We start from the raw sequence: 57,671 nt of genomic DNA on the forward strand, positions 1-57,671 counted from the left end.
ACTTGCGCCTGTGCAAAGCCTCGGTTGCGCGCCACTGCATCAAAAACCCGCAACGCGGTCAGATCGGTCCGGGAAAGTTTCATGACGCGCGCTCGAGCATTGAGAAAATTGGACGCTTCCGGGTTTCACCAGCGCCCATTTTGCAAAATCGTTCGGAGAAAGCCATAGGCGATATCGAATAGACATTATGATTACCATGCGAATCTGAGCATGGAGAAACCGGTGGACACCGCGGTCAACAAAACCCAGATTCTTGGGCACCCTGTTGCCATAATGCCGACAAGAAGAGATAGCTGAATTTAGATATATGTAGGCGCTTCAGGGGCGCAGCCCAACATGCCAATTGTCCCCAGAACTCAAGCTAAGTGACGAAGGGGCCACTGCCAAAATATGCGACGAAAACGGTCAGTCCGGAAATGCGGTAGGTGGCTGGCTGTGGATTCAGTCTTCAGCGAACCAGTCTCTGAACAATTTCCCTGCATTCAGGGAATTTGCAGGAAATATGAGGAACATGGACCCCAAAGAGTCATTATTCGTCGGAATTCGTCGCGCAATATCGATGGGATGTACGAAATATTCCCTAAACATCGAGCAGGGACTATTTTCGAGGCTGCAAGGAATGAGCAGGGAAGCACATTTGGCTGGCAGAGAATTGGCCTTGCCGATAACTGCCGGGTTCGGCTCTTAATGAGCATGTTCGAAATCAAATGACCCGGAGATCAAGCCAATGGCCGCGCAAATTGGACTTACGCTGTTTCAAGCGTGGAAGGTTCATTGGGAGATATTGTTTCCGGAAGAGCCGAATTGTGAGATGGCCTTGAGAGATTGGGTCATGAGTAGTTTGGCGCATTTTTGCCCAGACAAACCGTTCTTGCCGAGGCAACAGATTGAATGCGCCATCCCCAACTGGTTCAGCAAACTCGATGTGCAAATTGACTTAGACGGAGCACGCATCGGATTGGAACAAACCCCGCAGCAAGTCGCGCCCTGGTTTGCAAACACACTACCAGGGTGGAAGCGGCAATGGATTCGTGGACATGCAGACCATGTTCACCCGTTCGAAAGGCTTGTTGGCACCCCAACAGAAGACAAGATCAATCATGGTCGGTGGTCAAAGGAAAGCTATTACGCTCTTCGGAACGTGACCCTGCGTATTGGCGCTCACATACAACGAGAAATGGAATTCAAGCTGCGCGCTGGGCATCTTCATGCCGTCGGGCTCGATTCCAGGAAAGGTGCGGCCTTTGATGGCGTCGAGATAGTACGCCTTCTGAATGACGGATACGTGCTCGACGTTCTCCAAAACTCGATTTCGGCGCGTGACTTCCGTCCTCCGATAACCGGCATTGGCATCTCCAAGAGCCCGTTTTTTGCGGATAGAAAAAACCTGCCGCATTCGTTCAAGGACTTCGATGTCGTCTTGTTTGAGCGAATGAAGGAGATGATCGAAACCATGAGCAGCCCCACTTCATTGGTCCATGTTGAAAGTTAGTGCATGGTTGGCCTTTGGTCCATCGGGACGATGGCCTCTGGCGCAGGTGGGCGGTAGCCCAGAGCACTGTGGGGTCGTTTGGTGTTGTAGTGGGTCCTCCAGCTTTCGATGATTATCTGGGCCTCGCGTAACGAATAGAAGACTTCACCGTTCAGTAATTCATCCCGCATCCTCCCATTGAAACTCTCGCAGTATCCATTCTCCCAGGGCGATCCAGGCTCGATGTATGCCGTCTTGGCCCCAACGGCTTTGATCCAGTCTCTGACGGCCTCAGCAATGAACTCAGGGCCATTATCTGATCGGATATAGGCTGGTACACCACGGAGGATGAACAGGTCCGTCAAAGCATCAATGACCTCAGTCGAGTTCAGCTTTCGCTTCACGCGGATCGCAAGGCACTCGCGGCTATGCTCGTCCAGGATATTCAATGTCCTGAATGCCCTGCCATCGTCTGTTCGATGATGCACGAAGTCGTATGACCAGACGTGATTGCGATACTCGGGACGAAGCCGGACACATGATCCATCCACTGCCCGGCAGTGGTTTGCGAAGCACAACCAAGAGAGGGGTTCATCCAGAGCCGCCCCTTTTTGGGTTGTTTCATTGGCACTTTAAGCCCCTCGCGTCGCCATAGACGTTCAACACGCTTGTCGTTGATCAGCCAGCCTGCGTCCCTCAACAAAGCTGCAACCCGGCGGTAGCCATATCGGCCGTACTGGCGTGTCAGCTCGATCATGTCAGCGACCAGGCGTTCTTCGTCAGCGCGACCTTGCGGCAAACCTCTCTGCGTGGATCGGTGCTGGCCCAGAACGCGACAAACACGTCGCTCCGAAACCATCATCTTGCTGCGAACGAGGTCGATGCAGGCACGCCGACGCGAAGGGCTGAGAAGTTTCCCCGTGCGGCCTCTGACAGGATCAGCTTGTCCAGCGTCAGGTCCGACACAGCCCGACGAAGACGCTCGTTCTCTTTCTGGAGCCGCTTCAGTTCCTTGAGTTGTTCTGTGCCCATTCCGCCGTACTTCTTCTTCCAGCGATAATAGGTTTGTTCAGTCACGCCGGTCTGACGGATCGCATCTATCCGGGGCATGCCTTGCCCCATCAGAACTTCAACCTGCCGCAACTTCACAACAATCTCTTCGGGCTTCGGTCTCTTAATCGCCATCTCTGGTCCTCCGTTTTCCTAAATATAGGGGTGGACCACTTCAAAGGGGGAGGCTCAGCGCCAATGTCAGCGTTTCGTCTTAACCCACGGTCAGATCGGCAATCTCTTCCACCTTCATCGAAAACAACTTACGGCAACCGATCATCACCAACTTCGCGCCGATGCCATCACAGCCTGGCGGGGGATCGCCATGTCGATCGAGGTCTAAAGGCTGTGTCAAAGGCTTCCTTTCACCCCAGACTCGATTAAAGCGACGCTACCCCTTCGGCGCATCAAGCGCCGGGTCCGCTCCATGCTTGGCTTCAAGTCGATTGCAAGTGCCCGGGTCATAATCGACAGCATTGAAATGGTTCATATGAGGCGCAAGCACAGGCGAGGTTTGCCTGTAATCCGGGTCCCTCAATAGCTGAGCAATTCGAAATCCTGGCCGCTTTATAGTCGGCATGGAAGCGGCATATCGCGACCAGAGTTACGGTTTGCGACAAAACCCTCAAACTTGCTGGTTTCGCCAAATTTCTCCGCCCCGCCGCGCAACACAGCAATAATCGCTGCACTGTCCATGCTCATTACGTCGTATTCCTATTAACTGAATGATTGGTTCGAGACCGCGAACATATGGGCTGGGCCAGCGGCGTTTGGACGTTTGCGATTTACCATCGACACTGCCTCACCGACCGATATTAAACCAAGTGATTGAAGCCAATCACTTAATCCGTCTTGGGCGTAAACGTCGATACGAACGAATTGTCCGCCAAGCTTGGCAAGATGTGCGCAAATCAGGCATTTTGCATCGTCTAAATTCTCCGCAGCGACCGGACCGACAACATAGCCGCGTCCAAATCGCCTCAAGATGGAAAATCCAGTTATTGCACCGTCGCGCCTAATGACAACGCAATCGCCAATGGCCGTGAGGGCGGCAATGAGCCGCTGGCGCGGCATGCCGATTGCACGTTCATCAATTCTTAGTATGGCCTCTAAATCCGCAATGACCGCTGGTTGAACAGTGTCAAACGATGCGAACTTGGGCGGCGTCTCCAAGATGCCTTGCTGCTGCAAGACCATCCCCCAGGGCTCAAAGCCGCGACGGCGATAGAGAGGTAGGCCCTCTTCTGTCGAGTTCAGCAAGACGGCCCGACCTTTGGTCGCATCCAGCAGGGCATTGAAAAGCCGCGATCCATTACCGCCGCCTTGCGCATTGGATGTCACAATAATCATGCCCGCTGAGGCGTAATGTTCTCCATAGCACCACCACAAAGCGGTACCGAGAACCACTCTGTCCCGCTCAAGAACAAAGCCTTCGCCAACCTGCGCAGCAAACGCCCAATCCTCCAGCCTATAGGGCCAGTTAAACTCCTGCGAGAGCTTCAGCGCGCCCTCCAGATGCCGATCATCCAATTTCACCAGCGAAATTTCGCTGTCAGTGTTGCTCATATGCTTTCGCTATCCGTCACATGGGAGACAAGGCTTCTGGCCCTCATTAACATCGGGAACATTTACGCATCTTTCCCGCATTGCAACAGTTTTGGGAGCGGGAAAAGGTTTGGGTCAAGCCGCGAGGGCCAGCTTAGCCCGTTTGAGCCGCCCGTCAGCAACCACTGCTCGCACCTGCAACACCCGGTGAGCGCCGATCGGCGACCAACGCATCTGACGCTTTTTGTTCATACGTGTATTTACGGATCTGTTGCAAACTCTTCGCTAACTGGCAACCGATAATCATCTCTCGATATTTTCGGAGATGACAATGTTCAAAGGCCGCCATTTCGACCAGTTGATCATCTTGCTTTGCGTTCGCTGGTATCTGGCTTACGGCTTGAGCCTTCGCGACTTGAAGGAAATGATGACCGAGCGAGGCATACGTGTGGATCATCCGACGATCCATCGCTGGGTAGTGCACTTCTCGCCTTTGATTTTGGACCGCTTCAATCGCAGAAAACGGGCGGTGAACGGCAGCCAGACCAACAGGGAAACCATCATTTCCTGCGATATGATCCGCCGGCTTCAGGAAAGGCGATATATTCATACTAAGCCGATCCGTATCCGGCAAAGCCAATACCTGAATAATCGCATCGAGCAGGATCACCGTCGGATCAAGCGGCGTGTCAGGCCGATGCTCGGCTTCAAGGCATTTTCAAGCGCGACAATAACGCTTGCCGGTATCGAGATGGTGCAAATGATGCGCAAGCGACAAGGCAGATATTCCTACAACCCAAGTCCATCGCTTGCTGAGCAATTCCAAGCTCTGGCTGATGCCTTCTGACCGCATATCCGAAACGGCTCTTTCTCGGCCATATCCAAAATTTGCAACAGAGCCGTTCATTCATGTGCGCCTATCCCCGCGGACCCTCACAACCCGTTACCGTGACATCGCCCCCGTTAGGTGAAGAGAGTCGCCGGTGTCCGGATTTGCCGGCTTGCATTTGCTGAAGTGGCGCGAACGTGCGCGTTCAGGACGACTGGCCGTCGATGACAGCATCAAAATCGGAAATGTCGGCGAAAGCCGAGAGCGCGCTGCGACCGAACTTGCTGGGCGCAGCGATGAGGAATTTCTGTCTGGCTGCAGCCATTGCGGCTTTCTTGACGGCGATCTTCGACAAGTCGAAATCCATCACCCGGCCATCCTTGTCGACTGCAGAGCAACCGATGAGGGCGAAATCCACACGCAGGGCAGCCAGCGAGAGCATGATCTCCTCGCCGACCAGCGAGCCGTCACGGCCTTCGACCTTGCGGCCAAGCACGTTAACGTCATGGTGTGCAGGGTCGAGGGCAAGTGCTACCCGCATTGAATTGGTGAAGATGCGAAAACCCGGACGCCGGTTCAGCGCGCTTGCGGTGATCTCGCTCGTGGTGCCGACGTCGAAGAATATGCTCGCCCCGTCAGGCAGCAGGGCCACAGCAGCCTCGGCGACACGCTGCTTTTCGTCAACCGCCATGTTGCGTTTGTGCTGGTGATCAAGCCGCAGGGTCTCGGTACTGCCGATAACGCCGGCTCCGCCATGGAAACGTTGCAGCAATCCGGCTTCCGAGAGCAGGATGATATCCCGCCGCACTGTCTGTGCAGACACGCCAAACTCTTCAGCCAGCCCTTCGATCGTCACAAAGCCCGAGGCTTCCGTGCGAGACAGGATCTCGCTCTGCCGTGTGTTGAGTTGGGCTCGTTGAGCGTCCTTGTTCATGTGCTTGTTGCGTTGCCCGCTGTAATGTAAGAAAACTTACATTATCGGAGATGTGGCAAAAAGGCGAGACACAAAATGACCCAATCAATCTACCATCTTGCAGAGGACTTCGTCTACGGCCCTGACGGTCGTCTGGATCCGTGGAGCTGGTCCTGGCAACCCGGCACCGCCCCTGACGGTTCGCCCGAAGCGACCGCCCGGCAGGCTGTTGCGCATCTGGCCGGCAGCGCCGCCCGCCGGATCCCGGTCGGTGTCATCGGTCCGCGCGAATGCGGCGAGGACAAACTGGCGCTGGCAGAACAGGTCGGTGCTGGAATAGGCGCGCTTGGCCTGACTATGATCTGCGGCGGACGCACAGGCGTCATGGCAGCTGCAGCAAAGGGGTGCCGGACGTCCGGCGGCCTCACGGTGGGCATGCTCCCCGGCCATGACTGGCGCGAGGCCAATGATGACATCATGCTTCCGATCGCCACCGGGCTCAGTGAGGCCCGCAACATGATCATCGCCAAATCCTGTGCCGTCCTGGTGGCAATCGGCGGCTCTTACGGCACCTTGAGCGAGATTGCCTATGGGTTGCATTTCTCCAAGCCGGTCATCGTTCTGGGAGATGCGCCGGATGTCGAGGGCACCGAGCGTGCCAGCGATCCGGAGGACGCGATCGAGCGGTTGGCGTCGCATCTGATGGCGAGCGCGCGAATGTCATAAACTTTACACATACGCTTGATAGATGTAATATATCTCACATTGGGGGAGCCAGCACACACATGACGACAATACTCGAGTTGCGCGATGTGACGCGCCGTTTTGGTCAGAAGACCGTGCTGAACAGCGTGTCGATCAAGATCGAGCAGGGCAGCTTCACCGCACTGCTCGGCGCTTCGGGGTGCGGCAAGTCGACCAGCCTGCGCATCATGGCTGGCCTCGACCGGCCTACATCCGGCGATGTGCTTCTCGGCGGTTCCGATGTGAGCCGGCAAAGTGCATATGAGCGCAATGTGGCCATGGTGTTCCAGTCTTATGCGCTTTACCCGCATCTCACCGTGGCTCAGAACATCACTCTGCCGCTGACCATGCGGCATCTCTCGCCGCTTGGCCGGATACCGCTGCTTGGTTCCTTGGTTCCCGGCGTTGCCGAAGCGCGCCGGACCATCCGCACCAAGGTCGGTGAAGCTGCCGAAGTGCTGGGGCTCAACGAGCTCCTGGACCGAAAACCCGGTCAGCTATCGGGAGGCCAGAAACAGCGTGTTGCCCTGGGCCGCGCCCTGGTGCGCGATCCTTCGCTGTTTCTCCTCGACGAGCCACTGTCCAACCTCGACGCCCGGCTGCGGGTGCGCATGCGCACCGAGATCAGTGCCTTGCACCGCAGAACCGGAAAGGCCTTCATATATGTGACGCATGATCAGACCGAGGCTATGGCCATGGCCGACCAGATCGTCGTCATGATAGATGGCAGGGTCGCCCAGGCGGGGTCTCCCCGTGACCTCTATGAGCGTCCGGCAAACCGTGACGTCGCGGCCTTTATCGGCCACAATGCGATCAACCTGCTTGAGCCGGGTGACGGGATCGAAGCGGGCAATACCATTGTCGGCCTGCGGCCCGAGGATCTCTCTCCTGCCGACACCGGTGCCCTGCTGCTGCGACTGGAATCGGCCGAATATCTCGGCTCCGAGATCGTTCTCAGCCTGCGCAGCGCCAGGGGAACGGAAATTCGGGCCATTGCAGCGAGCGACTTTGCGGTTCCCGCTCCAGGCAGCGAGATCCGCCTCGGTTATGCGCAAGACAGGTTGCACATGTTCGATCCGGCGACAGGTATTCGCCAGGAGAAAGCGGCATGAGACTGTCGCTCGAAAAACGTCAGGCCCTGACCGATCTCTGGCTCGTCGGGCCGGCGACCCTGGCCCTGGTTGTTTTCATCTTTGTGCCAGTCGCCATCGTCGCGGTGCTGTCCTTTACCGATTATCAGTTTGGTGCAGCGAGTTTCAACTGGAGCGGCCTGGACAATTACATCAAGCTGTTTTCCTCGAGCATCGGCCGGCGTGCGGTTACCAACACGTTGATTTACGTGGCGATCGTGATCCCGTTTTCAGTTGGGTTGGGTCTGCTTGTTGCGATCGGTCTGCACCAGATGACGCAGTGGGCCCCGCGTATGTCCAATGTGATGAAGACGATCTATTTCCTGCCTGTTGCTGCGACGCTGGTTGCAATGTCGGTGGCGTGGCAGATGGTGTTGCACCCATCGCTGGGCATCGTGAACCAGGCGCTGTTCTCGGCCGGACTGCCGACTCCGAACTGGCTCAGCGACCGCGGACTGGTGCTCTACACACTTGCCATGATCGGCATCTGGCAGAGCATCGGCTACAACATGGTGCTGTTTCTGGCCGGTCTCGCGGCGATTCCGTCAGAGCTCTATGACGCTGCCGAGGTTGACGGGGCAGGCGGCGTCTGGTCCCGCTTCTGGACGGTCACCTGGCCGATGCTTGGACCCACGACCCTGTTCGTCATGGTCGTCACCGCAACCAATGCATTCCGCGTGTTTGAAACCGTGGCCTCAATGACCAAGGGCGGTCCTGCTTTTGCGTCGGATACGCTGGTCTATGCGCTCTACCGGGAAGGCTTTGTCTACTTCAAGGCCGGCTATGCCAGCGCCATCACCATGGTGTTCTTCGCCTTCCTGCTTGCTCTGGCACTGGTCCAGTTCCGGCTGGTCGAAAAGAGGGTGCATTACCGATGACACATGCATTCCACACCCGCATTGCATCGCTCACCCTGTTGATGGCGGGCGCCGCGTTCATCCTCCTTCCGTTCATCTGGATGCTGTCGCTGGCGTTCAAGCCGCGCGACGAGATTTTTACGACGACAATCGATCTGCTGCCGTCGCGCATCGAATGGAGCAATTTTACCTTCGCGCTGACGCAGACCGACATTCCGCTGTTTTTGTGGAACGGGCTGGTCATGGTGATCGGCATCCTGTTTTTCCAGATCCTGTTTGCAGTGCCATGCGCCTACGCGCTCGCGCATCGAAGATTCGCAGGACGGGGACTGCTCTTCGGTCTGGTTGTTGCAGCGCTTCTGGTGCCGTTCCACGTGACGGCAATCCCGATCTTTCTTGGCTTTGCCCAGATCGGCATCCTCAACTCGATGTGGGCGCTGATCCTGCCCTTCATCCAGACAGCCTTTGGCATCTTCCTTTTTCGGCAGTTCTTTGCCCAGCTTCCTGCTGACCTGTTCGATGCAGCGCGTGTGGATGGTTTGAGTGAGACTGCGATCGTCTGGCGCATTGCCTTTCCGCTGGCATTGCCGGCTGCCACGGCCTTTGCGATTTTTTCCGTCACTGCGCACTGGAATGACCTGTTCTGGCCGCTGATCGCCACCACCGATCCGGATCTGGCGACGCCGCCACGCGGCATCCTTTATTTTCGTGACAAGGAATCCGGCGACAATGTTGGTCCATTGATGGCTGCTGCCGTGATCGTAACCGCGCCGCTGGTGCTCGCCTTCCTGCTGGCACAGCGCAAGTTCATCCAGGGCATCGCCGCCGGAGGCCTCAAGGGATGAGCCACCAGTTCCAGAACGTGCCCGGGTTTAACCGGGCCAAAGCCTTCCACCACATCAGGAGTGAAACGACATGAAAAGAACTCTATTCGCATCCGTCTTCGCCTTGGCCGGCGTGACCGGCCTGCAGGCGCAGGAAACAGAAATTCGGGTTCATTACGCGATCCCGACGATCTGGGCCGACACCCAGCAGACGCTGGCCGACGCCTTCATGGAGAAGCATCCAGACGTCAAGATCACCATCGACGGGCCGGCTGAAGGCTATGAAGATGGTGTTCAGCGCCTGCTGCGCGAGTCCGTGGCCGGCACCACACCGGATGTGGCCTATGTCGGTCTCAATCTGTGGCGGGTTCTGGAAGATCGCGGCCTTGCCCAACCGCTTGACGGCTTCCTTGGAGATGATCCGCTTGCGCAGGGCTACACGCCAGCGCTGCTGTCGCTGGGCCGGTTTGAGGACACACAATATGCGCTGGCCACTTCGGCTTCGACGCTGGTCATGTATGTAAACCCGGTTCTGGTCGAGAAAGCCGGCGGCTCGATGGACGAGTTCCCCAAGACTTTCGACGGTGTGATCGAACTGGCTTCGAAAATCAACGCGCTTGACGGGGCAACCGATGGTGTCTGGATCGGTCGCCACGACTGGCGCTTCCAATCGCTGCTGGGCTCTCATGGCGGGCGTCCAATGAACGACGACGAAAGCGACATCACCTTCGACAGCCCGGAAGGTATCGCGGCGGCGGGGATGTATCAGCGCTTTGCCAAGGAAGCCGGAATGAAATCCTACTCTGAAAACGATGCTCGCCAAACCTTCCCCGCGGGAACACTCGGCATCATGTTCGAAAGTTCATCGCTGCAGACGCGGTTTACAGAAGGCGCTGGCGACAAGTTCGAGCTGACGGTCAAGCCGCTTCCGATCGCTTCTGAAGACACATCCAAGGTCTATTTTCCGACCGGTGGCTCTGCCATCGTCATGCTGACTGATGATGAAGCCAAGCAGCAGGCAGCATGGGACTACATGGCCTTCGTGACCGGTCCAGAAGGGCAAAAGATCATCGTGGAGAATACCGGCTATGCGCCTGCCAACGCCAGGGTCATCGAGGACGAGGCCTATCTGGGCGACTTCTACGCGAACAATCCAAACGCCCGCGTTGCCCACACCCAGGTCGCCAACCATGCGGGCCCCTGGTACGCCTATCCCGGTGCAGAAGGCGTGGCAGCGACTGATCTGATCGCCGCTTCACTGGTTGAAGTCACCGAAGGCGCTGACACCGAGGCAACCATCAAGGACCTCGCCGAGACGCTTCGTGATCTGCTCGGCATGAAGTAACGGCCACTATACGCCGGCGGGCAATGGCTCCCGCCACCCGCCGGCGGTTATCTGCGTGATCTTACCAGTCGCGGCGAATGCAGTGAATTCTCGCTCGGAGCGATGCTGATGGTGCAGATCCGGGCGAAAGGCGTTTGCGCGCCATGGCCGCCCGGATCGCATCACCATCGACGGCAGCCAGACAAATTATGAGGCAATTGTTTCCTGCGATCTTGAAGCCCGGCTCCGCGACACGTCGCGACGTTCATCAAAACCAATTCGCATCTGCAAGAGCAAGTATCTCAATAACCGGATAGAGCAGGACCATCGGCGCATCAAGCGCCGGACCCGCTCCATGCCCGGCTTCAAGTCGATTACAAGTGCCCGGTTCATACTCGACGGCATCGAAATGGTTCACATGATACGCAAGCGACAGGCGAGGTTTGCCTATAATCCGTGCCCCTCAATCTCTGACCAATTCGAAATCCTGGCCGCTTGATAGCCAGCATCGAAGCGTCCCTGCGTAGCCATAATTATGGTTTGCAACAGCACCCCAAATTTTAGTATTTGTAAAAATCGCTTGACGATGAACGAGAAATGTTTCTAAATTTTACCAATACTAAAAAAGGGAACGTGTTGGTGAACAAACAGACAGGCACGGCAGAGATCGCTGATAGCGACAAGGCTGACGATCCTTTGGGCAAGAGATTGCGGGCGCGGCGCCGTGAATTGTCACTCACGCTCAAGGACGTTGCCGACGGCGCCGGCCTGTCGGTGGGATTCATCTCGCAGGTCGAACGCGGCCTGACCGTGCCTTCGCTGTCGTCTCTCGCTTCCATTGCCGGCGTTCTCCGCTCGCATGTCACCAATTTTCTGGCACAGCCCGAGGGCAGCTCGGCCTACACCCGTCATGACGAACGACCGGTCTATGCCGTCGACAAGGCTGCGCTGAGCTATGAGCGCCTTTCGACCACGTTTCCCGACAGCGTCCTCAATTCCGTCATCGTGCATGAGCCGCCGGGCTATCGCTCGGAGCCAATCCAGCATGTCGGCGAAGAAATGTTCTTTGTTCTGCAAGGGGCAATAACGATCGAAGTCGAGAACGAGACAACCGTGCTGGAAGCCGGGGACTCGATCCACTTCGCCTCCACGCGGCGGCACTCGTCATGGAACCACACGACCGAGCCGGTCACCATCCTGCATGTCTGCACGATGGATGTGTTCGGGGACAATCCGCGTCAAGACCAAGAGCCCGGAAACCGGGCAGGACACCCAGCAGCAAATAATGAACCTTGAAGGTTTGAAAACAGAGAGGAATGAAAAATGGTTGCACCATTGAAATCACTGGCAGTCGCGGCTTTGGCATCCACGATGCTCGCGACAACAACACTGGGCGCGCTGGCCGGCGGCGTGCTGCGGCTTGACGAGGTTGCCGTTGGCGAGATTGATCCGGCCATCGCCTCGGACTATGCCGACTCGATCCTGATGTTCAATATCTACGACACCCTTGTTCTGCCCATCCAGGGCGGACCCGGTCATGCGCCGCACCTGGCCAAGAGCTGGGAAGGCGATGGCACCACCTTCACATTCAAGCTGCGTGACGATGTCAAATTCGTTTCCGGCAACACGATGACGGCTGAAGACGTTGTCTTTTCACTCGACCGGATGAAGGCAGTGGGCAAGGGCCTTTCCTATCTCTTCGCCAATGTGGATAAGGCCGAAGCAATCGACCCCACCACGGTGAAGTTCACCCTGAAGACCACCTATGCTCCCTTCGTCGCCTCGCTGGTGCGCCTCCCGATTGTCGACAAGAAAGTCGTGATGGAAAACCTCGGCGAAGGCGAAGGTGAGATGAAGGACTGGGGGACAGCCTATCTGACCGCCCACAGCGCGGGAACCGGCGCCTACAAGATTGTCTCGCACAATCCGCAGGAAGAAACGGTCATGGAGAAGAACCCGGATTATTTCCTCGGCATTCCCGACCCCGCACCCGACACCGCACGGCTTCGCTACGGCCTGGAAGCGGCAACCGTTCGCACGCTGATCGCGCAGGGCGAACACGACATCGCCTCGCAGTGGCTGCCGCCCGAAGTCATCAAGGCCTTGGCAGGCGGCGGCGCACAGCTGCTGACGGAAAGCGGAACCGGCGCATTCTACGTCAAGATGAACACCACCAAGCCACCGATGGATGATGTGAACTGCCGCCTGGCATTTTCAGAAGCATTTGATTACGGCGCGGCGATCAAGATGATTGCCGTTACCGACACGGTGTCGCAGGGCGCGCCGTCCACTGGTGCAATTCCGGTCGGCATGTTTGGCGCAAATCCGGCCGATCAGGTTCTCAAGCGCGATCTCGACGCCGCCAAGCAGCATCTGGCCGCGTGCAAATACAAGCCCGAGGATTTCACTCTTGAAATCTCCTGGATTGCCGAAGTGCCGCTCGAAGAGCGTTTCGCGCTGCTGATGCAGGCGAACTACGCCGAACTCGGCGTCAAATCGGAAATCAGGAAAATGCCATGGGCGCTGTTTGCCGAGCAGGTTTCCAAGCCGGAAAACACCCCTCATATGTCGCAGCTGTTCGTCAATGCCGTGACAGGCGATCCCGATACGCTGCTTTACGGCATGTATCACTCTTCGGCAGCCGGCACATGGCAGTCGCCGGAATATCTCAACGACGCCGAGGTCGACAAGCAGCTCGATGCCGGACGCACCGCCACGACGCCGGAAGGACGCGAGGAAGCCTATTCCGCGCTGAACGCCCGGCTGATGGAGATCGCCCCGACCATCTATGGCTATGATCGCCAGGCGGTGTTTGCCGCCAGTGATCGCGTCAAGGTGCCGGCGCTTTCCGATCCCTCAAAGGCCTTCGGTCTCGACGGTATGGGCTTCACCTTCCGTCTGATGGAAGTGGCTGACTAACAACCTCCCAAGGCGGCCGGAACAGCCTGTCTTCGGACCGGCTGTTCCGGCCAGATGGAGCAAACGACCATGAAACCTCTGGCCCGCCTTCTCGCGAAGCGGCTGGTAACGTCGCTGATTGTTCTCATCGGCGTGTCCATGCTGATATTCGCCATTGCCCGGATCATCCCCGGCGATCCCGCGCGCATTGCGCTTGGGCCGAACGCCACCCAGGAGCAGATCGCCAACCTGCGAGCGGAGCTGCATCTTGATGACAATATCGTCGTGCAATACGGCTACTTCATCGCTGACGTTGCCCGCGGCGATCTCGGTATCTCGCTTTACACCAACCGGCCGGTCACGGCCGATATCGCGCAATACCTTCCCGCAACCCTGGAACTCGTGCTTGTTGCCGGTATCATGATGGTGGGCATCGGCCTTCCGCTCGGCATATGGTCGGCGCGCTGGCGTGGACGCGCGGCAGACAACCTGATCCGGTTGGTCTCCCTGCTGGGCGTCTCCGCACCAAGCTTCGTCTGGGCGGTGATCCTGATGTTGCTGTTTGCGTTTTACCTGCCGCTGTTCCCCATCGCGGGGCGCATTTCCGACAGCTATGCCATCGCCCCAGTGTCCGGGTTCCTGCTCGTCGACACCCTGATCCATGGCGATGTGCGCGCCTTCGGCAACGCCGCCTGGCATGTCGTGTTGCCGGCCTTCGCGCTGGCCTTGTCGGGCATCGGCCAGGCTGCACGTCTGACACGCGCCAACATGGTGGAAACCTACGACAAGCCCTACATCGAAATGGCCCAATCATACGGCTTTCCCGCCCGCCGCATCGCCAATCATTATGCGTTCCGCCCGTCGCTCATCCCGTCGCTGACCATCATCGGCCTGGATTTCGCAGCCATGCTCGGCAACGCGTTTCTGGTCGAGGCGATCTTCGCCTGGCCGGGGCTGTCGCGCTACGGCGTGGCGGTGATCCTGCGCAAGGATCTCAACGCGATTGTCGGGACCGTGCTGATCATCTCGGCGACCTTCCTGCTGGTCAACATCATCGTTGATCTGCTGATCGCGCTGCTCAATCCACGCATTCGCTACTCCCAGAGGCCGGCATGAAACGCACCTTTGCCATTCTGACCGCAAATCCTCTCTCCCTGCTGGGCCTGATCCTGGTATTCGTCGTGGTTTTCTCGGCCGTCTTTGCCGATTTCATCGCGCCGTTTCCCGAACACAGTGGTGCAGTGGTGGATTTCGCAAATTTCAACAAGGCGCCCGAGTGGCCCTATATCTTCGGCACCGATCTGGTCGGGCGCGATCTGTTCAGCCGGATCCTTTATGCCTACCGGATTTCCCTGATCCTCGGTGTCGTCGTGCTGGCAATCGCAGTCCCGATCGGCGTCACCATCGGCCTGGTGGCGGGATATCTGGGCGGCCGCACCGAATATTTGCTCATGCGCATGACAGACGTGTTCCTGTCAGTGCCGCCCCTGGTGCTGGCGATGGCGATCATGGGTGTTCTGAAGCCGACGCTTGCCAACGGAATGCTGGCTGTCACCGCCATGTGGTGGCCCTGGTACACGCGCCTCGTCTACAACATCACGCGGGGTGAAAAGGAAGAGGGCTATGTGCTGGCAGCCGAAGTGATCGGCGCATCCAGAGCGCATATCATCTTTCGTGAAATCCTGCCCAACTGCGTGCCGGCGATCGTCACCAAGATGACGCTGGATATGGGCTTCGTCATCCTCATTGCCTCCTCGCTGTCGTTTCTCGGACTGGGTGTCCAGCCGCCGACGCCTGACCTTGGCTCGATGGTTGCCGATGGCGCGAAATACCTGCCCGACAGCTGGTGGCTGACAATCTTTCCAGGCCTTGCCATCCTGGTCGCCGTCTTCGGCTTCAACCTGATTGGTGACGCGCTGCGCGACATTCTGGGAGCAGAGCAATGAGCACGCCAACTCTCGATATCCAGGACCTCGAACTCGGCTTCAAGGGATATACCGGCTTTACCCAGGTGCTCCATGGAATATCGCTGTCGGTCAACCCGGGCGAACGCGTGGCGCTCGTCGGCGAATCCGGCTCCGGCAAGTCGGTCACCGCCCGCATTGTTCTGGGGCTGTTGCAGGAGCTGCGCACGGCCAAGATCAGCGGCAGCGTCCGTTTCGAAGGGCGTGAGCTTGACCAGATGCCCCGGCGTGAACGCCATGCGCTGCGCGGCAAGGCGATGTCGATGATCTTCCAGGATCCCACCTCGTCGCTCAACCCGGTGTTCCGGATCGGCGAGCAATTCCATGATGTGTTGCGCCGTGGCGATGCGAAGATCACCCGGGCGGATGCCTTGAGCCGCGCTGCCGCCATTCTTGCCGAAGTCTCGGTGCGCGACGCAGACCGCGTTCTCAACGCCTTTCCGTTTCAGCTGTCGGGAGGGCTGAACCAGCGCGTCATGATCGCCATGGCGCTGGCCAATGAACCGGCGCTGCTGATTGCCGACGAGCCGGGAACCGCGCTTGACGTGACAGTGCAGGCGCAGACCCTGCATCTGATGCGCAAGCTGGTGGAAGAGCACCACACTGCAGTGTTGTTCATCTCGCATAATCTCGGCGTGGTGCGCGAGTTCGCCGACCGTGTCTACGTCATCTACAAGGGACGCATCGTCGAGCAGGGGCCAACGCGCGCCGTGTTCGAAGCCCCGCGCCACCCCTATACCCGCGCGCTGATGGCGGCAGTCCCGCGCCTGACCGGCGGCGGTATTCCCGATATCGACGAAGATTCACCGGATTTTGCCGCGCCGCTTGAAATCCATCAGGACGGGGGCCAGTCATGACCACACCTATCCTCGAGCTCGAAAACGTGTCCAAGACCTTCGGCACCGGCGCCGATGAGGTGCATGCCGCGCAGTCGATTTCCTTTGGTGTCACCAAGGGCGAATGCCTGGCCATCGTCGGCGAGTCCGGGTCAGGAAAGAGCACCATCGCCAACATGATCCTTGGCATCTATCCGCCGACATCGGGCGAGATCCGCCTGAATGGTACGGTGCTGCCAACGCGCCGTCAGCTTGAGCACCGACGCGCCATCCAGCTTGTTCAGCAAAACCCGCTGTCTTCGCTCAATCCCAAGCGATCTATCGGCGCATCTCTGCGGCTGGCGCTTGATGTGCATGATATTGGTGCGAAGGGCGAGCGGGCAGACCGGGTTGGCGCGCTTCTGGAAGAGGTGGGCCTGCCGGCAAATTTCGCCAGGCGTGCGCCTGCCGCCCTTTCCGGCGGTCAGCGCCAGCGTGTGGCAATCGCCAGGGCTCTCGCCTGCCAGTCGCAGGTCGTGGTGTTGGACGAGCCGACCTCCGCGCTCGATGTCCTGGTCCAGGCCCGCGTTCTCAAACTGCTCAACCAGTTGCGCGAGACGCGCGACCTCACCTTTGTGTTTATTACTCATGACCTTTCAGTGGTGCGCAACATCGCCACCCGCATCGCGGTTTTCGAGAAAGGCCGCATGGTTGAGCTGGGCGACACACAAACCCTATTCACCAACCCGACTCACCCCTACACGCGCCGCTTGATAAGCGCTGTTCCGGTGGTGACCGATGAAGAAGCCGCGCTGCGCAATTCTCTGGCAGCGGGCCTTGAGGAGACAAATGAATGAACCAATTCGATCATTTTTCAACGGCATTGGCCGACCCGACAAACCAGCCACGGACCACATTCGAGGCATTGTGCGCATTTGCCGAACAAACCGTCGGCGTGAAGCTCTTCACCATGATGTCGTTCGATGCCGAGACACGCGAGGCGAGCCGCAGTTTTTCAAATATGCCGGAAGCCTATCCCGAACTGGGAACCAAGCCGGTCAACGAGACCTGGTGGACCGGGCATGTGCTGGACGGACACAAGACCTTTGTTGCCAATGACATTGACGCGATCGCGGAAGTCTTCCCGGACTACGAGCTGATTGCATCCCTCGGCTGCGAGTCGGTGATCAATGTACCTGTGATCATCAACGGCAGGGTTTGCGGCACCATCAATTGTCTGCACGAGGCCGGTTTTTACACGCCCGAGCGCGTGGCAGCTTCCAATGCCCTCAAGCTGCCCGGCGCGGCGGCCTTCCTGCTCAACCAAATCACATCATCCAGGAGTGTCCTATAATGGGGAACAAGACCATCCGCGTTGCAACCGATGTTGGCGGCACCTTCACTGATCTGGTCTGCTTCGAGACCGATCTGACGACCGGCAAATCCACCATCCACACCGCGAAGTCCGACACCACACCGCCCGATTTTGAAAAGGGCGTGCTCAATGTGCTGGAAAAAGGTGGCGTCGATCCAGCGACTGTCGACTTTCTGGCTCATGGCACAACTGTCGTCATCAATGCGCTGACCGAACGCAAGGGCGTCAAGGTCGGGCTCATCACCACCGAGGGATTTCGCGATACGCTGGAAATCGCCCGTGGCAACCGGCCGGACTTCTTCAACCTGCATTACCGCAAGCCACCTCCATTTGTGCCGCGCTACCTGCGCCGCGAACTTCCCGGACGCATGACCTACAAGGGTATCGAGCGGGAAAAACTGGATTTGGCATCGCTGGCGGCGATCCTTGATGAATTCAAGGCTGACGGCGTGGAAGCTGTGGCCATCTGCTTCCTTCATTCCTACGCCAACCCGGCCCACGAAATGGCTGTGCAGGCCGAGGTCGAGAAGCTGTGGCCGGAGGTCGCAACGGTGTCCTCGCACCAGATCACCCGCGAGTGGCGCGAGTATGAACGCACCAACACTGCAGTCCTCTCGGCCTATGTGCAGCCGGTTGCCGAACGCTATTTGAAGCGTCTCGATGCGGGTCTCAAATCACGCGGCTTCAAGGGCAGCCCATATATCATGCAGTCCAATTGTGGCGTCGATTCCCTTGATGCCGTGGCTCGCGTTCCCATCACCATGGTAGAATCGGGGCCTGCATCCGGTTTCTGGGGCGCTGCAGAACTTGGCAAGATGGTTGGCGAGAACAATGTTCTCGCGCTGGATATCGGTGGCACGACAGCCAAGTGCTCGCTGATCGAAGACGGTCAGGTCAAGATCATGACCGACTACTGGATCGAGCGTGACCGCACCTCGGCCGGCTATCCGATCATGGTGCCGGTCGTGGATCTGGTCGAGATCGGCAATGGCGGCGGCTCCATCGCCTGGGTTGACGACTACGCCAAGCTGCATGTCGGGCCGCAATCGGCGGGTGCGTCTCCAGGGCCTGCCGCCTACGGGCGTGGCGGGACGGAGGCCACAACCACCGACGCCAACCTCTGGCTCGGCCGCATCAACAAGGACTATTTCTGTGGCGGCTCCGTCGAGGCAGATATGGCAGCCGCACATGCCTCCATCCGGGCTGTCGGTGAAAAGCTCGGCGTTGATACCGACGAGGCCGCGCGCGGGATCGTGCGCATCGCCAACAACAACATGGTCAACGCGCTGAAGCTGGTCTCGCTCAATCGTGGCTTTGATCCGCGTGACTTTACGCTTGTTGCCTTTGGCGGCGGCGGCGCGATGCATGCCGTGGCACTGGCCCAGGAACTGGGTGTGAAAAAGGTTGTTGTGCCGGCTGGCGCTGCAGTGTTCTCCGCCTGGGGCATGATGATGTCGGACCTGCGCCGCGATTTCTTCGTGACCAGCCTGGCTGACTTGAAAGCGGACAGCGCCCAGCCCATCGAGCAGTTGTTCGCCGAGACAGAAGCGCTGGCCCAGAGCCAGTTCGAGGCCGAGGGCGTTGATGCCGGCAAGGTCAAGTTCCTTCGCTTTGGCAAGTTCCGCTACCAGAACCAGGAACACACGACCGAGGTGCTGCTAGAGGAGGGGGAAGTCACGGCCGAGCGCATCGCCGCCATCGAGGCATCGTTCCACGAGACCTACGAGCGCGAATACACCTACAGGCTGGATGCCCCGGTCGAACTGGTCGGCATCCATCTGGTGGCGTCTGCCGAAGTCGGCAAGCTGACCATGGAGGCCAAGCCACTTGGGACCGCGGATGCCGGTGCTGCCAGAAAGGGCGAACGCGAAGTGGATTATGCCACCGAGGGTCGTCATCTTGCGCAAATCTACGACGGCGAAAAGCTTGCACCCGGCATGGAACTGGATGGCCCGGCGATCATCGAGGATTCCGGCACAACAATCGTTGTGCACCCGGGCAACTGCGTCGCCGTGGACACCTATGACAACATCATCATCACGCTCGCCGATTAAGAAGGGAAAACGCCATGACGACGCATGACCCGATTACGCTGGAGATCATCCAGAATTCGCTGCAGTCGGCAGCCGATGAAATGTTCGCCGCGATGAAGAAAACCGCGATGAGCTCGATCATCTACGAAGTGCTCGATATGGGCACCGGTATCCTGGATGCGGAGGGCGAAATCGCCTGTTCCGGCGCCGGTATCCCGGCTTTCATCGGCGTGCTGGACAAAGCAGCCAAAGTGGTGATTTCCAAATACGACAAGCCGGGCGACATTGAACCGGGAGACATCTTCGCCACCAATGATCCCTATTACGGCGGTGTTACCCACCTCAACGACATCGTCGTCGCCATGCCCGTGTTCGTGGATGGCGAGATCATCGCCTGGACGGCCAATATTGCCCACAACTCCGACGTGGGTGGCATGGCGCCCGGATCGCTGACCGGCGACGCAACCGAAATCTTCCAGGAGGGCTTGCGCCTTCCCGCCATCAAGATCATCTCCAAAGGCAAGCCTATCCAGCCGGTTTTCGACATCATCAAGGTCAACTCGCGCATGCCTGACGTGCTGGAAGGCGACGTCTGGGCGGCGATCGCCTCTGTGCGCATCGGCGCCAAGCGCTTGACCGAGATTGCCGAGAAATATGGCAACGAGACTTTCCGGACTGCCATGACCCATTTCCAGGATTATGGCGAAAAGGTCTCGCGCGCCGAGTTGGTCAATCTGCCCAAGGGCACTTTCGAGCTGTCGGAAGAGCAGGATGACGGGCGTGTCTTCAACGTCAAGATCACCATCTCGGACGACGAGTTCAAGGTGGACCTTCGCGACAATCCGGATCAGACGGCAACTCCCGTCAACACCAGCCGCGACGGCGTGATGGTTGCGGCGCAAATGATCTTCAAATCGCTGACCGATGCCTATTCGCCAGCCAATGGCGGCTCGTTCAGGCCGATCACGTTGCTGACGCGCGAAGGCTCTGTCTTCCATGCCAAGGAACCGGCCCCGATCGGCTTTTATTACGAGATCGAGCTGAGGGTCTATGACCTGATGTGGCGGTGCCTTGCGCCGCATATGGATGGCAAGCTGGCAGCCGGTCATTTCGCCTCGGTTTGCGGCACGTTCATCGGCGGGATTCATCCCGATACCGGCCGTCAGTACACGATCATCGAACCACAGATCGGCGGTTGGGGTGCAAGCCAGAGCCATGACGGCAACAGCGCCATCTTCTGCGGTTTTCACGGTGAAACCTACAATTGCCCGGCGGAAATCAACGAGGCCCGCAACGGTCTTTACGTCGACCGGATGGAGCTGAACATGGAGCCGGGCGGTGAGGGCGAGTTCACCGGAGGGCGCGGTATCGTGATGGATTACCGCGTGCGGGCCGACAATGGCTTCCTGACAGCGGGATATACCCGGTCGAAATTCCCGGCCTGGGCGGTGGATGGCGGGCATGAAGGCTCATCCAACTATGTCGAGTACCGGCCGTCCGATGGAGAGCCGGAGCGCTACGCATTCGTATCGGGGCTGCAGACCAAGAAGGATGACGTGATCCGCGTTGTCACCGGCAATGGCGGTGGTTCGGGCGATCCGAAAAAGCGCGACCCCAAAAAGGTGCTCGCCGATATCCGCAACGGCCTGATCACGCCCGAACGGGCAAAAGACGTCTATGGCGTCAAAGCTTGAAAAGGGAGCAAGTCCAGATATGACCCAGACGGCGATACGACTGCAAAACCTGCGCAAGGCCATGGCTCAGACCGGCACGGATCTGGTGGTGCTTGGGCCTGGCGCTCACATGCACTGGCTTCTGGGCTTTCATCCCCATGGCGATGAACGCCCCTGCCTGCTGATGATTGGCCGCGAGCGTGAAGTGTTCCTGATGCCGGCGCTCAATGCCGAAGCAGCGCGAACCGAAACCGACATCGCCTTTTGCGAGTGGGCCGATGACAAGGGGCCTGGCGACGCGCTGAAGCAAGCGCTGGCCATGCTTGATGCCGGTTCTGCCGCGAAGGTGGTGCTCGACGAGACCATGCGTGCGGATTTTGCTCTTCTCGTGCTTGGCGCTCTACCGGGCGCAAGCCACGACTTCACCGTTGATACCGTTGGCGCGCTGCGCATGCGCAAGGATGCCGACGAGTACGCAAAGCTGAAGGAAAACGCCCGCATTGATGACCGGGCCATGCAAGCTGCACTCGCAGCACTTCGCCCCGGTATGAGCGAGCGTGAGGTTGCGGATGTCATTCATGCGCAGTTTGCTGCGGATGGCGCGAAGCCGGAGTTCAGCATCGTCGGATCCGGACCAAACGGCGCCTTTCCCCATCATGCGACGGGAAACCGCAAGCTTCAGGTCGGAGACGCCGTGGTCATCGACATTGGCGGGCGCAAGGACGGATTTCCGAGCGACATGACCCGCATGGCTGTCATCGGCCAACCGCCCGAGGGGTATGAGGAAGTCCATGCCGTCGTCGAGCGGGCGGTGTGCGCGGCGCTCGCCGCAGCCCGTCCCGGTGTCAAGGCGATGGACGTGGATGCGGCCGCACGCAATGTGATAGCGGAGGCCGGTTACGGCGAGTATTTCGTCCACCGGCTCGGCCACGGCCTGGGCATCGAGGTCCATGAACCTCCCTTTCTGACCTCGACGTCCGAGACAGTGCTGGATGAAGGGATGGTGTTCTCCATCGAGCCCGGCATCTATCTGCCCGGTCGGTTTGGGTTGCGGTTGGAGGATATCGTTATCCTGCGTGCTGACGGGCCTGAAATCCTGTCATCATTGCCGCGCGATATGCATGTGGTGCCGGTATGACAGACCGTTCGCACGATCCGATCACGCTCAGCGTCATTCAGGCCGGCCTTACCGCCGCGGCTGACGAGATGTTCGCCGTTATCAGAAAGACGGCAATGAGCCCGATCATCTATGAGGTGTTGGATGTGGGCACCGGTATCACCGATGCCAAAGGCGAACTGGTGTCATCGGGTGCCGGCATTCCGACCTTCGTCGGGGTGCTCGACAAGGCAGTCAAGCGCATCCTCGAACTGGAGGGCGCCGAAAATGTGCGCGAGGGTGATCTATTTGTCACCAATGACCCCAGCTATGGTGGTGTGACCCACCTCAATGATGTGGTGGTCGCAATGCCGGTGTTTGCCAAGGGCGAGCTTGTGGCCTGGACCGCCTCGATCGCGCACTGGAATGACATTGGCGGTATGACGCCCGGATCCATGTCGACCACGGCGACCGAGATTTTCCAGGAGGGGCTTCGCCTGCCTGCTGTCCGCCTGTTTGACTCCGGCGTCCTTTTGCAGCCGGTGTTCGACATCATCATGGCCAATTCGCGGCTGCCGGATTTCGTGCGCGGCGATCTCTGGGCGCAAGTTGCCGCCAGTCGCCGTGCGGCGACGCGTGTGGCGCAGCTGGTCGAAACCTACAGCCTGCAGACCTTTCGTGATGCCCTCGAAAACCTGTTTGACGAAGGTGAACGCCGCGCGCGCGCCGGACTGGCAGCCCTCCCCAGGGGCACATTCCGGATCGAGGAAGAGCAGGACGACGGCGCGCTCTGGCATGCCGAAATCCGCATCACTGATGACGCTTTCACCGTGGACCTCTCGGGCAATCCCGCACAGCGCACGGCGCCCTACAACACCAGCCGCGACGGCGCCGTGATCTCCTCGCAGATGATCTTCCGCGCTCTTTCCGATCCGACGCTGGCCGCCAATGCCGGGTCATTCCGCCCCTTGCGGGTGATTACCGAGGAAGGCACTGTCTTCCATGCCACCGGTTCGGCACCGCATGGCTATTACTTCGAAACACGAATCCGGCTCTATGACATGCTGTGGCAATGCATGGCACGGGCGCTGCCCGAGATCATGCCGGCCGGCCATTTCGCGTCTATCTGCGGTACCGTGCTTGCAGGTGATCACCCCGACACAGGACGCCGCTTCACCATGGTCGAGCCACAGATGGGTGGTTGGGGGGCAACCGCCACACGCGACGGGCTGGATGCAATGTACTCAGCCAGCCACGGCGAGACGTTCAATTGTCCCGTCGAAATCTGCGAGACGCGATATGGCATCGATGTTGGCTACAAGCGGTTGAATGAAAGCAGCGAAGGCCAGGGATTGCACGACGGCGGCAAGGGGTTATCAGTCTCCTACAAACCACGCGGGCGAACTGTACTGGCGGGCGGATACAGCAGAAACCGTGTGCCTGTCTGGGGTTCGAACGGCGGTGAGAACGGCGGCACCAATGCGATTGCCATCAGGCGCAAAGACGGATCGAGCGAGACTTATGCCTTCATCAGCGGGCTTGAGGTTCAGCCAGGCGACGAGATAGTGATTTCAACAGCCAATGGCGGCGGCTGGGGCAAATCAGTTAACAGTTGATTTGCTGAGCCTACTCATAAATGATGCTTCGGGGGCTGACAGACAGAGTTTGTAAAATGATGCCCCCTGTGCCTCCGGGTTGTAGCATGAAGTTTTGTTCGCCTCGGAGCCGAGTTCTCCTTGCCGGGTTCTGACTCTCGTGATCGCGGGTGCCGAGACCGGTTCTGCAAACGCGTTCGAGTTGTTCGGAATCAATTTTTTGAGGGCAAGCGCAACGCCGCCGACGATGTCATCGGCGTTTCGCAGCGTTACGATGTTGAATTCGTTGAAAGCGGCGACAGCGATGTTGATGGGCCGCTGAAGGGTGCGTCGGCGCTCTGGACGGACCGTGACGAGCCCGCCGAAGGTGCAGCCGGTCTCCTTGCTAAGGCAAGCGGGGATTACCGCAAACTCTTCGCTAACCGGCGATCGATAATGATCTCTCGATATTTCCGGGAGCTCTCCATATTCAAAGGGCATCGTCAACTTGCGGTGCCTGATCTGAAATCGTATCGGCGTGCATGCCAAAAGCTAAACATTCCGGTGCCTTCAAAGGCCACCGTTTCCCGCCTGATATCATTGCCTATGCGGTCTGGTCATATCTTCGGTTTCCCTTGAGCCTTCGTGATGTTGAGGATCTACTTGCGAAGCGCGGCATCGTCGTGAGCTACGAGACAATCGGGAAGTTGGTTGGCAGTTTGGTACAAAGTAAGCTGCTTCCATCCGGCGGAATCGGCCTACGCCGTCTGATAAGTGGCCCCTTGATGAAGTGGACATTCTTATCCGCGGGCGCAAATTCTGGCTTTGGCGCGCGATCGACAGCAATGGTGACGTTCTTGAGATTCTGGCTCAATCTCGGCGCAACACGCGCGCAGCGAAACGCTTTCTCCGCAAGCTATTCAAGCAATACGGGCGACCGCGGGTCGTGATCACAGACAAGCTCGGCAGCTATAGTGCAGCTTTGAAATGCCTTGCGCCCGGCATCGACCACCGCGGACATAAAGGCTTAAACAACAGATCTGAAGGCTCGCATCGACCGACGCGGGGCTATAAAAGATCCCTCTCATGGTTTGCAAGCAAACCATTGCCGGGCACTGCATGGCCCGATCCAAATCCCCCGGCCAAGCACGGCTCTTTTTGTCTGTCCTCGATCAAGTCCAAACCGTATTTCGGCCTCGCCGCCACAAACTATCCGCCCCAGCCTATCGACAATCGCGCTCGGTTGCTCACAGCATTTGGGACGGTATCACCTGTGAGCTGAAGGCCGCTTGACCACGGGGTCTGGAGCTCCTTTTCGGCAAAAACCAATAAGTTGACAATGCCACTCTGATGCCGAAAGCTATGGCGGCTCCAACACCGGCAATGGCGGCGGCATGTATGCTGGCGACCATCCCATGCAGGGCCAGACTTGCTCGGCCGACATTGCCCTTCCACCCCTCGGCGCCATCCTGCTGCGCCATCAAGGAAAACGCATTTGAACCTCAACATTGATCGCCTTGAATCCGGCTATCCCTATCCGCTCGGCGCCACGTTTGATGGCCTGGGCGTCAATTTCGCCGTCTTTTCGGCCAATGCTGACCGGATCGACCTGTGCCTGTTCGAGGCTTCCGGCAAGCGGCAGGTTCTTTGCCTCGAACTGCCCGAATGTACCGACGAGGTCTGGCACGGCTATTTGCCAGACGCAGGCCCGGGCCTTCTCTACGGCTTCCGTGCCCATGGCCGCTACGAGCCCGAAAATGGACACCGCTTCAATCCGAACAAACTGCTGCTGGACCCATACGCCAAGCGGCTGTCGGGGGAGGTGCGCTGGACCGACGCGCTGCATTCCTATTCCGTGCGCTCCAAGCGTCAGGACCTGAGTTTCGACCGGCGCGACAGCGCACCCGCCATGCCGAAGGCGGTGGTCACCCAAAGCGCTTTCGACTGGTCGCAGGATGTCCGCCCAAAGACGCCATGGGCGGAGACGGTGATATACGAGGGCCACCTCAAAGGCCTGACCAAGCTGCTCGAGGACGTCCCGCCGCGGCAGCGCGGAACTTATGCGGCGCTTTCCCATCCCAAGGTGATCGAGCATCTCAAGCGCGTCGGTGCCACGGCGCTCGAACTGCTGCCGATCCACAGCTTCGTTCAGGACCGCAGACTTCAGGAGGTGGGACTGACCAATTACTGGGGCTACAACACCCTGTCGTTCTTTGCGCCGGAAGGCCGCTACATGGCGAGCGACAATTCCGACGAGCTGCGCATCGCCATCCGCAGGCTTCACGCCGCCGGCATCGAGGTTATTCTCGACGTGGTCTACAACCACACCGCAGAAGGCAGCGAACTTGGTCCGACCTTCAATCTGCGCGGGCTCGACAATGCCAGCTATTACCGGCTGGTCGACGGCAATGTGCGCTATTGCGTTAACGACACCGGGACCGGCAACACGCTTGATCTAAGCCATCCGCGTGTGCTGCAGATGGTGGTCGACTCTCTTCGACACTGGGCCGAGAGCTATCGTGTCGATGGCTTCCGCTTTGATCTTGGAGTGACGCTTGGCCGCGACGGCGATAACGGTTTCGATCCACGTTCAGGCTTCTTTGATGTGCTTCGCCAGGATCCGGTGCTCAACCAGCTCAAGCTGATCTCAGAGCCTTGGGACATCGGCCCGGGCGGATATCAACTTGGACATCATCCTCCGGGTTTTGCAGAATGGAATGACAAGTTCCGGGATTCCGCGCGCAAGTTCTGGCGCGGCGAAAGCGGCGAACGGGCCGAATTCGCCAAGCGCATTGCGGGTTCTGCAGATCTGTTTGACCGCCGTGCGCGCCGACCCTGGGCCAGTGTCAATTTTCTCGCCGCCCATGACGGACAGACCCTGCGCGATCTGGTGAGTTACGAGGGAAAGCATAACGAGGCCAATGGTGAGGACAATCGCGACGGCCATTCGGAAAACTATTCGCGCAATTGGGGCGCGGAGGGTCCGTCTGATGATGCGGCAATCGAAGATGTCCGCGACCGGGTCAGCCGATCGCTGCTGACAACACTTATGACCTCGCTGGGCACTCCCATGCTGCTTGGCGGTGACGAGTTCGGCAGGACCCAGAATGGCAACAACAATGCCTACTGCCAAGACAACGAAATCAGCTGGTTCGACTGGAAGCAGCTTGAGAGCGAACATGGCCGCAAGCTCACTCAGTTCGTCGCTAAGCTGACTGCGGCGCGGAAGCGCTATCCACTCATCCGCGCTGGCAATTTCCTGCACGGTGAGGTCGAAGTGGCGCCCGGCATTCTCGATATCGACTGGTTTGACGAGCGCGGCGAGCACCTGTCCAATGAGGACTGGGATAACCCCGAAGGCCGCGCACTGGTGATGCGCCGCTGCCGCCGCAAGCCCGATGGATCGCTCGAAACTGTGACATTGCTCATGAACGGCTCTGGTGACACGCTCACTTTCAAGCTGCCACCACCGGATCTGCATCGGATACTGATCATAGACAGTGCCGATCCGGAGACAGCCGAATACGAGGTCGGGACCGACATCGAGGTGCGCGACCACGCGGTGCTTCTGATTGTCGGCACCGACGTGGCCGAATAGATGAAGTGGGGGCCACAACGTATCAGCGGTGACGAAATCCGGTTCCGGCTCTGGGCGCCGGACCCGGACGTTGTTCATCTGGAATTTTCCGACGACACGGCGCTGGAAATGAGCCGCCATGATGCCGGATGGTTCGAGATCGACGCTGCCGTGCCGGTCGGAACCTGCTACCGCTTCCGGGTGGATAATGAACTGGCCGTCCCCGACCCTGCCTCAAGACAGCAGTCGGGCGGCGTGCATGCCTGGAGTGTGGTCACCGACCCAGATGCCTATCGCTGGACCTCGGCCGACTGGCGCGGTCGGCCCTGGGAAGAGGCTGTTATCCTTGAGCTTCATGTCGGCGCACTCGGCGGATTCGCCGGCGTTGCGCAGCAGCTGGAGCATTGGCGCAGTCTTGGCATTACCGCAATCGAGCTGATGCCAATTGGTGACTTCGGTGGCGCCCGCAACTGGGGTTATGACGGCGTTTTGCCCTACGCGGTGGCTGAAAGCTACGGCACACCCGACGAACTCAAGGCGCTTGTTGACCAAGCCCATGGGCTCGGGATGATGATCATGCTTGACGTGGTCTACAATCACTTCGGCCCGGACGGCAATTATCTCGGCGCCTATGCCGCAAGCTTCTTCGATGAGACTGCAAACACACCATGGGGTGGTGCGGTGGCAGTGTTGCGTGGACCTGTGCGTCGTTATTTCATCGACAACGCGCTGATGTGGCTTGACGAATACCGCTTCGACGGGCTGCGATTTGATGCCGTGCACGCCATCGGCAATGTCGAATTTCTAGACGAGATGGCGGCCGAGATCCGCGCCAAAATGCCTGATCGGCAGATCCATCTGGTGCTTGAAAACGAACACAACGATCCTGACCGGCTGCTGCCCGGCCAATATGACGCGCAGTGGAACGACGATTTTCACAATGTGATGCACGTGCTGCTGACCGGCGAGGCTGAAGCCTACTACGCAGGCTTTGCCGATGACCCGACCACAATGCTGGCACGCTGCCTTTCGCAGGGTTTTATCTATCAGGGGGAGGACGCCGGAAACGGGCCGCGTGGAAAGCCGAGCGCGCATCTGGAGGCCACGTCATTTGTCTCCTTCCTGCAGAACCACGACCAGATCGGCAACCGCGCCATGGGGGAAAGGCTGCTGCATCTTACCGATCCTGCTCGGCTGCGCGCCGCGGTAGCGCTGCTGCTTTTGTGTCCGCAGATCCCGATGCTGTTCATGGGCGACGAGACCGGCAGCCACTCGCCATTTCTCTTCTTCACCGATTTCAACGATGAACTTGCCGATGCAGTGCGCAACGGTCGACGGCAGGAATTCGCTCACTTCAAGGCGTTTTCCGATCCTGAAACCAGGGAGAGTATTCCCGATCCCAACCACCCCGACACGTTCATGGCATCAGCTCCGCAGCCCGGACCTGATGCAGCACAATGGCTGAGCTTTTACGCGGATCTGATCGCGCTGCGCCACCAGCACATTGTGCCGCGGCTCAAGGACGCGCGTGGCATCGATGCTGCAATTTTGGGCGACAAGGCGGTATCGGCGCGTTGGAAAATGGCCGATGGTTCGACGCTTGTCATCGCTCTCAATCTTGGTGAGAGCGCCGTGACTTTTCCATCGCCCGACGGTGTCATCCTCTTCGCGCTCGGCGAGGCCGGAGAGCCAGCCAGTTTCGCCGCCTGGATCCTGATATGAAACCGCTTCACCAGCTCGCGCGGGTTGCCGGTCTGCAGATCGACTGGGAAGACGCGACAGGACAGGCGCAGCGCGTCAGCGACGAGGCGCTGCGCAAGGTGCTCGCGGCGCTGGGATTTGAAGCCGGGTCCGAAAGCGAGATCGGGCGCAGTCGGGACCTGTTGCGGGAACTTGAAAAACAGGACCGCTTCGTCTCTGCGGATGCAGGACAGCGCATCGTTTTGCCGCGCCTGGCTGGCGCTCCCGGGGAGGCGATGCTCACGCTTGAGAGCGGTGAGAAGATGCCGGTCATGGTGGTCGCTGATCGTCAGGGCCTGTCAATGCTGCCGATCGACGTGACCGGTTACCATCAGTTGCAACTGGATGACCGCCAAATTCGCATCGCTGTTGCCCCGCCGAGATGTTTCTCAATCGCCGACGCCGCGCCAGGGCGCAGGATCTGGGGACCAGCCGTTCAAATTCCGTCTTTGCGCGACGGCCGCGGGCTCGGATTCGGCGACTTCCGCGCGCTCGCCGACAGCGCCGCAAGTTTTGCGACCCGCGGTGCGGATGCGCTTGCAATCAGCCCGACGCATGCGTTGTTTCCTGCCGATCCAGGCCGGTTCAGCCCCTATGCGCCATCTAGCAGATCCTTTCTCAATATCCTTTTCGGCGATCCGGCGCTGATCGGCCATCCTGTCCCCGCTTCAGCAGGAACGGGAGATCATATTGACTGGCAGGGCGCCATTCCCGGACGGCTGGCTGCACTGCGTGCGGCATTCGCAGGACGCAGCGACGCGGTGCGCGAAGCCGTCGCCACTTATCGTGAAAAGGGTGGGGTGGCGCTGGAGCAGCACGCCACCTTCGACGCCCTGCATGCTCATTTCTTCGATGACGGGGCAACCGGATGGCAGCAATGGCCCGCGGCGTTCCACGACCCTTCGGGATCCGCGGTTTCGAATTTTGCCGCCAGCCACCGGCAGGAGATCGAATTCTTCATTTTCGGCCAGTGGCTGGCCAAGACCAGTCTTGATACAGCGCAAAAGGTCGCAACGGATTCGGGCATGGCCATTGGCCTGATCTCTGATCTTGCAGTTGGCATGGACCCGGGCGGCAGCCATGCCTGGAGCCGCCCGGACGAACTGCTCACCGGGGTATCGGTGGGAGCGCCGCCGGACATTCTTGGCCCGGACGGCCAGAACTGGGGCATCACCAGTTTCTCGCCGCAAGCCTTGCGTCGCACCGGCTTTGATCCGTTCATCGCCACGCTGCGTGCCGGGCTGGATCATGCGGGCGGTATTCGCATCGACCACGCGCTTGGTCTGCGCCGGCTCTGGGTTGTCCCGCAAGGAGAGACTGCTGACGAAGGGGCCTATCTCAACTTTCCTCTAGAGGACATGCTGCGTATCCTCGTCATCGAATCCCACCGTGCCCGCGCCATTGTCATTGGCGAGGATCTCGGCACCGTCCCCGCTGGATTGCGCGAGCGGTTGGAGGCGCGCGACGTGTTGGGCATGCGCGTGCTGTGGTTCGAGCGCGACAAGGACGGCGATTTCACACCGCCGGATCAGTGGCATCGGCAGGCAGCCTCGATGACAGGGACCCACGATCTGCCGACGGTGGCGGGTTGGTGGCAGGAACGCGACATCGACTGGACATGGACGCTGGGCCGAACCTCTCGAGCAGAGAACGAAGCGGCCGACCGTGAAACCAGGGCCAGGGACCGGAAAAAACTTTGGGAGGACATCAATTCTGCTGGAACTGATGCCGGACCGCAGCCGGGGCGGGGAGAGACCGATGTCTTCGTGGATGCAGCCATTGCGCATGTTGGAGCAACGGCCTGCGAACTGGCAATCTTCCCGATGGAAGACGTGCTGGGACTCATTGAGCAACCCAACCTGCCGGGAACCATTGACGAGCACCCCAATTGGCGTCGCCGCATGCCCGGCCGCACCGAAGCTTTGCTTGGCGAGCCCAAGGTCGCCGCCCGGCTCAAGCGGCTCAACGAGGCCCGACTGACCGGTGCCGGACTAAAAAGGGCACAGACCACATGACCCCTCGCGCCACCTATCGTTTCCAGTTCCACAGCGGCTTCACCTTCGCCGATGCGGAAGCCCTGGTTTCCTACCTGGACCGGCTTGGAATCAGCCATGTCTACGCTTCGCCGGTGACCACCGCGCGCAGCGGCTCGACCCATGGCTATGACGTGATCGACCCGACCCGGGTCAATCCCGAGCTGGGTGGAGAGCAGGGCCTTCGCAATCTCGTCTCCGCGCTGCGCGAACGCGGCATGGGGCTGATTATCGACATTGTTCCAAACCACATGGGCGTTGCCGGCGGCGAAAACGCCTGGTGGAATGATGTGCTGCAACACGGCGAGGCAAGCGCGTATGCGCGCTTTTTCGACATCGACTGGAGCCGCAAACTGCTGTTGCCACTGCTCGGCTCACCACTGCCCGCAGCGCTGGCGGCGGGCAATATCGCGATCGATGTTTCCGGCGAAGCGCCAATGCTGCTGCTTTACGGCGACCAGCGCGTACCGCTCAGGCCTGAAGATCACCAATCCATCCGCAACCACGGCAACGCAATCGACCTGCCAGCGCTGCTGGAACGCCAGCACTACCAGCTCGCATGGTGGCGTGCGGCGGATGATGAGCTCAATTGGCGCCGCTTCTTCACGATCACTGAGCTGGCCGGGCTCCGCATCGAGGAGCCGGCTGTCTTTGAGGCGACCCACGCGCTCTATTTCCGGCTCTATGCAGAAGGCCTTATCGACGGTGTTCGTATCGATCATGTCGATGGTCTGACCGACCCGGGCGGCTACTGCCGTCTGCTGAGAGAGCGGCTTGGCGCCATCGCGCGGCCTGCGGGCTTTCCCAAAGGCCCGGCCTATATCGTCGTCGAAAAGATCCTGGGACCGGGCGAGGAGCTTGCTGCGGATTGGGCCGTCGACGGAACGTCCGGCTATGATTTCATGGAGCAGGTCTCTGCCCTGATACATGACCCGGAGGGCGAACAGCCTCTCGCCGCGCTGTGGACGGAGTTCACCGGCCGGAAGCTCGATTATCACCAGGAGGAGCTCACTGCACGCCAGGATATGCTCGACTGGGCTTTCGACGGTCAGCTAGAGGCCTGCGTGTCGGCGTTTGCGGATCTGTCCGAAACCAGTGAAGAGACCGCCGGTATCACGCGTGCAATGCTGCGCCGGGCAATCCGCCGCATGCTGTCGGTGTTTCCTGTGTATCGCACCTATGGCACGGGAGAGGACGCACCGGCTGAGGATGCCCGAATCCGCGAAACTGTGCGCGATCGCGCCGCAGAATCTGCGCCGCCGGGCGAGGCGAGGGTGGTTGATCTCATTCTGGCATGGCTCGCGGGTGAGGGGCCGGGTGGCTCGGAGCTTGCCTCGACCGCAGTGCAGCGCTTTCAGCAATTGTCCGCACCGATCGCAGCCAAGTCCGTTGAGGATACGACTTTCTATCGTTACGGTCCGCTGCTCTCGCGCATGGACGTCGGCTTTGACGCCGCACGCTTTTCGATGCCAATAGCTGAATTCCATGCGGCAATGCTAGGGCGTGCGCAGAACTTTCCGCATGCCATGCTGGCGACGGCGACGCATGACCACAAGCGCGGCGAGGATGTGCGCGCCCGCCTTGCTGTTCTGAGCGAGATCCCTGATAGCTGGCGCGATCGGATCATACGATGGGACGGCGTGGCGGGTGACACCCGGCATGCAGTCGATCCAGCCGACCGCTACATGCTCTATCAGACGTTATTTGGCGCCTGGCCGCCGGGCCTGGATGGAACTTCCCGGGTTGGTCTGACCGGCTTTGCCGATCGCATCGTTGGCTGGCAGCAAAAGGCGTTGCGCGAGGCAAAATTGCGCTCTTCCTGGGAGGCGCCGGACGAGGCTTATGAGAGCGCCTGCGAAAAGTTGACCAGGAATCTGCTCGACACCGAAACAGGTACCGATTTTCTTGCCGATATCGAGGCATTTGTTGCACAGACCGCCGTTGCGACGCTGTCAAACATGTTGGTGCAGGCTGCGCTGCGCTGCACCGTTCCTGGCATGCCTGATATCTACCAGGGCTGCGATCTTTCAGATTTCAGCCTTGTCGATCCCGACAACCGGCGACCGGTCGACTACGAGTTGCGAGAAAAACTGATTGCCGGTGACAAGAGCCTCGAGCCATGCCTGGCGGGGGCCGGCAAGCTGGAGCTCATCATGGCTCTGCTGGCGCGGCGCGGGGCCAACCCCGCGCTGTTTGCCGATGGCGATTACCAGCCAGTCCAAGTTCACGGCCCGCGTGCGGGCAATGTGATTGCATTTCGCCGGACTCACCACACCAGCGCAATGCTCTGCGTGCTAATGGTGCGTTGTGGGCGGCAATTGATGGGGAGTGACCGGCTTGTCCCTTCCGCGGAATGGTGGCAGGGAACAGCACTCGAAAGTGGCCAATCCGTCGCTGGATTGCTGTCGCGCGCGCCCGTTTATGTGGATTGAGGCCGATGGGCCCGCAACCCTGCCCGTGGGGTTGCCGAGACGGGCGAAAACGACTGGCGAAACCGCATGGCTGATTGTCGGGAGAGAGAATAATCAATCCGGACAGCCGGTGCCCGTATCGGAAAGTCTGATTGGACAGGCGTTTAGATCGGGGCAGACCTCTCTTATTTCCTGGAACGGGGCTCGGGATCTCTCGTCGCGATCAAAACCAAGCCACCTCAGGATGGCTTGTTGCGAACGTATAGCAACGCCATGCTGTCATGCAGCGCGATCGATCCGCCTTCGTAGTCCGCGCCGATTGTCGGCGAGCGCAGGGCCACCTTCCAGCCGCCACCGTCGAGTCCCGGAATGGGCAGTGAGGTCGGATCAATGTCGATCAGCGGTTTGCCCTCCAGATGGGCGATGGCGAAGACCTGTTCGCCGTCTGGTCCGTGACGCAGCGAGCGGAAGGCCACAGTGCCCTTTGTCGGTGTCTCGTAGTCAAACACGTCACGCGGACCGTAATTTTCCCGCAGCCATGGGCGCTCAGCCCGGAACTGGCGCAGCTTGAGCATGTACTCGGTATGGGCGTCACCGAGGTCGTCAAGATAATTGGTGACGTTGCAATAGTCGTGCATGTCATCCATCCAGGCGCGGGCCACCAGTTTGAGTGCACCGGCGTCATAGGGGGAAGGACCCTGCAGCGGCGGATCAACCTCGTTCAAGAGCTTAGCCATGACCACAAGGTCGTAGTCCGTCGCTTCCACCAGGGCTGGCAGGATGACGAAGAACCGTCCCAGGCTGTCGCGATCCTCGAAACCGAGCTCTTTGAGCCGCCGGAAGTTTCCGGGTATGGAATAAGTATAGGCATCGACCTGCCAGTTCAGTGAAATCGCTTCCTCGGCAACGACCTTGACGCCGTATTTGTCATCCTGATTGCGAATGAAGCCCCAGGATCCGCGGGCCATGGCATTGAGAAAGTCCATTGGAACACCCGGGAATGCGACGTAGGTAAGCATTTGTGCGGCTGGATGGTCGTAGGCCTTGTCGAGGATTTCCATCCGCGTGTCGCCAAGCCTTGTGTTGATGTTGAGCTTGGGATTGATCTGGGTTCCGCGGCGCAAGGTGTCGTGGTTGGCACAGCCGGAAATCCAGTTCGAACCGCACCGCAAGATCTCCTGAATGCGCCAGAATTTGCTCAGCCAGAACGTATACAGAAACGGTGTGTTGTGCGCGAAGGTGAGAGGACCCCACTGGAATACATCATCGTCGCGCTGGTTATCGATCACCGCGCGATAGTCGGAGCTCAGCTCCCAGTCTGCTTCAGGCCAAGGGCGCCCGTCCTCGAAGATGAACCATGGACGGTATTTCCGTCCGGAAACTTCCTGCACCACGTCCGCCATTTCCTGCAGGTACTCGTCGTCGTGGCGCATCATATCGGTATCGGCGTCCCACCACTTGAAATCCTGCGCGCCGTCGACACGGACGCCATCGGCGCCGAAGTCCACCTTGCGGCGCTGCATCTCGAGAAGGATGGCGCGCACGACAGGGTTCCGATAGTTCAGGTTCTGCCCATACATGTTGGGGCCGGCGAAGTAGTGATGGCTCAGCCCCCTGAGGCCCTGATTATCGCTGTGGCCGAACACCACATCAAGGATAAGCTTCTTCGGCTTGCCGGGGAAATTGTGCAACGCCGCCGCTAGATCGACCAATTCGTCGGGGCGGTCGGTCTCAAGCAGCGAGGGGTTGATCGCCGCCATGCCGCTGATGACGACGTCATAGCCCCAGTTGGTGGTATCGGGGCGGCGGATGTCGACCAGCAGCCTGTCGTCATCATCCTCGACCTCGGTCCAGAAATCGGGACCTGCTTCATAAACCGTCGTCGGCTCTAAGGGCAACAATTGGACAGCATCGTAGCCGAGAAAGATCCGATCTGCCGGCCGCAGTTCCGTGCCCTGGCGTACGCGTTCGGCCAGCGCGTTGAAGTGTCGCGTCAAGCCCGCAATGCTCATGCTCGCCGTGGCGGTCGGCACGTGAACCTGCTGGATATTGCCCGCCGGACCAAACTTGTGAACCTCGCCCTCTGGCAAGGCATCATAGTAGGCTTTGTCTGTCCGGGCCGCCTGCATCGCCTCGATGTCATAGTACTCAGCCGGTGCGAACGGCCCGAAGGGCAGCGAGGCCGAGAGCGGGTCGAAAATGCGGGTCCAGACGTTTTCACTGTCACGCCAGACCAGCGAATAGAAGCTGCCAATGGTTTCGCGTGTGCCGGCCTGCATCCCGTCGATCGCCGCCATGCACCACGCATCTATCCGTGCTACGGGTATGCGCGTGCGGCGAAAGCTCAGTTCCTGGCGCGAGCGGACCAAGGTTGCCTCGCCTTCGATGTCGAGCACCTCGATGAAGATATCGCCTTCGGAGACACGGCTTTCCTGCAGCTCGGGCACCCACAACATGACCTCGCAGACGTCGCCGCGGCGATGGGCGCCAAGACGGCGGGCAATTAGCCGAGCTGTCTCGAACGCAGCATGTCCGGCTTGCAGCGTCTCAAGCGTCCATTCGGTCATGGCCTCCGTGGCGGCAAGGTTCTGAGCGACCCTCGTGTCAGTGCTGGCTTTGGCGTCGATCATGCGGTCTCCGGTGTAAGGTAGAGGCCGCTTAACGGCGGCAATGTGAGAGTGATGGAGTGCGGGTGGCCGTGGCTCGGCTCTGGCCTTGAGGCGACCCCGCCCATGTTGCCGCGTCCTCCGCCACCATAGATCTCAGCGTCGGAGTTAAGGGTTTCGCGCCAGAATCCCGGTTGCGGCACGCCCAGACGCCAGCCGGTATGTTCGACGCCCGAGAAATTGAACACCGCCAGCACCGGCGCCGTGCCGTCCTCGCCTTTGCGCAGCCAGGCATAGACGTTGGCAGCCTCTGCCGAGCCGTCGATCCATTCGAAGCCGTCCTCGGTGCAGTCCCTGTCATGCAGCGCAGGCACATCGCGATAGGCCGTGTTGAGGTCGTGAACCAGCCGGCTGAGACCGGCGTGCCCGGGGGCTTTCTGGGCATCCCAATCCAGCTCGGCATCTGCATCCCATTCATTCGGCTGGCCGAATTCCTGCCCCATGAACAGCAGCTTCTTGCCGGGGTGTGCCCACATGAAGGCGTAATAGACGCGCAGATTCGCCAGCTTGGATGTCAGATCGCCCGGCATCTTGCTCAGAAGAGAGCCCTTGCCGTGCACCACTTCGTCATGGCTGAGCGACAGGATGAAGTTCTCGCTGAAGGCATAGCTGAGCCCGAAGCTCATCTTCGAATGATGGTGTTCGCGATGCATCGGGTTCTGCGCCATGTATTCCAGCGTGTCGTGCATCCATCCCATGTTCCACTTGAAGCCGAATCCCAAGCCACCGTCTCCAACAGGTCGCGACACGCCCGGCCAGGCGGTCGATTCCTCGGCGATCATCATGGCCTCGGGCGCCTTGTCGTGCACTGTCGCGTTGAGGTTGCGAAGAAAGTCGATGCTTTCCAGGTTTTCGCGTCCACCATCGCGGTTCGGGATCCATTCGCCCTCCTTGCGGCTGTAATCGCGGTAGAGCATGGAAGCTACAGCATCGACGCGCAGCGCGTCGATGTGATGCTCCTGGGTCCAGTAAAGCGCGTTGGCAATGAGAAAATTGCTGACCTCCGGGCGACCCAGGTTGTAGATCAGCGTATTCCAGTCCGGATGGTAACCCTCGCGCGGGTCCGCGTGCTCGTAAAGCGCGGTACCATCGAACTTGCTCAATCCATGCGCATCGGTCGGAAAATGCGCAGGCACCCAGTCAATGATGAGACCGAGCCCGGCCGCATGGCATGCATCCACGAAGGCCCGGAAGTCGTCGAGTTGACCGAACCTGCTGGTCGGCGCGTAAAGCCCGATGGGTTGATATCCCCACGAGCCGTCGAGCGGATGCTCGGAAATCGGCAGACACTCGATATGGGTAAAGCCCATTTCCTTGACATAGGGCACCAGTGTCTCGCCCAACTCGCGATAGCTCAGCCAGGTCCCGTCGGGCCGCCGCCGCCAGCTGCCAAGATGCACCTCGTAGATCGAGATCGGCGCAGTGTTCGCTTGCCGGGCGCCTCGTTGCTCCATCCATTGTTCGTCTGACCAGGTGTAGTCATCAAGCGAGCGGACGACAGAGGAGTTTTCAGGGCGCAATTCACTTTGAAAGCCGACGGGGTCGCTCTTGGGATGCGGCATCTCACCGTCAGGCCCGGCAATCTCGTATTTGTACCGTGTCCCGGGAGCAATGCCCGGGATGAACAGCTCCCAAACACCGGTTGCACCGCGAGGGCGCATCAGGTGCCTGCGACCGTCCCAATCGTTGAAATCGCCAATGACCGAGGTGCGCCTGGCATTGGGTGCCCAGACAGCGAAAGCCACACCCTCGACGCCCTCGTGCATCATCAGTCGTGCGCCGAGCGCCCGCCACAGGCACTGATGTGCGCCTTCGGATATAAGGTATTCGTCCATCTCGCCCAGGATCGGACCAAACTGATATGGATCGATGAACCGCCACTCAGCAGCTGTATTGCGGGCTATTATGCTGTATCTCCCGGGCTGCTTGGTCAGCATTGCACCGAAGACGCCAGCCTCATGCAATTGCGCCATGGGCCGACGCGCCCCGGCCTCGTCCTCGATCTCGGCGGCATCAGCCCCCGGCGCGAAAATCCGCACCTCCCAACCTTCTTTGCATGGGTGTTTGCCCAAGACCGAGAAGGGATCGCCGTGCTCGCCCTTCACGATAGCTTCGAGTGCGGCAGGATCTGTCTTCGGGGCAAATGGCGTTTCCGATGCCGCTGCACGTAATGCTTGCGGGCCTGTCATGGCGTCTCCGATTTTGTTTTTGCAGGCTCACTGCAACGTCAGCCTCAAGACGGGCATGTTGCAGGCAGAGTCTTCGTTGTTCTGACTCTGGCGGCCGATTGTACGAGCGGATAAACGTCGCCCGATCTGATGCCTCAAACTATAGGGGGCAATCGCGCGGTGTCAAACTCAACCGGCCGACAACGCCTGCAGGCATCGTAACGTTAATCGGGCATTGGTGAAAATATGGATTTCGCTGCATAACCAGATTTTCGGTTCTGTCATAGTAAAGCGAACTCGGCTCAGTTTTCCAGGAGTTGCAATCTGTTAGGCCGTGCACAGGTCGCGCCACTCGCGAGAGCAGCTGCGCAGTTAAGCTTGAAATTCTGTCGGCTGTATAGATGGCGCTCCTGGTTGAAATGGTTGAAGACCGATGCGTGAACAGAGGCGAATTTCTGCAGACTTGGCATCCGCCGGTGAGCAGCCCCACTTGATTGGTCCATGTTGAAAGTTAGTGCATGGTTGGCCTTTGGTCCATCGGGACGATGGCCTCTGGCGCAGGTGGGCGGTAGCCCAGAGCACTGTGGGGTCGTTTGGTGTTGTAGTGGGTCCTCCAGCTTTCGATGATTAACGGTGCGGGCAAGGCCGCAAGCTCGGACACAGGCGGTTGGCGCTTGCCTGCCAAGATCCTGGAGGAGCAGATCGCCACTGCGGTGCTGGCGCATCTTTGCAATGGGCTCCCGGTCGATTTGCTGGTCAGTCCCTCCACTGATGCGATGGCAAGGCTCGGAAACGTTCTGGATTTCCTCACTGCGCAAGCAGGTATGAAAGGTCCGAAAGTGATCCTGTCCTGCATGGAGCGTGCGAGCATAAAGCCCGGTGCGGTAGGCATCGTTCTCGATCCGGAAAGGATCGCCGATTGCATGGAAATCTCAAAGGGTGATCTTAACCCTGTGGGTCTCTCGTTCATCACCCCGTTCCAGTTCAGGAAACGTGGCGTCGAAACCAGGTTGGTGATCGGTACCGCACCACCGAAAGCCGTTGATGCCACGTTGATCCGAAGCATCGCCAAGGCGCATCAATACTATGAGGCGATCAAACAGGGTCAAACCTTTGAGGACATTGCCGCAGAGGAAAACCTCTCGAAGCGCCGCATCCTGCAAGTGATCGATCTGGCATTCCTCGCCCCCGATCTTGTCAGGAAGATTGCGCAGGGGAATCAGCCTGTTGGTCTGACCGCAAAGTGGCTTGGGCTCAATCCAATGCCATCTGACTGGCAGGTCCAGCGGCGCATTGCAGCTACTCTCTGAAATCGAACTCCTTACATACCGGTAAAACCGCGAAATCTCATGATCGACGGCCGATGGGGTGTCGATGCGGTTTCCGCAAACTGTCAGTCCGAAAATGGCAAACTGAGACAAAGCAGGAATTGCCGCCTGATATGGGCTGCAATTACCGCTCAGTTGACCAAGCGCTCTGTTAACGCGCGGAAAATACGAGTTTATTAGCGCCGAAAACGGCTAGTCCGGAAATGCGAAAGGTGGTTGGCTGTGCGTTTTTTCTTTGGCGAACCAGTCTCTGGTGTCTTGTGCTGAAATTGGAGAGATTCCGCGGGGTATTCAGATGTGCGGTCGCCAAAACTTTCGATAATTCAACGGCTTGCAGGAATTGCCGTTGAGTTGCCTGGGTGTGTGGTGTGAAGATTTGCCGTCGGAAACCGGCGCTTTGTGTGCCGTAGAGCCGGAATTCACGGCGAGATTCTTGCAGTTATGCGGGATCGGATTGTCGTTTGGCGGGATCCGATTGTCGTTATGTGGGATCGAATTGTCGTTACGTGGGATATGATTGCGGTTAAGTGGGATTGAGTTGCTGTCTCACGGGATTGGCAAACCCTCTGATAAAACCACATCTGCGTTATCTGAACGTCAATTTGCGTTTCGACGGAGTGAAATTGCGTTAGCGCGGGGTCGACCGGTTCGAGGCGCGGAATCTTGTTTGATTCGCGGAGATCGCTCTTGGACGCGTGATTAAGCGGGGAAGTCGCGTTCTAAAACTTGCGACAAATTGATGCTGAAATGAAATATCATTCTAATTTTGTCGCAAAAAGGCCTCATGCACACTTGATCTAAATAACGAAGCTGTTCTTGAAAACGCTTCAATGCCCGTGGGCTGTCGAGCGAACTAAATGCAAAATAGTCCCCTGCGGATGTGGGGGGTACAGTTTTGCTTTCTGCAGAACCCCTGTTGCAGTGGTCATTTCTGTTCCGGTATTGTTCGCTCAGTTGCAGCGTTTGAAAGTCCCTGGAAAACCTAACCCGTCCTAGCGGCGCCTATATGGAGAACGCAGATGCATCCGCCAAGCGATGACTCATGCCTTGAACAAACATGCCCGATCGACAGTCTTGTGCCTTATGCCAACAATGCCCGGACCCATTCAAAGAAGCAGGTCCGGCAGATCGCTGAAAGCATCAGGCGCTTTGGTTTCTGCAACCCGGTTCTGATCGCAGATGACAACACGATCATAGCCGGTCATGGCCGTGTCGAAGCGGCAAAGCTGATCGGGATGACAGAAGTGCCGATACGAAAACTCTCGCATTTGTCGCGAGATGAAGTGCGCGCCTATATCCTGGCTGACAACAAGCTTGCGGAGAATGCCGGGTGGGACAGGGATCTGCTGGCGATCGAAATGCAGGGACTGATGGACCTGGAGTTCGATATCGAGGGTTTGGGCTTTTCCACCATCGAGATTGATATGACCATCGGCGGCGAGCAAACAGCTTCGTCGAAAACCGACAATGTCCTGGATCAGATTGAACTGGTGGGATCAGGGCCTGCGGTGACGCGGGCAGGAGACCTCTGGCAACTCGGGCCGCATCGTCTTCGCTGCGGCGATGCAAGGTCGCATGATGATGTTGCGCGCGTGTGCGATGGAAAGCCGGCAGCGCTGCTGTTCACCGATCCGCCTTACAATGTGCCGATAGATGGCCACGTCACCGGACTGGGCCGGGTCCGGCATCGTGAGTTTGCGCTGGCCTCAGGCGAGATGGACGAAGCCGCGTTCACCGCCTTCCTGACGGACAGCCTCGAGGCTGCGGCGTCTCAGCTCATGGATGGAGCGATTGCCTATGTCTGCATGGACTGGCGCCATATGCGCGAGGTGCTGGCAGCCGGCCATGCCGTCTTCTCAGACCTCAAGAACCTGTGCGTTTGGAACAAGACCAATGGCGGCATGGGCTCGTTCTATCGTTCCAAGCACGAGTTGGTCTTTGTCTTCAAGAAGGGCACGGCCCCGCACATCAACACCTTTGGCCTCGGTGACACGGGACGCTACCGCACCAATGTCTGGGACTATACGGGCATCAGTTCTCTCGGCGCCAGCCGGGGTGAAGAGCTGGCGATGCACCCGACCGTCAAGCCGGTGGCCTTGATTGCAGATGCGATACGGGATTGCTCGAAGCGGGGCGACATCGTGCTCGACGTGTTCGGCGGATCGGGATCAACACTGATCGCCGCTGATCAGTGCGGACGAGTGGCCCGACTGATCGAGATCGATCCACTCTATTGCGACACCATCATTCGACGGTTCGAGCGAGTCACCGGAGAGCCGGCGCGGCTGGCCGGGAGCGGAGCATCGTTTGGGCAAGTGGCCATCGAACGGAAGGACGCGCACGAAAGCGATAATGGCTCTGCGCCGATTTCTGGTCACGGCTCCACAGAGATCGGTGCCTCTGCGGGGGTGGTCTCCCGTAACGCCGTGGTTGCAGCGACCGAAGGAGATCGCTGATGGCCAAAAGAACTGATGCTCACCACGCCGGCTCGCACAAGGGTGAGAACCGGGAACTGACGCGGTTCCAGAAATCCCTGCTCAAGGAGGCCAATCGGACGATCACGCTTCGCAGCGACGGCCACGCCCAGGAAGCAACGCTTGAAGAAGCCGTCATCCGCAGGCTGTTCCAGGTCGCAACCAATGGCTCACCGCATGCGCTCGGCCACGTGCTGCGTAACATCAATGACGCCCAGTCCCTTAATCAGACGTTGATCCGCGAAGAAGTGGCAAAGGGAAAGCGGATCAAGCAGTGGCTGCAACAAGGCCTCGATCAGGCGGTTCACAAAGGAGCTGACCCGGTCTGGGTTGTCCCTCACCCGGACGACATTGTCATTGATGAAGGCGAGGGCTGGACCATGACGGGTCCAATGGATGAGGAGGATTTGAAACCGATCCGGCGCCGCGTCACAATGCGAAATATCTTTCTGCTGCAGTCGGTGCTCGAGGAGCGACTGTCTGACGCTCCTCGACTGGGAGAGTCCGATGTGCCAGCAGTAGAAACCGCGGGCAGCACTTCACAGGTCTTCGCGACCTTGCTCAATAACAACCTGCCGCAGCGGTTCCAGCTAACGGTCACCGGATTTTTGTTTGAGACCATGCGTTACCAGCGGCTGACCAAGCGCGAATTGCTCAAGACAACGCGCCTCGCCTGGGCCGCGATTGGCCAGCCCTTGCCCCGAGGCGCGATCCTGCCGTCCTGGAGCGAAGCCGGTCCGCGGGTTGAGCGCACGATGCGTGTCATCAACGACGTCCTTGGTCAAATGAGGGCGGGCACGCTTACCAGCGAACGAGACATCGCTGAGAGGTTGAGCGAGATGTTTTCGAAAAGCTAGCCGGTTGATGAAAATCGCTCTCCACAAGACCGAAGCAGGTCTATTCACCATCATGATGCGACTTCTACAATAGATAGTTTCCACTTGTTTTGGGAGGAGATCCAAGGCTTACGTCAGATCTTGTCGGTAGAACCCGCCGGGGCGGACCTTTGATCGCCTCGCGCCTTGTTTCCTCCGCTCTGCTTCCCTATGCTTCTCCAGTGAAATAGGGGCGCTTCATGGCGAATATTATCACTGTGAACGGAACCAGCTTTGGACTGGACGAGGCTGCCGGCCGGTCTGCCGTGATCGGCGGTCCGGATCTGGAATCCTTTGCGATCGAACAACTGGTGATTGCCCAGATGGCAACAGCCCACGGTTTCGAGGTGAATGATGACGAGATCAGCGAAACCTTTCGTGAACTGCGGTATATCCGCAGGCTTGAGTCCGGTGAAGCGTTGAAGCAGTGGATGACCGACAATAGCCTCGACAGTGCGACTGTGTGGGCCGCTTGCGAGCAGATGATCCTCAGGCGTAAATTACGGGACAGCATTTCCGACGCCGAGATCACCGGTGTCTACGCAGAAGAGCGTCCCAGCTACGACCGAGCCGAGATCTACCGGATTTGCGTCGAAGATCAGGATGCCGCAAATGAATTGCGTGCCTTGGTCGAGGAAGAAGACGAGAGCTTCAGCCTGCTCGCCATCGAACATTCGACCGATGCGGCAACCGCTCGCATGGGCGGATATGCGGGTGAAGTAAGTCGAGATGACGTCGCCGGGGAGCTTGAGGCCGCAATTTTCGCGGCAGAACCGGGCGATCTTGTCGGGCCGCTCAAGACGGCCGAGGGGTGGCAGGTCGTCCTCGTTCATGCCCTGCGAGCTATCCCGCTTGAGGACGTCGCCAGCACCATCCGCGAGACGCTGTTTGAGAAAATGACCGCCCCGGCAATGCGCAACGCTATGATCGAGAAGTCCCGCTCCTGACCCGTTTCCTTACTCAAACTCCCCGGGCATCCATTCATGCCCGGAGGTCTTTTTGGCAGTCACGAAAGCTTCAGAGCGAAGTTATTCTCGTTTACCTTGTCAAAGACGGGCCACGAGTGATTGAAATACTCGGCTTTGACGGCTTTGACGGCACACTTGACGCGGTTGGCGTGCCTGCAGAAGCTAGTTTAGGCTTTTTTCCCCTGATGCTGCCCCCCGTGACCTCGTCCGCCTCCTGATCGTTGACATCACGCGCACGGGGTTCCAGATCTCCCATTTCAAGTTTACTGTTTTTGTCGGCCATATCCAAATTCCTCCACTTCAATTAAGTCGCTCGCTGTCTTAGCACATAGAACTGTCGATGACGATATAAGGTTCTGGACCCGGAATGTTGGAAAAACCGGTTCAGCGATGGGCGTGAAGGCGTTTATATAGTCCGCCTGCGGCGATCAGTTCTTCATGTCCGCCCTGCTCGACGATAAGGCCTCGATTTAGAACCACAATCCGATCCGCGCGTATTACGGTTGAATGACGATGGGCAGCCATGAGCAGGGTTCGGCCAGCGAACCGCTCGGCGATCGCTTTCATGACGCGGTCTTCGCTGGCGGTATCCAGTGCCGAGGTGGCCTCGTCCATGATCAAGATTGCGGGGTTCTGCAGGAAGACCCTGGCTATGGCGATTCGCTGACGTTGGCCACCGGAGATATTGCCGCCTCGTTCGGCAAGCGGCGCATCCATTCCACCGGGCATAACGGAGATGAAGTCGGCGGCGTCGGCAAGCCTGGCGGCTTCTTCGATCTCGTCGAGACCGGCGCCGGGGCACGCGAATGCGATATTGTCGCGCACGCTGCCAGCAAAAATCATCGGTGTTTGCGGCACGCAGCCGATATGACGGCGCAGACTGGTCAAGGACACATCACGCATGTCGAAACCGTCGATGAGGATGCGGCCGCTGGTCTGCCGGTACATGCCGAAAAGCAGCCTCAAGACCGTCGATTTGCCGCAACCTGAACGGCCGACAAGCGCCACAGTCTCACCAGCCCGTATGTCGAGGTTGAGGTTCTGTAGGACATTGGCACGGTCGTCCGGATGATAGCGAAAGGCGACGCGACGAAGGCTGACATGTCCCATCGGCCTCGGCATCTGAAGCGTTCGGGATCCGTCGTCAGCCACCTGGAGTTCGGAGTTCTTGCCGAGAATGTCATCGAGACGCTCCAGGGCGTTCAACATTTCCTGGGTTTCGTCCCATGCCCCGACAAGGCCGTGAAGCGGTTCGTGGAGCGCAGCCGAGAACATCGTGAAGGCCACCAGTACGCCGATCGACATCGCGCCATCGAAAACGAGATTGGCGCCCAGAAACAGGATGGCCACGCCGGTGATTTGTCCAATCGCGCCGATCAGGACGCTTGAGCCTTGCGCATAGCCGGCAATACGGATGGCGGTGTTCGACCTCGCCGCATAGAGATCGTCGAATGCTCCGCGCACGAACGGCGAGGACCCTGTTGCCTTGACTGTCTCTATGCCTTTCAGCGTGTCCAGGATGTGACTTTCCAGCGCGGCACTCTTTTCGAAAGCCTCTCCGAAGGCATGCCGCAAGCGCGGAGAGATGACCCGCACGACAAAGATGTTCAATACAGCAAAGGAGGTGGCAACTGCCGCGAGCATCGGGCTGAACCACACCATGATCGCAATGTAGAGCGCGACCGATATGACATTGACGACGATTTGTGTCGCCTCGGCTGTAAAATAATTCGAGACCTTTTCATGCTCTTCCATACGGCTTGTAATGTCTCCGGCCTTGCGCGCCTGGAAGAAGTTGATCGGCAGCCGCACAAGTCGGTGAAAGACGGCCTGGACCAGCGACAGGTCCGCTTGCGTGACAACAAAATATGCGATCTCCTGTCGCACCCAGGACAGAAGAAGCTGCATGATGGCGGCGCCGCTGACACCCGCAATACCGGCAATCAGCCAGCGCGATTGTCCCTGCATGATGACGTTGTCCAACAGGAACTTGGTGAACAGCGGCACGGCAATCGTCAGCATCTCGACCGCCAGCGCAGCCAGTAGAACTTCTCCGATGCGGCTGGTGAGAGGTGCGAAATGCGGTATGATGGTCGACAGTGCCGGCTTGTCGTTCTTCAGATCGGCAAATTCTGCGCCCGGTGTCAGAAACAGGCAGAAGCCGGAAAAATCGCGTTCGAACGCGGCCCGGTCCAGATGAACGACGCCCAGCGCGGGATCTGCGATAGTGACCTTCCTGCGGCCGACCCGGTAAACGACAATCCAGTGATAGCCCTTCCAGTTCACGATAGCTGGCAATGGCTCGCTGGCAAGCTCAGCCGCAGGGCATTCCATCGGTCGCGCGGTAAACCCAAGCTCGGTGGCCGCACGCTTGAGATTGGCCAGGCTTGCTCCCTCTCGCCCCACGCGGACATGTTCGCGCATGCGGTTCAAGCCAAGTCGCCGTCCCCAGTAGGCTGCAATCGTCGCCAGACATGCTGCGCCACAGTCCATCTCCGAATGCTGAAGAACAGCAGGAAATCCAAAGCGCAACATCGGACGCCGCATCGCCGGGGCCACTGTCTTCTCCTGGGGTGTAGTCATGCACCCCCCCTCGGACGTTTCTCGACCGGCTCGGACGAAAAAGCTTGCTGGCCGCGATCAAGCAGGAGATCGAAGAGACTGCGGCGCTCCGTAACGATTTCCACTGTCGCATCCAGTCCCGCGGCGATACGCTCGGACCGTCCTCCGACCGGGATCGTCGGGCGTTCCAGCAACAACAGGACGGCGAAGCTGCCTTGGTCAGGTTCGGGAAATATGGATGAGACCCGGGCTGGCACTGTCCCGAATCTGTAGAATGGAAAGGCATCGAGCTTGACTATGGCGCGCTGGCCGGGCCGGATACGGCCCGCGTCCCGATTGGGAATGCTGGCGCGCAGGATGTTCCTGCCACCCATTGGTACGATGCTCGCCAGTTGCTCGCCTTCAATCACATGCTGACCCGGAGACGCGTATTTCAGCCCGTTCACCATTCCGGTCGCGGACGCGCGGATCTCCAATCCCGATTGTGCCTCAAGCGACAGCCGCAACTGATCCGTAGCCTTGGCAATTTCAAGCTCCAGGTCGCGCAGCTTCTCCTTGCGCTCACTCAGTGCGACTGCAGCGGCAAGCTTCTTGCTCTCAAGTTCGCGCCGCGCTTCGGCGAGTGCATCGTCACGTGATTTGGTTTCGCGTTCAGTCGCAAGCTGCTTGGTGACAATCGCCAATCGGTCCTGGGCAGTGTCGAGCGCAAGTGAGTCCAGCCGCTCCAGTTGCTGATTGTATGCGGTCTCCACGGCGAAGACCGCATCGCGAGCCTGAATCAGCCGGCTTCGATTGGCGAAGCCGCGATCGATCAGGACATCGATCGATTTAAGCTGCTCTTTGCGGGCGGCCAGCGTGACCTGCAAGCTCTTGAGTTCCGCGCGCATTCGGGTGCGGTTCTCATCCCGGATCGCGATGGTCTTCTCAATTGCAGCGATCTGCGCCTCGGCCTGGCCGCGTATGCGATCGAAGTCTGGTCCGACAAGGCGTTCGTGTCGCGCCACCTGGCGAGCTGACATGAGCACCGCCATCACCTTGTCGACAGCATCACCAAAGATGTTGAAGTCGGTGTCCGCGGCATCAAGCATGTCAAAATCAGAGACGAGCCTGGCAAGAGCAGCAATTTCGCCTCGCCTGCGCTCTGCTTCGCGCGTTCTCACCGTAAGGCTGCTCTCTTGCGCCTGCAGGTCGGCAGCGCCGCGAGCGCCCGCCAGTCGAATGACCAAGGCGCCTTTTTCCACGCTCTGACCGAGCGTCACAGCGATCTCGGCTATGGTGCCGGTGAAACGCGTCTGAACCGGAATGATCTTATTCTCCGGGACGACTTGTCCTCTCGTTGACACGATGACGTCCAGTTCTCCGAACCACAGCATGGCGATCCCGACTGCCACTGCGATCGCGCCGATATAGATTGCCGAACGCTCCAGGAGCGGCGACGCCGCCGTGATCACTTCCGATTCGTCCTCGGCACTGCGCCGTGTCTCCGAATAGCGCCGCAACGCATCCTGCCGGCCGTCGTCCATCGGGTCATCATCTGCCATCATACTGATCCACTTGCGTCGATATTTGCCAAGCTGCCGACATTCACCAGCGCCGCATAAATTCCGTCCCGTGCCAGCAGGGATTCATGCGTGCCGGTCTCAGCTACGCGGCCATCTTCCAGCACCACGATCAGATCGGCGTTGCGGATCGTCGAAAGGCGATGCGCGACCGCAAACACTGTGCGTCCTGCCATTGCTGCATCCAGGCTGCGCTGAACCGCCTGTTCAGCCTCGCGGTCGAGGGCCGACGTGGCTTCGTCGAGAATCAGAAGTCGGGGATCGCGCGCGATTGCTCGCGCGATGACCACGCGTTGTGCCTGACCGCCACTCAACACCTTCCCGCCCTCTCCGATGCGGGTATCGTACCCCATCGGCAGGCGCTCGATGAAATCGGCAGCACCCGACAATCGAGCCGCGCGCACAATGGCCTCGAGACGCAAATCCGGCGCCGCCTTGGCGATATTCTCGCGCAGGGTTCCGGCGAAGATGTGCGGTACCTGCTCGACCACGCCGATCTGCTGGCGAAGCGAAACCGGCTCAAGCTCCGTCGTATCAAGGCCGTCGATCAACACCCGGCCGCTGGTCGGATCGAGCAATCGGTTAATCAGCCGCACCAGTGTCGACTTGCCCGATCCGCTGCCGCCGACCACGGCAACCTTGGTTCCCGGCGGGATGTCGAGATTGATCTTGTCAAGAACCTTGCGCTTGCCATCCTCGACGTAGCTGAAGGAAACCTGCTCGAAACAAACACGGCCATTTATCGGCGGACAAGGCACCGTCCCGGTGCTGCGCTCACGGGGCAGGTCGAGCAATTCGCTGACCCGGCTCGCCGAAATCCGCAGCTCCTGCACCTCGTCGTAGACACCGGCGATGCCTTGTAGCGGGGCGGTGATTCCAGCCAGCAAACCCGCAATAGCCACCAGTTCCCCAGCAGATAGTGATCCGGAAAGCACCCACCGGCTTCCCAGGGCGAGCACGACGATGGTCGCTGCAAGATTCAGTGCCTCGGTCACGATTTCGACGCGAAAGGCCAAACGCGCTCCCGCTATTGTGACCGCATTGGCATACCTGAGCTGTCGAAACCCCTTGCGCGTGATCGCATCTTCCTGAGAACCGTACTTGATCGCCTCGATGCCGTTGAAGACCTCGATGAACAAATCCTGCAGGTTCTTGCGGGCTTCGAATGCCTTTTGTTCGTTGGCCCGCAGCCGTGGCGACGCGTAACGCAGCACCAGCGCCGTAACAATGGAAAAGCCAAGCGTCACCAAGGTGAGAGGCACATTCATTGACAACAGAACAGCGCCAAATACCAGAATCGACATCACATCCAGAACCGCCACGCTGGCGATCTTTGTTGTCAGGTCGAGTATTTTCTCGTTTTCTTCGAAACGAACGGAGAGATCGGCGGTTCGCCACTTCGCAAATTGCTGCATCGGTACATCCAAAACATGTGCGAACAGCCGTGTCATCAATACACCGTTTATCGCACTGGCGATCCGGAGTGTCAGCAAAGAGCGCGCGGCGCTTGCGGCCATCGACATGAACGCCGCAAAAAGGATCACCAGCAGCATGAGCATGAGGAGCGAACGATCATGAAAAATCAGCACGCGGTCGATGATTACGCCGGTCGCCAGCGGCATCAGCACGCCAATGATGAGTCCAATCACTGTCAAAACCAGCACTTGCACAATGGCTTGGATATGAGGCCGTACAATCGGCGAGAGACGCTTCAGCAGGTTGGTCTTCGCGCCAGAATCACCCAGCTCCGGCACCGCGGCAAGCGACAACGCGCGGCCCGTCCACCAGCTATTTAACGCTTCACGCCGTATCTGTTTGGTGGTTCCTGTTACAGGATCGGCATAGGTCAACTGTTTGAGGTTAAGGCCGATTGCAAGTTTCAGCCGGCCGTCCGGTCCTGCAAACACGAAGGGCAGCAGTCCCGACGTCAGCCGTTCGGGCCGCAAACGCAAAAGTCGACCCAAAAGACCAAGCCTGTCAGCCTTTGAAGCCAGTGTTTCAAGCGTGTCCGCGCTGTTGATGCGATGCTGCTCTTCGGCAAGCTGATTGGATTGATCTGTGTGGTCGATGAATGCCACAGCGGTTGCCAGGCACGCGACGCCGTCGTAATGCCGCGAGCCGGCCAGCCATTGCACTGCGCCCTTCCCACGCCTCCTGGTCTCTATCCGGGAAACGCCGTTTTCAACATCGGCAGCAACAGGGGGGGCTTCCAATGCATCGGTGCTTTGTGCGGCCAGGAGTGCGTTGAGGCGCAGTGATTCAAGACGCGCCGCGTCTTCGAGTGATGCTGCCAAAGCCGCGTTGCCGGCCATCATTTCCAACAGGGTCGTCGCCGGCCAGCGCAGCAGAATTGCTTCTGTCTCCGCAACCAGATGGACAGGCCGCGCCGCAGGGTCGAACAGCCGCCGCAATCCGTGAATGTCGCCGGAGCGCCATGCACCGACCGGCACCGGGGCTACCGGTTCTGATCCGTTCTCCTTTCCGATGGGGTCGGGCAGAGCTTCGACATGCAACACCCCCTCACGCACGACCCAGACGGCATTGTCGCTGATACCTGGTTCCAACAGGGGCTCGCCGGCCTCGATCCGAACTGTCTCCGCGATTGCCAAGAGGCCATCGATGGCTTTGCCATCCAATGGTGCGAGCGGCAGGAGTGAACGTATGAAGTTGCTCGTTTCATAGCGCGCGATGGCTTCCGCCATCGCTTCACCTATCGCCTGTGCGTCGGTCACGAGGTTCAAGAAATTCCGGGGCGATAATTGCTGAACAATCACCGCGCCCGTAGCGCGCAAAGTGGCAATTACTGGCGACGCGTACAGGAGCGAACGCTCGCCGAAGATTGCACCTGGTTCGAGAGTCGCCAGCGTTACGGGGTGATCCGGGTCGTGTTCGTCAATGACGCGCACCCGTCCGCGCAACAGGATGAAGAGCCCTTGTCCGGGTTCGTCCTGGCGCAGGATGATCGATCCCAACGGGTAATTCAAACGCTGCGTGCGTGCCAAAAGGGCAGCTAACTGTCCTTCGGCAAGGCTTTCGAATATCGGATTTGCCGCCAGTACAGAGGCAGGCTCAAGGGCTTTGTCTGTCGAACCTTTCCGCCGCCGGCCTCGTTTGCCAAGCCGCCGGTCGAGTGGTGGCGTCGCCGCGTCCGTCCGGTCTGTGGTTTCCTGATCGACGGCCTTTATCCTCGTATCGACGAGCCATCCGCAAACCCGAAAGCGGCTTGCGGTATCCCCTCCGACAACAGCTAAGGCCAGCCTAAGCGTAAATGCCCAGTAACGTAAAGGCCGTTAGTCGATTTCAATGGCAATCGCACGGATTCGAACGCAACCACTTAAGTCATTTCGAATCCATTGACCACCTCGTGTCTGGTAGGAAGTTTTTTGGGGAGGTTGACATCTACCCGATGAACGCTCAAGCATCGTCGAATATTTGTTGCAGGCGGTATGTCCCGCATTGATTGAGTAACCAACCTGAGGGGTCTTGGTCAATACGTGAGAACCAACATTTGTCATAGATTTGGAGCACTGAATGTGGCTGCTATTTGTAGCGGATTGTCGCGCCCGATCCTGTTAATCACTTTCGTCGCGATGAATGCGGCAACTTCGCCGGCTGCAGCAACCGACACGGCCCTTCAAAACGTTCCTCCACGCAGTTTCAATGCGACCGTAAAAGCCTCCGAGGCGCAGCGCAGCCGTCTGCTTGAGGCGATGCTCTCTGATCCGACGGACCTCGACACAGCATTTGAATACGCGACGCTTTCCTCGCGCGCGGGCGAAGTTGAAGCCGCGATCTCCACGCTGGAACGGCTGCTGATGTTTGCGCCGGATGTGGCCCGCCTCAGATATGAGCTGGGTGTATTGTATTTCCGTCTGGGATCCTATTTCGTCGCCGAGCAATATTTCTCCGATGCGCTCAGTCGGGCCGATCTGCCGGATCGGCTCCGGGTCGAGGCCTTGCGGTATTCGGCGAATATTGACAAGGAGACTGCACCCAGCGTGTTTAACGGCAGCATCGCGTTCGGCACCCGTTTTCAGTCAAACGCGAATGGCGGCGCGTCAAACCCCATATCTGCATTTCTGGGGAACTATCTTCTTCCTCGGGATGCTCGCTCCAACGCGGACGTCAACGCGTATCTGTCAGGCCAATTTCACTATTCCCGCGAACTGCCGTCGCAGGGCGACCGGCTCGAGGCTGATCTTGCTTTTTACGGCACTGTCCATGCAGAGCAGAGCCAGCTTAACACCGGTATCGCCGAGCTGACCTTTGGTCCGGATTTCGACCTGGGGCGCGTCGGCCTTTCTGGCGCCGGAATTGGCCTTTACGGCGTACTTGGTGGCGTCGTGCTCGACGGCAATTGGTATGGCTCGACAGTCGGCGCAGGTGTCAGACTGCATCAAGGCTTCACCGCCACGACGCGCGGCGAGTTGAGTGTTGAATATCGCCGTCAGGTCTACCGCAACTCCGCAACGAGACTGGCTTCGACGGACCGCAATGGCCATCGGATCGGTGCCCAGGCAAAACTATCGCAGGACCTCACCGATCGCCTGACCGTCTACGGCATTGCCAATGCCGTACATCTCGACGCCCGCAAACCTTATCAGAGTTTTCTGGAAATCGGTGGGGTGCTCGGCATAACCTATCGTTTTGACTCGCCGTTTGCCGGACAGGAGGAACCCTGGACGCTCGATGTGGCTGCCGGAACAACCAAGCGTGTTTTCGATGTCCGAGACCCGCTATTCACTGTCACGACACCAGCTGAGAAGGTAACCGAGTCATTCATACGGGGTTCCCTGGCTGTTCCGCTCGACGAAAAATGGACCGTGGAGGTCTCGACCGGCTACAGCAAGTTGCAATCCAACTACGACTTCCATTCCCATGATAATATCGACGCATCGCTCGGTTTCAGGAGGGTGTTCTAGAATGAGCCACCGCTTCCAACAGTCTCGCAGCTTCTTCATCGCTGTTCTCGCGTCACTGTCTCTCGCCGGACCCGCAATTGCCCAATCCGTTGGTGTCACCTCGGCTGTCGATCCGGCCGCAAACGGCACTCCGCCTGGTTCGTCCATGCGCACGATCATTGTCGGCAACGACATCGCCCACAACGAGCAAGTCAATACCGACGCGAGGGGGCTGGTCCAGATTTTGCTCCTGGACGGCTCCACGTTCACCGTCGGTCCGCAGTCCAGCCTGAAAATTGATTCCTTTGTCTATGATCCCGACGCCGGTTCGGCCGATCTGGCCGCCACGTTGGGAAAGGGCGTTTTCCGCTTCATCGGTGGCAGGGCCTCCAAGACGCGCGATGGCGTATCACTGAAAACCCCGGTCGGAGTCGTCGGTATACGCGGCGGCATCGCCGACATGAGTTTCGGCCGCGCCGACGGCCTTCCAACGCACATAGATCTCGTCTTCGGCCGGTCGATCACACTGAGCCGCAACGGCAGGCGGATTGCCCACTTGTACAAGCCGGGACATTCCATCGTGGTCGATGTCAACGGCAGTGTGCATATCCGCAAGACTCCCCCCGCATTCTCCGCTTCCATTCAAGCTCAACTGTCCCCGGACGGAAAAGGCAATGGCGGTGCGAAACAAAAGCCGACCTCGTCAATGATCGTATCGAGCGGATTTGCGGAAACCAATTCGGAACCTCCGCTGTCCCTGAACAAGCCGCTCGCCGCACGCCGGGCCGGGCCGCAGCGCGACACCGCACAAGAAACCAATAATGACAGACAGCGCAGTGTACTCTTCAGCACGGCAATTCCACTATTGCCGTAGGCTCGCAATTGACGCGATATAGATAGCGACCGTTCGAAATTCGGCGCTGCCGCACTGGGATTCCGACAAGACGCGGGAAGATCCGCTCGATTGACCAAGCGGGATGCGAGATGTGGATGCAAACTACACAAGCCGGTACATCATGACAGACAAACACCCCCAAAGTCAGTTGTGTCTGCCGGTTGCTCTGCTCCGGCCGCACCATGATTAGTGTAAAGCCAAGCAGCCGCGAAGACCGCAGCAAGCGACTTGTGCTGTGGGCTCTCGGCCCGTTCGTCGTCGCCCTTTTCATTGCGGCAACCGTGTTGATGTCAGCGCTCTTTGGTCATTTCAGCAATCTTTCCTTCGACTTCTATCAACGTCTCAAGCCACGCCTCGAAGCCGGCGCACCGGTTCTGGTGATCGACATAGACGGTCCATCGCTGCGCGAGATTGGTCAATGGCCATGGCCGCGCACGACCATCGCCACGCTGGTTGATCGGCTGGGTGAGATGGGAGCCGCCGCGATCGCCTTCGACATGGTTTTCCCCGAGCCCGACCGTACCTCGCCCGCGCGCGTTATCGAGTCCCTTCGCAGTCAGGGCATCGACATTGCTGTGGGACCCGGACGGTATGATGGAGACAACGACGCTCAGCTTGCCGAGGTGTTCGCGCGCAATCCTGTCGTTGCAGGTATCGTGATCTCCAACGAGAACGACACCGAGCTGTCTCCGCCGAAGGCCGGCTTGGCGTTCGGAGGAGAGGATCCTACGGCGTATCTTCAAGACTTTACCGGCGGTGTTGACAACCTGCCGGAACTGGCTGGGGCCGCAGCCGGAATCGGTTTCTTCTCATTTCCTCCGGGCCTGGACGGTATCGTTCGCTCGCTTCCTCTCGTCACCCGCAAAGCGGATGCTTTCTATCCAGCGCTTTCCGTCGAGGCGCTGCGGGTTGCTCAGGGAGCTGGGTCTCTCGTCGTCAGAAGCACGGGTGCGAGTGGTGAAGCCGATTTCGGGCGTCCGGCCATGACTGCCATCAAGGTGGGCGCTTTTGAAGTTCCTGTCGGCGCCAATGGTGATTTGCGGATCTATTACGCGCGACTGGAGAAGTTGCGCACCATAGCGGCTGCTGATCTCCTCGAGGACGGCGCGGTGAGCCGGTTCCGTGATGCGGTCGCGGGCCATATTGTGCTGATAGGTACCAGTGCCGTTGGCCTGCGCGATCTGGTGGCGACCCCAGTCGAGGCGTCAACCCCTGGTGTGGAAGTGCACGCCCAGATCGTGGACCAGATCATGGGAAAGACCTTCCTGTCACGCCCGGATTGGGCGCGCGGTGCCGAGATCGCGTTGGCCATTGGGCTGGCCATCATTCTGATCGTCGTCGAGCAGCGCGCCGGTGCTGTGTCGAGCGCTGCTGCGGCTGTCGCATTGATGACGGTGGCAGCGGCTGTCTCTTGGTCTGCCTTCAGCAACTGGCAGCTTCTCATTGATCCAGTGCTGCCCGTAGTGGCGGTCGGCGTTTTATTTGCTACCACAATGCCGGCACTCTTGCTGCTCACCAGCCGGGAAAAACATCAGATCCGACAGGCATTCGGGCAGTATCTTTCGCCCAGTCTCGTTCAGCGGTTGGCGGACAATCCCGACGAGTTGAAGCTGGGCGGGGAACTGCGCGATCTGACCGTGCTTTTTTCGGATATCCGTGGTTTTACCAGCCTGTCAGAGCGGATGGATGCGGATGCTCTTACCCGCCTGCTCAATGATTTCCTGACCCCGACCACCGATACCCTGCTGCGTGCCGAGGCCACCATTGACAAGTATATCGGCGATGCGGTGATGGCGTTCTGGAACGCACCGCTGGACATAGCCGATCATCGCAGGAAGGCCTGTCTCGCTGCACTTGCCATGTTAGATGTTCTGGCGGCGCTCAACCATGAGAAAAATATGGAGCTTGAGGTCGGTATCGGACTCCATTCAGGAGAGTGTTGCGTCGGAAACCTCGGCTCGGCACAGCGCTTCAGCTATTCGGCGCTCGGTGACAACGTCAACCTCGCCTCCCGCATCGAGGGGCTGACTAAGCAGTACAAGACAGCAATTCTGGTTAGCGAGGACACCCGATCCGGCGCGGATGATCTCGCATTTCTGGAAGCGGACCGGGTACGGGTGGTCGGTCGTGCAAAGCCGGTTGTGCTCCATGTCTTGGCCGGCGATGCCCAGTTTGCGAGGACACCGCTCTTCGGGCAACTGCATGAAGCGCACGCGCGTATGTTGTCGGCCTATCGCCAGGTCGAAATCGAAAATGCGCGGTCATGGCTGGCAAAGGCCCGTGCTGTTGCACCTGCGCAGATGGAGGGCTTCTATTCCGTATACGAGCACCGCCTGAATGAGATGCAGGGGATGCATCCCGGGGCTGCCTGGGACGGCGTCTACGAGGCCAAGTACAAATGACGCCCTCGCCATTTTTCCGACGCGGCGGCCATCAGCTTTCGGGCAGGAAGGATAGAGCTCCGTGATTCCACCGCTTCTTACACTTTTGGGGCTTCTCGAGATCAAGCACTTTCTGTTCGATTTCGAGTTTCAGAAACCCTATCACCTCAGGAACAAGGGTACTTACGGCCACCCCGGCGGCCTGCTGCATGCCGGCCTCCATGCCGGAGGAACAGCAGTGATCCTGATCGGATTCGGAATCCAGCCGGTTTTGCTCTTTGCGATTGTATTGGGTGAATTCCTTGTCCATTATCATCTCGATTGGGGCAAGGACCAAATCGGGCGGCTTGCGGCGCGGTCGGATGATGCATTCTTCTGGCGCTTGGTCGGTTTCGACCAACTGCTGCACCATCTAACCTACATCGCGATAATTGTAATCTTGAGCCATTCCAGTTCTTGAGGCTGCGACGGCTGCTTTTCCTGGGGGACACCAAATGACACTCGTTGATGTGGTTGGTTATTTAGGCATGGTTCTGGCGATCATAGCCAGTTCGTTGTCGACAATGATACCGCTGCGGATGTTCGGCCTGGCGGCCAATTTTGCCTTCCTGATCTATGGCGTTCTGACTATGAGTTTTCCGATCATAATCCAGAGCTCTGTTCTCATGCCGCTCCATGGCTACAGGCTCTACCAGATGATCATGCTTATCCGGCGCTCCGAGCAAGCCTCCAAGAGCGATCTTTCGATGGATTGGCTGCGCCCTTTTGGCAAGACCATGCGTTGCGCCAAGGGTGATATCGTCTTCAACGCAGGCGACGAGGCAAACGAGATGTATTACATCGAGAGCGGGCGGTTCCAGCTCACCTCCGGCGTTGAACTCGGACCCAATGAGTTGGTTGGTGAGATAGGCCTGCTTGCGCCGGGCGAAAAACGCACTCAGGGCATGGCCTGCGCCGAAGACGGCGCACTGTTGAAAGTTTCCTATCGTGACCTCAAGCAGCTTTATTTCCAGAATCC

Annotated in this window: 40 protein-coding genes and 6 pseudogenes (2 of these 46 only partly in view); 34 read left to right on the plus strand and 12 right to left on the minus strand. The window is 59.0% G+C overall.

Annotated features, from left to right (window positions below):
* Window positions 1-83, minus strand: the 5' end (the start) of a protein-coding gene (locus tag WNZ14_RS08905; protein WP_342868210.1) for a LysR family transcriptional regulator. 817 nt of this gene lie to the left of the window's left edge; 83 of the gene's 900 nt are visible here — the first part of the coding sequence; its start codon is at window positions 81-83; the stop codon falls past the left edge of the window.
* A 644-nt stretch (window positions 84-727) separates the two neighbouring features.
* Here WNZ14_RS08905 and WNZ14_RS08910 point away from each other — a divergent pair.
* Window positions 728-1,492, plus strand: coding sequence for a hypothetical protein (locus tag WNZ14_RS08910; protein WP_342868211.1), 765 nt, complete (start codon window positions 728-730; stop codon window positions 1,490-1,492).
* Here WNZ14_RS08910 and WNZ14_RS08915 read toward each other — a convergent pair.
* Window positions 1,489-2,656: pseudogene (locus WNZ14_RS08915) on the minus strand (IS3 family transposase). The gene WNZ14_RS08910 and the pseudogene WNZ14_RS08915 sit on opposite strands and share 4 nt — an antisense overlap.
* A 61-nt stretch (window positions 2,657-2,717) precedes the next feature.
* On the opposite strand from WNZ14_RS08915, the pseudogene WNZ14_RS08920 reads away from it, so the two are divergent.
* A pseudogene (locus WNZ14_RS08920) lies at window positions 2,718-2,864 on the plus strand (IS6 family transposase); the annotation flags it as partial.
* A 57-nt stretch (window positions 2,865-2,921) separates the two neighbouring features.
* Window positions 2,922-3,094: pseudogene (locus tag WNZ14_RS08925) on the plus strand (IS6 family transposase); the annotation flags it as partial.
* Window positions 3,095-3,238: 144 nt separating this feature from the next.
* Here the strand turns inward: WNZ14_RS08925 and WNZ14_RS08930 are convergent.
* A complete protein-coding gene (locus WNZ14_RS08930) occupies window positions 3,239-4,087 on the minus strand; it encodes a GNAT family N-acetyltransferase (protein ID WP_342868212.1) in 849 nt (282 codons plus the stop codon).
* A gap of 310 nt (window positions 4,088-4,397) precedes the next feature.
* On the opposite strand from WNZ14_RS08930, the gene WNZ14_RS08935 reads away from it, so the two are divergent.
* A complete protein-coding gene (locus WNZ14_RS08935; RefSeq protein ID WP_342868213.1) occupies window positions 4,398-4,913 on the plus strand; it encodes a DDE-type integrase/transposase/recombinase in 516 nt (171 codons plus the stop codon).
* Window positions 4,914-5,100: 187 nt separating this feature from the next.
* Here WNZ14_RS08935 and WNZ14_RS08940 read toward each other — a convergent pair whose 3' ends face one another.
* Window positions 5,101-5,829, minus strand: a complete 729-nt coding sequence (locus WNZ14_RS08940) for a DeoR/GlpR family DNA-binding transcription regulator (protein WP_342868214.1) — start codon at window positions 5,827-5,829, stop codon at window positions 5,101-5,103.
* A gap of 75 nt (window positions 5,830-5,904) precedes the next feature.
* Between WNZ14_RS08940 and WNZ14_RS08945 the strand changes: the two genes are divergently transcribed.
* From WNZ14_RS08945 to WNZ14_RS09025, 17 genes and pseudogenes are all read left to right on the plus strand, one after another.
* Window positions 5,905-6,534, plus strand: a complete 630-nt coding sequence (locus WNZ14_RS08945; RefSeq protein ID WP_342868215.1) for a TIGR00725 family protein — start codon at window positions 5,905-5,907, stop codon at window positions 6,532-6,534.
* 59 nt (window positions 6,535-6,593) lie between these two features.
* The gene (locus WNZ14_RS08950; protein ID WP_342868216.1) at window positions 6,594-7,664 is read left to right on the plus strand and encodes an ABC transporter ATP-binding protein; all 1,071 of its coding nucleotides are present in this window, start codon (window positions 6,594-6,596) and stop codon (window positions 7,662-7,664) included.
* Window positions 7,661-8,560, plus strand: a complete 900-nt coding sequence (locus WNZ14_RS08955) for a sugar ABC transporter permease (RefSeq protein ID WP_342868217.1) — start codon at window positions 7,661-7,663, stop codon at window positions 8,558-8,560. Before WNZ14_RS08950 ends, WNZ14_RS08955 begins: the two co-directional genes overlap by 4 nt.
* Window positions 8,557-9,384 (plus strand): carbohydrate ABC transporter permease, encoded by an 828-nt coding sequence (locus WNZ14_RS08960; protein WP_342868218.1) that lies wholly within the window; start codon window positions 8,557-8,559, stop codon window positions 9,382-9,384. The genes WNZ14_RS08955 and WNZ14_RS08960 overlap by 4 nt, the downstream gene beginning before the upstream one ends.
* A 70-nt stretch (window positions 9,385-9,454) precedes the next feature.
* Complete coding sequence (locus tag WNZ14_RS08965; protein ID WP_342868219.1) at window positions 9,455-10,708, plus strand: ABC transporter substrate-binding protein; 1,254 nt, start codon at window positions 9,455-9,457, stop codon at window positions 10,706-10,708.
* Window positions 10,709-10,835: 127 nt separating this feature from the next.
* A pseudogene (locus tag WNZ14_RS08970) lies at window positions 10,836-11,186 on the plus strand (DDE-type integrase/transposase/recombinase); the annotation flags it as partial.
* 140 nt (window positions 11,187-11,326) lie between these two features.
* Window positions 11,327-11,983: a cupin domain-containing protein gene (locus WNZ14_RS08975; protein WP_342868220.1), complete on the plus strand. Its 657-nt coding sequence runs from the start codon at window positions 11,327-11,329 to the stop codon at window positions 11,981-11,983.
* 27 nt (window positions 11,984-12,010) lie between these two features.
* Window positions 12,011-13,606, plus strand: coding sequence for an ABC transporter substrate-binding protein (locus WNZ14_RS08980; protein ID WP_342868221.1), 1,596 nt, complete (start codon window positions 12,011-12,013; stop codon window positions 13,604-13,606).
* A 69-nt stretch (window positions 13,607-13,675) separates the two neighbouring features.
* The gene (locus WNZ14_RS08985; protein WP_342868222.1) at window positions 13,676-14,701 is read left to right on the plus strand and encodes an ABC transporter permease; all 1,026 of its coding nucleotides are present in this window, start codon (window positions 13,676-13,678) and stop codon (window positions 14,699-14,701) included.
* Window positions 14,698-15,531, plus strand: a complete 834-nt coding sequence (locus WNZ14_RS08990; RefSeq protein WP_342868223.1) for an ABC transporter permease — start codon at window positions 14,698-14,700, stop codon at window positions 15,529-15,531. The genes WNZ14_RS08985 and WNZ14_RS08990 overlap by 4 nt, the downstream gene beginning before the upstream one ends.
* A complete protein-coding gene (locus tag WNZ14_RS08995; protein ID WP_342868224.1) occupies window positions 15,528-16,406 on the plus strand; it encodes an ABC transporter ATP-binding protein in 879 nt (292 codons plus the stop codon). Before WNZ14_RS08990 ends, WNZ14_RS08995 begins: the two co-directional genes overlap by 4 nt.
* A complete protein-coding gene (locus tag WNZ14_RS09000) occupies window positions 16,403-17,221 on the plus strand; it encodes an ATP-binding cassette domain-containing protein (RefSeq protein WP_342868225.1) in 819 nt (272 codons plus the stop codon). The genes WNZ14_RS08995 and WNZ14_RS09000 overlap by 4 nt, the downstream gene beginning before the upstream one ends.
* Window positions 17,218-17,718, plus strand: a complete 501-nt coding sequence (locus WNZ14_RS09005) for a GAF domain-containing protein (protein ID WP_342868226.1) — start codon at window positions 17,218-17,220, stop codon at window positions 17,716-17,718. Before WNZ14_RS09000 ends, WNZ14_RS09005 begins: the two co-directional genes overlap by 4 nt.
* A complete protein-coding gene (locus WNZ14_RS09010; RefSeq protein ID WP_342868227.1) occupies window positions 17,718-19,793 on the plus strand; it encodes a hydantoinase/oxoprolinase family protein in 2,076 nt (691 codons plus the stop codon). Before WNZ14_RS09005 ends, WNZ14_RS09010 begins: the two co-directional genes overlap by 1 nt.
* A 14-nt stretch (window positions 19,794-19,807) precedes the next feature.
* Window positions 19,808-21,466 (plus strand): hydantoinase B/oxoprolinase family protein, encoded by a 1,659-nt coding sequence (locus WNZ14_RS09015; protein WP_342868228.1) that lies wholly within the window; start codon window positions 19,808-19,810, stop codon window positions 21,464-21,466.
* 19 nt (window positions 21,467-21,485) lie between these two features.
* A complete protein-coding gene (locus tag WNZ14_RS09020; RefSeq protein ID WP_342868229.1) occupies window positions 21,486-22,583 on the plus strand; it encodes a Xaa-Pro peptidase family protein in 1,098 nt (365 codons plus the stop codon).
* Window positions 22,580-24,157, plus strand: a complete 1,578-nt coding sequence (locus WNZ14_RS09025; protein WP_342868230.1) for a hydantoinase B/oxoprolinase family protein — start codon at window positions 22,580-22,582, stop codon at window positions 24,155-24,157. Before WNZ14_RS09020 ends, WNZ14_RS09025 begins: the two co-directional genes overlap by 4 nt.
* Here the strand turns inward: WNZ14_RS09025 and WNZ14_RS09030 are convergent.
* The gene (locus WNZ14_RS09030) at window positions 24,143-24,622 is read right to left on the minus strand and encodes a hypothetical protein (protein WP_342868231.1); all 480 of its coding nucleotides are present in this window, start codon (window positions 24,620-24,622) and stop codon (window positions 24,143-24,145) included. The two genes, WNZ14_RS09025 and WNZ14_RS09030, sit on opposite strands and share 15 nt — an antisense overlap.
* 35 nt (window positions 24,623-24,657) lie before the next feature.
* Here WNZ14_RS09030 and WNZ14_RS09035 point away from each other — a divergent pair.
* The 5 genes and pseudogenes from WNZ14_RS09035 (at window position 24,658) to treY (ending at window position 33,897) form a co-directional block, all read left to right on the plus strand.
* Window positions 24,658-25,408: pseudogene (locus tag WNZ14_RS09035) on the plus strand (IS6 family transposase).
* 202 nt (window positions 25,409-25,610) lie between these two features.
* Window positions 25,611-27,713, plus strand: a complete 2,103-nt coding sequence (gene glgX / locus WNZ14_RS09040; protein ID WP_342868232.1) for a glycogen debranching protein GlgX — start codon at window positions 25,611-25,613, stop codon at window positions 27,711-27,713.
* Complete coding sequence (treZ, locus tag WNZ14_RS09045; RefSeq protein ID WP_342868233.1) at window positions 27,714-29,414, plus strand: malto-oligosyltrehalose trehalohydrolase; 1,701 nt, start codon at window positions 27,714-27,716, stop codon at window positions 29,412-29,414. It abuts the gene before it with no gap.
* A complete protein-coding gene (malQ, locus tag WNZ14_RS09050; RefSeq protein ID WP_342868234.1) occupies window positions 29,411-31,447 on the plus strand; it encodes a 4-alpha-glucanotransferase in 2,037 nt (678 codons plus the stop codon). Before treZ ends, malQ begins: the two co-directional genes overlap by 4 nt.
* Complete coding sequence (treY, locus tag WNZ14_RS09055; RefSeq protein ID WP_342868235.1) at window positions 31,444-33,897, plus strand: malto-oligosyltrehalose synthase; 2,454 nt, start codon at window positions 31,444-31,446, stop codon at window positions 33,895-33,897. Before malQ ends, treY begins: the two co-directional genes overlap by 4 nt.
* Window positions 33,898-34,115: 218 nt before the next feature.
* Here treY and gghA read toward each other — a convergent pair whose 3' ends face one another.
* The 3 genes and pseudogenes from gghA to WNZ14_RS09070 form a co-directional block, all read right to left on the minus strand.
* Window positions 34,116-36,506 carry a glucosylglycerol hydrolase gene (gene gghA, locus WNZ14_RS09060; RefSeq protein WP_342868236.1) on the minus strand — a complete coding sequence of 797 codons (2,391 nt, stop codon included), beginning with the start codon at window positions 36,504-36,506 and terminating at the stop codon, window positions 34,116-34,118.
* On the minus strand, window positions 36,503-38,731 hold the full coding sequence (gene glgB, locus WNZ14_RS09065; RefSeq protein ID WP_342868237.1) for a 1,4-alpha-glucan branching protein GlgB: 2,229 nt from the start codon (window positions 38,729-38,731) through the stop codon (window positions 36,503-36,505). The genes gghA and glgB overlap by 4 nt, the downstream gene beginning before the upstream one ends.
* A 490-nt stretch (window positions 38,732-39,221) precedes the next feature.
* A pseudogene (locus WNZ14_RS09070) lies at window positions 39,222-39,347 on the minus strand (integrase core domain-containing protein); the annotation flags it as partial.
* Window positions 39,348-39,384: 37 nt separating this feature from the next.
* Between WNZ14_RS09070 and WNZ14_RS09075 the strand changes: the two are divergent.
* From WNZ14_RS09075 to WNZ14_RS09090, 4 genes are all read left to right on the plus strand, one after another.
* Window positions 39,385-40,020 carry a hypothetical protein gene (locus tag WNZ14_RS09075; RefSeq protein WP_342868238.1) on the plus strand — a complete coding sequence of 212 codons (636 nt, stop codon included), beginning with the start codon at window positions 39,385-39,387 and terminating at the stop codon, window positions 40,018-40,020.
* Between the two features lie 1,037 nt (window positions 40,021-41,057).
* Window positions 41,058-42,494, plus strand: coding sequence for a DNA methyltransferase (locus WNZ14_RS09080; RefSeq protein WP_342868239.1), 1,437 nt, complete (start codon window positions 41,058-41,060; stop codon window positions 42,492-42,494).
* The gene (locus WNZ14_RS09085; RefSeq protein WP_342868240.1) at window positions 42,494-43,369 is read left to right on the plus strand and encodes a hypothetical protein; all 876 of its coding nucleotides are present in this window, start codon (window positions 42,494-42,496) and stop codon (window positions 43,367-43,369) included. The genes WNZ14_RS09080 and WNZ14_RS09085 overlap by 1 nt, the downstream gene beginning before the upstream one ends.
* 218 nt (window positions 43,370-43,587) lie before the next feature.
* The gene (locus tag WNZ14_RS09090) at window positions 43,588-44,334 is read left to right on the plus strand and encodes a peptidylprolyl isomerase (protein WP_342868241.1); all 747 of its coding nucleotides are present in this window, start codon (window positions 43,588-43,590) and stop codon (window positions 44,332-44,334) included.
* A 405-nt stretch (window positions 44,335-44,739) separates the two neighbouring features.
* Here the strand turns inward: WNZ14_RS09090 and WNZ14_RS09095 are convergent, their stop codons facing one another.
* From WNZ14_RS09095 to WNZ14_RS09105, 3 genes are read right to left on the minus strand one after another with little or no spacing between them, the layout of a single operon-like run.
* Window positions 44,740-46,938 carry a peptidase domain-containing ABC transporter gene (locus WNZ14_RS09095; protein ID WP_342868242.1) on the minus strand — a complete coding sequence of 733 codons (2,199 nt, stop codon included), beginning with the start codon at window positions 46,936-46,938 and terminating at the stop codon, window positions 44,740-44,742.
* A complete protein-coding gene (locus WNZ14_RS09100; RefSeq protein WP_342868243.1) occupies window positions 46,935-48,458 on the minus strand; it encodes an HlyD family efflux transporter periplasmic adaptor subunit in 1,524 nt (507 codons plus the stop codon). Before WNZ14_RS09100 ends, WNZ14_RS09095 begins: the two co-directional genes overlap by 4 nt.
* Window positions 48,458-51,478, minus strand: coding sequence for an ATP-binding cassette domain-containing protein (locus tag WNZ14_RS09105; protein ID WP_342868244.1), 3,021 nt, complete (start codon window positions 51,476-51,478; stop codon window positions 48,458-48,460). The genes WNZ14_RS09100 and WNZ14_RS09105 overlap by 1 nt, the downstream gene beginning before the upstream one ends.
* Before the next feature lie 531 nt (window positions 51,479-52,009).
* On the opposite strand from WNZ14_RS09105, the gene WNZ14_RS09110 reads away from it, so the two are divergent.
* From WNZ14_RS09110 to WNZ14_RS09120, 3 genes are all read left to right on the plus strand, one after another.
* The gene (locus WNZ14_RS09110; RefSeq protein WP_342868245.1) at window positions 52,010-53,398 is read left to right on the plus strand and encodes a tetratricopeptide repeat protein; all 1,389 of its coding nucleotides are present in this window, start codon (window positions 52,010-52,012) and stop codon (window positions 53,396-53,398) included.
* A 1-nt stretch (window position 53,399) separates the two neighbouring features.
* Window positions 53,400-54,251, plus strand: coding sequence for a FecR domain-containing protein (locus tag WNZ14_RS09115; RefSeq protein ID WP_342868246.1), 852 nt, complete (start codon window positions 53,400-53,402; stop codon window positions 54,249-54,251).
* A gap of 203 nt (window positions 54,252-54,454) precedes the next feature.
* On the plus strand, window positions 54,455-56,674 hold the full coding sequence (locus WNZ14_RS09120; RefSeq protein WP_342868247.1) for an adenylate/guanylate cyclase domain-containing protein: 2,220 nt from the start codon (window positions 54,455-54,457) through the stop codon (window positions 56,672-56,674).
* Window positions 56,675-56,705: 31 nt separating this feature from the next.
* Here WNZ14_RS09120 and WNZ14_RS09125 read toward each other — a convergent pair whose 3' ends face one another.
* Window positions 56,706-57,062: a hypothetical protein gene (locus WNZ14_RS09125; protein ID WP_342868248.1), complete on the minus strand. Its 357-nt coding sequence runs from the start codon at window positions 57,060-57,062 to the stop codon at window positions 56,706-56,708.
* An 85-nt stretch (window positions 57,063-57,147) separates the two neighbouring features.
* Here WNZ14_RS09125 and WNZ14_RS09130 point away from each other — a divergent pair, with 85 nt between their 5' ends.
* Window positions 57,148-57,671: the 5' portion of a cyclic nucleotide-binding domain-containing protein gene (locus WNZ14_RS09130; protein WP_342868249.1), read on the plus strand. The gene runs 79 nt beyond the window's last position; only the first 524 of its 603 coding nucleotides appear in the window; its start codon is at window positions 57,148-57,150; its stop codon lies off the right edge, out of view.

The organism is Hoeflea sp. AS60, from assembly GCF_038900115.1.
In the GTDB taxonomy this organism is placed as follows: domain Bacteria; phylum Pseudomonadota; class Alphaproteobacteria; order Rhizobiales; family Rhizobiaceae; genus Hoeflea.

Excerpts from the sequence above, each read along its gene's own strand:
- WNZ14_RS08910 (WP_342868211.1), top strand. The coding sequence starts at position 728 with ATGGCCGCGCAAATTGGACTTACGCTGTTTCAAGCGTGGAAGGTTCAT.
- WNZ14_RS08930 (WP_342868212.1), bottom strand. The coding sequence starts at position 4,087 with ATGAGCAACACTGACAGCGAAATTTCGCTGGTGAAATTGGATGATCGG.
- WNZ14_RS08935 (WP_342868213.1), top strand. The coding sequence starts at position 4,398 with ATGTTCAAAGGCCGCCATTTCGACCAGTTGATCATCTTGCTTTGCGTT.
- WNZ14_RS08940 (WP_342868214.1), bottom strand. The coding sequence starts at position 5,829 with ATGAACAAGGACGCTCAACGAGCCCAACTCAACACACGGCAGAGCGAG.
- WNZ14_RS08945 (WP_342868215.1), top strand. The coding sequence starts at position 5,905 with ATGACCCAATCAATCTACCATCTTGCAGAGGACTTCGTCTACGGCCCT.
- WNZ14_RS08950 (WP_342868216.1), top strand. The coding sequence starts at position 6,594 with ATGACGACAATACTCGAGTTGCGCGATGTGACGCGCCGTTTTGGTCAG.
- WNZ14_RS08955 (WP_342868217.1), top strand. The coding sequence starts at position 7,661 with ATGAGACTGTCGCTCGAAAAACGTCAGGCCCTGACCGATCTCTGGCTC.
- WNZ14_RS08960 (WP_342868218.1), top strand. The coding sequence starts at position 8,557 with ATGACACATGCATTCCACACCCGCATTGCATCGCTCACCCTGTTGATG.
- WNZ14_RS08965 (WP_342868219.1), top strand. The coding sequence starts at position 9,455 with ATGAAAAGAACTCTATTCGCATCCGTCTTCGCCTTGGCCGGCGTGACC.
- WNZ14_RS08980 (WP_342868221.1), top strand. The coding sequence starts at position 12,011 with ATGGTTGCACCATTGAAATCACTGGCAGTCGCGGCTTTGGCATCCACG.
- WNZ14_RS08985 (WP_342868222.1), top strand. The coding sequence starts at position 13,676 with ATGAAACCTCTGGCCCGCCTTCTCGCGAAGCGGCTGGTAACGTCGCTG.
- WNZ14_RS08990 (WP_342868223.1), top strand. The coding sequence starts at position 14,698 with ATGAAACGCACCTTTGCCATTCTGACCGCAAATCCTCTCTCCCTGCTG.
- WNZ14_RS08995 (WP_342868224.1), top strand. The coding sequence starts at position 15,528 with ATGAGCACGCCAACTCTCGATATCCAGGACCTCGAACTCGGCTTCAAG.
- WNZ14_RS09000 (WP_342868225.1), top strand. The coding sequence starts at position 16,403 with ATGACCACACCTATCCTCGAGCTCGAAAACGTGTCCAAGACCTTCGGC.
- WNZ14_RS09005 (WP_342868226.1), top strand. The coding sequence starts at position 17,218 with ATGAACCAATTCGATCATTTTTCAACGGCATTGGCCGACCCGACAAAC.
- WNZ14_RS09010 (WP_342868227.1), top strand. The coding sequence starts at position 17,718 with ATGGGGAACAAGACCATCCGCGTTGCAACCGATGTTGGCGGCACCTTC.
- WNZ14_RS09015 (WP_342868228.1), top strand. The coding sequence starts at position 19,808 with ATGACGACGCATGACCCGATTACGCTGGAGATCATCCAGAATTCGCTG.
- WNZ14_RS09020 (WP_342868229.1), top strand. The coding sequence starts at position 21,486 with ATGACCCAGACGGCGATACGACTGCAAAACCTGCGCAAGGCCATGGCT.
- WNZ14_RS09025 (WP_342868230.1), top strand. The coding sequence starts at position 22,580 with ATGACAGACCGTTCGCACGATCCGATCACGCTCAGCGTCATTCAGGCC.
- treZ (WP_342868233.1), top strand. The coding sequence starts at position 27,714 with ATGAAGTGGGGGCCACAACGTATCAGCGGTGACGAAATCCGGTTCCGG.
- malQ (WP_342868234.1), top strand. The coding sequence starts at position 29,411 with ATGAAACCGCTTCACCAGCTCGCGCGGGTTGCCGGTCTGCAGATCGAC.
- treY (WP_342868235.1), top strand. The coding sequence starts at position 31,444 with ATGACCCCTCGCGCCACCTATCGTTTCCAGTTCCACAGCGGCTTCACC.
- gghA (WP_342868236.1), bottom strand. The coding sequence starts at position 36,506 with ATGATCGACGCCAAAGCCAGCACTGACACGAGGGTCGCTCAGAACCTT.
- glgB (WP_342868237.1), bottom strand. The coding sequence starts at position 38,731 with ATGACAGGCCCGCAAGCATTACGTGCAGCGGCATCGGAAACGCCATTT.
- WNZ14_RS09080 (WP_342868239.1), top strand. The coding sequence starts at position 41,058 with ATGCATCCGCCAAGCGATGACTCATGCCTTGAACAAACATGCCCGATC.
- WNZ14_RS09085 (WP_342868240.1), top strand. The coding sequence starts at position 42,494 with ATGGCCAAAAGAACTGATGCTCACCACGCCGGCTCGCACAAGGGTGAG.
- WNZ14_RS09090 (WP_342868241.1), top strand. The coding sequence starts at position 43,588 with ATGGCGAATATTATCACTGTGAACGGAACCAGCTTTGGACTGGACGAG.
- WNZ14_RS09095 (WP_342868242.1), bottom strand. The coding sequence starts at position 46,938 with ATGACTACACCCCAGGAGAAGACAGTGGCCCCGGCGATGCGGCGTCCG.
- WNZ14_RS09100 (WP_342868243.1), bottom strand. The coding sequence starts at position 48,458 with ATGGCAGATGATGACCCGATGGACGACGGCCGGCAGGATGCGTTGCGG.
- WNZ14_RS09115 (WP_342868246.1), top strand. The coding sequence starts at position 53,400 with ATGAGCCACCGCTTCCAACAGTCTCGCAGCTTCTTCATCGCTGTTCTC.
- WNZ14_RS09120 (WP_342868247.1), top strand. The coding sequence starts at position 54,455 with ATGATTAGTGTAAAGCCAAGCAGCCGCGAAGACCGCAGCAAGCGACTT.